Below are 57,671 nucleotides of genomic sequence, written 5' to 3' on the forward strand. Positions count from 1 at the left end.
TCCCCACTCCCCCACTCCCCTACTCCCCTACTCCCAACTATACAATAACTATTCAACCAGATTCTATATCGAGCTCTAGTTGACCAACAATATACTCTTTAACCGACTTCGCCCCATCTAACTGCAACACATCACGAGCGATCGCTTCTACCTGAGACCCATTTAACTGAGAAATCACTTTCTTGACCATAGATATTGCTGGTGGAGCTACACTCAACTCATCCACTCCCAACCCTAACAAAATTGGTACTGCTAACGGACTTGATGCCAACTGACCACAAACAGTCACCGAAATGCTAGCCTGATGGGCAGCAATGACAGTTTGCTGAATCATCCGCAAGACCGCAGGTTCCAAACCATCAGCAATATGAGCAACTTTTGAGTTAGTGCGGTCAGCCGCCATTACATATTGACTCAAATCATTTGTACCAATACTGAAAAAATCTACTTCCTGCGCCAACTGGTCAGCCATTATCGCTGCTGCTGGTACTTCTATCATAATTCCCACTTTTATATTCCCCACACCAGGAAAAGAGGGAAGTTCTAGAAGTGAGTGCTCAACTTCTGTCAAAATTTCCCTAGCCGCGCGTACTTCTTGCACAGATGTCACCATTGGGAACATCACCTTAATATTATGTCCGTGACTTACCCGGAAAATTGCCCGCAACTGACTCCTCAAAATGTCTGGATTATCTAAACTTTCTCGAATACCACGGCATCCCAAAACAGGATTTGCTTCTGACTCCTGCTTAATATAGGGGAGTACTTTATCACCACCAATATCTAAGGTGCGGATAGTTAGAGAGCGAGTTCCCAGAATTTCAGCGATCGCCCGATAAGTTTCATATTCTTCTGCTTCTGTTGGCGCTGTGTTGCGTTCGAGATAAAGAAATTCAGTCCGCAATAAACCCACTCCTTCAGCACCTCGCTCCAGAGCCAATTTTGTATCTGCTACTCCCAGAATATTTGCCATCAAGGGAATTTTTTTGCCATCTTGAGTAATTGCCTCTTGGGTCTGTTGAAATTTATTAGAAGTGTGCGCTTGTTTTGCTTGTAACTCTTCCAACTGTGCCTGACTCGGTTCGAGCCAAATTTCACCTGTTTCCCCATCTAAGGCAATTTGAGACCCTGGGGTTAATGACAATAACTGAGCGCCTACTCCCACTACCATCGGAATACCCAACATATTTGCAATCAGCGTACTATGGGCAGTAACACTGCCAGCGCTAGTACAGATACCCAAGACTAAATTTGGTTGCAGTTGGGTTGCTTGAGAGGGGGTTAAGTCTGGAGCCACCAAAATACCAGGTTGTGACAAATTTAGAGTTCTTCTACTTGTACCTGTAAGCAGTTGTAGCACTCGTCCTCCCACATCTTTGACATCTATGGCACGCGCTTGCAAGTAGGGGTCTTCTAATTTTTGGTAAGTGGCTATCATTTCCTCAATAGCTGTTTTCCATGCTACTGCTGCACAACAATTTTGTGCAAAAATGAGCTTATTTACTTGCTCTAACAGGGTGGGGTCTTCTATATATAATTGGTGTGCTTGAAAAATATCGGTTTGATTATTATCACTTTTATTTTGGTCAGATAGACTGTCAATTATTCTCTGAATTTCCTGTTTAGCAGTTTGCAATATTAACTGTAGGTATTGCCACTCTGCCTCGGAATTTTCTACAGGATAGTCTTCAACTTCTTCTAGAATTTCTGCTTGATCGTGCACTACATTTCCAATGGCAATTCCTGGAGATGCTGGAGTTCCTACTAATTTATTATTTGCATCTGGTGTAGTTAATATTTTTGGTGTTTTCTTGACTATTACTTCCTCTTCATCGAAATTGTTTGTTATTAATTCTTGTATTGCTTTTAAAGCATCAACAGCTTTATTGCCCGTAACTTGTATTTCTATCTCATCCCCTTTTTTGACTGCTAACTTCATAACTTGATTAATGCTTTTAGCATTGACTAGATGACTATTTTTAGTCAAATTTTGCATACTAATTTTAGCAGAAAAATTATTAGCTATGGCTACTAACTTGGCAGCAGGTCGAGCATGAATTCCCAGGGAATTTTTTACCGTAATTTTGATTTTTTCTGACAGTGTTTCGTCATCTTTATTTTGAGTATTTTCAATATTTATTGGGATAGCTTCATCAACATTAAGCTGAGAACTTTTAGTCATTAAAGCTCCATTTGCTTCAGCTATTACCTGTTGAATATTGGCTCCCAAAGAAGCTTGAATTATTGCAGCGATCGCTCCCTCTATCAAAGGTGCAGGACAGATTTTAATATGATTTTTTTGGGCTAGGGGGAGCAATTCTACGGCCATTTCAGCACTCATTATGGCACTGCCTAAGTCCATGAATATTACAACTCCTGCATCAGTATAAACAGATTCTATAGCCTCTTGTACTTTCAGAACATCAGTGCCAAAAGGGTTTTCTGGGTCATCTATTCCGGCAGCGATCGCTATTGGTACTCGTTCTTGGGTCATTTGTTTTGCTAGTTCTGCCACTGCTTCGGCTAATTTTGCACTGTGGGATACAAGTACAATTCCTACCTTACTTTCTGAAGAAACTGTCATTTTGTTTATCAATTGGTAATATTACTACTTGAGATACTAATATTACCAGTTGATAGTTGACAATTGACAATGGCTTTGTTGCATGAAAGTAGCGTTCTTAACATCCATTCCGCAGCTATATCGCTGTGTTTGGGGATTATTGATGTTCTATTTATCAAAATAACATGGGTCGCGCAACCCCGCTTTGACTGGCGCAATATTTTTGGAGAGTTGCTCAAATCCTGGTTACAAATAACTTCTGACTTGGGGACTTCTGACTTCGTTAACTATTGTCCAATAGTTATGACTCTGTAGAGAAAGCGATCGCTATATTTGGGGATGATTGATAATCAATTTAACTATTGTCCAATAGTTATGACTCTGTAGAGAAAGCGATCGCTGTGTTTCGGAATTTATTGATAATCAATTTAACTATTGTCCAATAGTTATTACGTTGTAGAGAAAGCGATCGCTATATTTGGGGATGATTGATAATCAATTTAACTATTGTCCAATAGTTATTACGTTGTAGAGAAAGCGATCGCTATATTTGGGGATGATTGATAATCAATTTAACTATTGTCCAATAGTTATTACGTTGTAGAGAAAGCGATCGCTATATTTGGGGATGATTGATAATCAATTTAACTATTGTCCAATAGTTATTACGTTGTAGAGAAAGCGATCGCTGTATTTGGGGATTATTAATGTTTAATTTATCTATTGTCCAATAGTTATTACGTTGTAGAGAAAGCGATCGCTGTATTTGGGGATTATTAATGTTTAATTTATCTATTGTCCAATAGTTATGACTCTGCTGATTAAACCTCAAAGCTTTTACAGGTAAAAGTTTCAGCCTTTTTCACCTCAAACATTGATGTTCTATTTATCTATTGTCCAATAGTTACAGCAGTTTCCGCGCATATGTGGAACAAGTACGGCAGCTATATACTTTCATGCAACAAAGCCATTGACAATTGATAATTCTTTACAGCGCTTTTGCTGATTGATAAACCACATCTATCTTCACAAGCAAAACCCTCTAATATTATGTCCGGTTGAATAGACATCTCCAGAAAAGAGGGAACAGGGAACAGGGAACAGGGAACAGGATTGATAATTTCTGGGTAAGAATTGATTTTATTTTTGATTTTTGGAGATGTCTAATAGTTATAAATGAGGAGTCAGGAGTCAGGAGTAGGGGCGTTAAGAAGTATGCCCAAGCAAACGGCCGAAAGCTTGCGCATAACTATCGTTAACGCCCCTACAGGAGGGAAGAAAAAGAGGAAAGAACAAAGAAGAAGAAGAGAAGATTTTTTCATCACTAATTATCCGGACATGATATAAGGACGCCATTCGGAGCTTTGCGGAGCGCAAATGCCATTCGCCCCTACTGTGGTCTACTGAAATGAAAACCGCTGTAAATAATTGGGCAGAACAATCTTGGGATAATTCTTATTCCTACCTCCTCGCTTATTCCCATTTCTCCTGTCTTCCCCTCCTGGGAGGGGTTAGGGGTGGGTTGTCTCCTGTCTCCTGTCTCCTACCCCAGCAAAAAGACTTTCCATAAGCAAACCCTAAATAGCTCAAATACCCCATCGCAATGCCGGAGTTTTCACGGGTGCATCCCAGAATTTAATAAACTCATCATCCAATTTCAACAAAGTAATAGAACAACCTTGCATTTCTAGGGAAGTAATATAAGGTCCGATAAAATTACGGACAATGTGTAGTCCTTTTTGTTCACAAATTTCTACTAATTTACGATAAATAATATATAACTCAGAAATAGGAGTACCACCCATACTATTAACAAAAGCCAGGATGCGATCGCCAGACTCAAATGGTTGGTCCCTCGACTCCACTTCCTGCCATTCTCCTTTATCCTCATCCCACTCCCGTATTATCCGACTATAACCTACATCTTCAATAATAGATATAGCCAACATTTCCACAATTTCATCAGCAGATTTCATAGACATTCGTTCTCGCCCTGGCTCCCCATGAATGCCAATACCAAATTCAATTTCGTTATTACCTAACTCAAAAGTGGGGCTACCTTTAGCAGGTGTTGTGCATGATGTCAATGCCATTCCCATACTGCGTCCGTTAAGATTGACTTTCCGGCAAAGGTCAGCTATTTGCTTCAGGCTATAACCTGCTTCAGCAGCAGCACCACATATTTTTTCTGCTAACACTGTGGTCCCGACACCGCGTCGCCCTTGAGTAAAAAGACTGTCTTTGACAGCGACATCATCATCTATTAATATATTCAAGACTCGGATATTTTCTGAGAAACCAAGTTCGGCTGCCATCTCGAAATTCATCACATCGCCACTATAATTTTTGACAATATTGAGAACACCTGCACCTGAGTTGACGACTTTAGCAGCTTCTAACATTTGGTCGGGAGTGGGAGAGGTAAAAATTTCACCAGGACAAGCAGCGTCTAACATTCCCATCCCCACAAAACCTCCGTGCATTGGTTCGTGACCGCTCCCACCACCGGAGATGATGGCAACTTTATTTTTTATCAGTGCATCAGCGCGGTAGATAAAGTGGGGATCGAAGTTGACTTTAATTAGATCGGGGTGTGCGATCGCCATACCTTGAAGGCTTTCCCGAACTAGATCGTTGGGGTTATTAATCAATTTTTTCATGGAACTTTTCTCAATTGGTTATTGTACTTATATTATCAGGACTTACGCACCAAGCGACATATCTAGTAGGGGCGAATGGCATTTGCCCTCTACAGATAGCGTTTTATCTAATAATTTGCGTAAGTCCTGATTATAAATAATATCTGGTTGGGTAATTGACTGCATTGGTTCCAACATAATTATCCACTTGCATAAGTCCCGATCTATAATATTATCCTAATAACTTTGGTATTAGTTTTTTGGCCGTTGGTGAAAAGAGGTATTATATTATGTCCGGATAAGAGCGCGATAGAACTCCGTTCCGTCTACGTGGCAAAAAAACTTTCTCCTTCTACTCGGGGTTTCTTCTTCTTTCTTCCCTCCTGACTCTTGAGTTCTGACTCCTGACTCCTGACTCCTAAAGAATTAAGATTAATATCATACACGCGCTTTACCAACGCTGTTTTTTGTTAATATTTTATAGATAAATGGATGAAATTATTATCGTCGAACATAATCCAGACTGGAAATTTATGTTTCAGCAAGAAGCTACACACATCCGTGAACTTTTAGGAGAATCTCTTATTCATCGTATCGAACATTTTGGCAGCACAGCAGTACCAGGTTTAGCAGCAAAACCTATTATTGATTTATTGATTGAAGTATCTTCACTTGAGGAAGCAAAACAAATAGCTATTCCTCAGTTAAAACTCTTGGGGTATGAATATTGGTTTGATAATCCCGATCCTCAACGGATGTTTTTTGTCAAAGGTCTACCACCTAACAGTCCACGCACTCATCATGTTCATATCGTCGAAGCAGACAGCATATTATGGGAGTGTTTAATATTTCGAGACTATCTTTGTCAGCATCCAGATGAAGCAGCACGCTATACACAATTAAAACGTAATCTTGCTCAACGCTTTTCGAGCGATCGAGAAGCATACACAACAGGAAAAACGGATTATATTAAGTCTGTCATGGAAAAAGCACGACTTCAGTAATAAAAATTTTCACATATATAGCAATGAGCGCTTAACAAATTCAATCTTTATATATCCAGAGATTATACTCAAAATTATTGAAAAATGTAATGAACATAACAGAATTACCACAAAAATATAATGCGCCTAAACATTGCGAAATCTTAATGCCAAATCCTGTAGACATTGGCTAGGGTAGTTTCAACCCACCCACTTAACCTACCTTCTTCTGTTTAACAGTCATGCTACAAGAACTAGCAATTGAAACTCGTGGCCTTACCAAACAATTTGATCGCCATATAGCAGTCAACGACCTCCATTTACAAGTAGCTACTGGGGAAGTTTATGGACTGATTGGACCTAATGGGGCAGGCAAAACCACCCTATTAAGAATGTTAGCTACTGCCGAAGAACCCACAATAGGGGAAATATATATCAGTGGAGAACGCCTACTGCGTGACCATACCAACCCCACCCTGAAACAACGCCTCGGTTTTTTGCCAGACGACTTTCCGGTATATGACGACCTAACTTTGTGGGATTATCTTGACTATTTTGCCAGACTTTACAATTTGCGGGAACCTTACCGTTCACGCCGACTTTTTACTGTCTTGGAATTGGTCGAATTGGTGAATAAACGGAATAGTATGATTTCTACTCTATCCCGGGGTATGAAACAACGTCTGAGTTTAGGCAGAACTATTATTCACGAACCCCTGCTACTATTATTAGATGAACCTGTTTCTGGTTTAGACCCCATTGCCAGAATGCAGTTTCGGGAAATTATCAAAGCATTGCAAGAAGCAGGCATGACAATAGTCATTTCTTCCCATGTTCTCAGTGATTTGGCAGAACTTTGCACTTCGGTGGGAATAATGGAATTAGGTTATTTGGTGGAAAGCACTTCTCTCAAAGAACTTTATCAACGTCTTAGCACTCAGCAAATTTTGATTTCTGTGATGAGTGGGTTATCAGAGTTAATTACGGAAATTAAAAATTTTCCTTGGGTGGACGCTTGGGAAGTTTTGCCGGAGGGTCAGCAAGTACGAGTTCAATTTTCGGGAACTCCCGAAGATTCTTCTAGTTTGCTACGATCGCTAATTCTTGCTAATATCCCAGTCACAAATTTCCATTGTACTCAAGAAGACCTAGAAGAAATTTTTCTCAAACTCGGACATCAGCAAGCAAATTAAGACTTACCCAGGAAGAACCCAGAAACCCGGTTTCTACGGTAAACCATTATTTTTAACAATAGACATTTAGGAGAAACCGGGTTTCTTTGAGTAAATCCTGTTAATTTCAAAATTTTTGGAGTTATAACTTATGTTATCTAAACCATTCGTCAATTTATTCAATTGGAACCCTCAATTATTCCGAGAAATAAAAGGTCGTCTCAAAACCAGAAATGTAGTGATCGCCATCTCTTTATCTCTCCTGTGCCAATTCATAGTAATGACGTATTATCTACGAAGACTTCCACAAGAATACGGTAGATATGTTACCAGTGATAGTCAATATTGTGTCGAAGTAGGAAAATATTGTACAGATATTGAGTGGTCTAGTTGGTGGTTAGATATCTTCAACAATTTGAGTTTGATTTTGCTTCCTTTAATGTTAATTGGCGGTGTCTATATGTTAGTAGGAGATCTAGCAAAAGAACAACGTCTTGGTACTCTCAATTTTATTCGTCTTAGTCCTAAATCTAGTCAGAAAATTTTGCTCGGCAAACTATTAGGAGTGCCAATTTTAATTTACCTAGCAGTAGTTATTTTCTTGCCTCTACATTTGTGGGCAAATATATCGTCTGGTTTGTCTTTATCTTGGTTTTTTGTATTTTATGGAGTTTTAATAATAGTTTGTTGTTTTTTCTACAATACCTCACTACTTTTTGCGTTTTTAGTAGGTTGTCAAGCTTGGTTAGCTGCTGCCATAACAGGCATATTTTTCTATCTTCTAATAGCTGCTATTGATGAAGGGTATAGTGATGAGATTAACGCCCTTATTGGTACTCATGAAAGAAATGTTCTACTAATAAGAATTGGTGTGATAATTACTTTAAGAATTGGTCATATGATTATTTCAGCTCTAATTTTGGGAAGCTACTGGAGTTGGCAAGCTGTAAATCGTCGTTACAGAAATCCTAATGCTACAGCTATTAATAAAAAACAAAGCTATTGCTTAATGGGATGTTTCCAAGTCTATCTAATGCTATGTTTCTTACTACACAATATTGACTATAAATCAACTGACGTTTTACAAGAATCGCTGGCTTTATTCTGTACTCTTAATTTGTTGTGGTTTTTATTAGTAATTGCTATGTTGTCACCTCAACGACAAAGTGTAGAAGATTGGGCAAGATATAGACATGAACAAGTTAATAATGATCAAACTGCAATTGTCAAAGGATTATCTATTAGCTTAAAACAAGATTTAATTTGGAGTGAAAAAAGTCCAGCTTTAGTAGCAATAGGAATTAATCTAGTTATTACTGCTGTAATTTGGATTGCCTGGATTTTATTTTGGCAGCAAAATAACACGATCAAACTATCAGCTATTTTGATATTAATTTTGAGCTTTAGCTTAATCTTAATTTATGCAGCGGTCGCTCAATTTATATTGCTAACAAAAGTCAAAAAGCCTACTATTTGGGCTACAGGAATAGTAAGTGGTTTTATTTTTCTACAACCTTTGGCACTAACGTTAATGTCAATTAACCCTGATATTTATCCTGATTTGTGGTTGTTCTCTGCTTTTCCTTCGTTTGCTCTCAACAATTCTTTAGCTATTACACCAATTTTAATAGCAATTATTGGTCAGTGGACTGTCTTAATATCAGTAACTTTACTACTAATCCGAAAAATCAAAAAATTAGGTGCATCTGATTATCAGAAATTACTAATAGGTCAAAAAGATTGAAGAATTCACCAGACAAAATTTCTTACAGTCAGAAAATTTCTTAGAGTCATAAAAATTATTAGGAACTCAATAACTGAATAATATTGAAGTCTGTTTAAGGTAGGCATTCAGCTATTAGCAGTCAGCTCCTAGCTTTAATGAATGAAGCAAGAGTTCTTTTAACTTCTACTACATTTTCAACCATATATTTGAGTTGTCAACTCATATAATTTATGGGCAGAAATTATAGATGTATCTTAGAAGCTGATTGCTGATAGCTGACTGCTGAATGCTTACTGTTTAAGTAATTAATAACGACTTAGAAAAAAAATTAATCTGAGGCCGATTCCATTATCAAAACACATAGAAAGTAAAATACACTTTTTCCTGGGAAGCAATTTTTCTGAAACTCGGACATCAGCAAGCAAATTAATTTTATAATCTTTGGAGTTATAACTTATGTTATCTAAACCATTAGACAATTTATTCAATTGGAATCCTCAATTATTCCGAGAAATTAAAGGTCGCCTCAAAACTAGAAATGTAGCGATCGCCATATCAGCATCTCTCCTGTGCCAATTCATAGTAATGATGGTTTTCCTAGAAAGACTTCCACAAACATACGGTACAGATGTTGCTCGCCATAATCCATATTGTGTCGAAGTAGGACGATATTGTACAGGTATTGATTGGTCTAATTGGTGGGTAGATATCTTCAGCACTTTGAATATAATTTTGCTGACTTTAATGTTAACTGGTGGTGTCTATATGTTAGTAGCAAACCTAGGAAAAGAACAACGTCTTGGTACTCTTAATTTTATTCGTCTTAGTCCTCAATCTAGTCAGAAAATTTTGCTCGGCAAACTATTAGGAGTACCAATTTTAATTTACCTAGCAGGAGCTATTTTTTTACCTCTACATTTGTGGGCAAATATATCATCTGGTTTACCTTTATCTTGGTTTTTTGTATTTTATGGAATTTTAATAACAGTTTGTTGTTTTTTCTACAATACGTCAATACTTTTTGTGTTTTTAGTAGGTTGTCAAGCTTGGTTAGCTGCTGCCATAACAGCCATATTTTTGTACCCTTTTCTAACCATTATTCAACCATATACTTATGATTATGCAGTTCGTGCCCATTTTCCTGATTTTCTACTAAGAACTGGTGCGATGATTATATCAGGTGTAATTTTGGGAAGCTATTGGATTTGGCAAGCTGTAAATCGGCGTTACAGAAATCCTAATCGTACAGTTATTAGCAAAAAACAAAGTTATTGGTTAATGGGATGTTCCCAAGTCTATCTGCTACTGTTTTTGTTAGTGATAGGTATTACTGACGATTTACAAGAATCACCGATTTTATTCTGTACTCTTAATTTGTTTTGGTTTTTGTTAGTAATTGCTATGTTATCACCTCAACGACAGAGCATACAAGATTGGGCAAGATATAGACATCAACAAGTCAATAATGATGAAACTAAAATTATCAAAGGATCGGCTATTAGTTTAAAAGAAGATTTAATTTGGAGTGAAAAAATTCCACCTTTAGTAGCAATGGGAATTAATGTAGTTATTACTGCTGTAATTTGGATTTCCTGGATTTTATTTTGGCAAGATAATACGATTAAACTACCAGTTATTTTGACCTTGATTTTGAGCTTAAATTTAATCTTAATTTATGCAGCGATCGCTCAATTTCTATTGCTAATGAAAATCAAAAATCCTGCTATTTGGGCAATAGGGATACTAGGTAGTTTTATTTTTTTACAACTTTTTACACTAATTTTGTTAATGTCAATTAAACCCGATAGTTCCCCTAATTTGTGGTTATTCTCTACTTTTCCTTGGTTTTATATTGGCGAAGGTTCTTTAGCTATCGCGCCAATGTTAATAGCAATTATTAGTCAGTGGAGTGTTTTGATTTCAGTAACTTTCCTACTAACTCGAAAAATTCAAAAATTAGGTGCATCCGATTCTCAGAAATTATTGACAGGTAAATAAAGATTGAAGAATTCAGCATGGAGAATTTCTCATTGGAGTTATAAATTATGTTATCTAAACCATTAGACAATTTATTTAACTGGAATCCTCAATTATTCCGAGAAATTAAAGGTCGCCTCAAAACCAGAAATGTAGCGATCGCCATATCTGCATCTCTCCTCTGCCAATTTCTTGTTATGATGACTTTTGATGGTGCTGCCCATTCTCACCGATATTGTATATACACAGAAGAGGATTGTACTGGTACTCTCTGGTCATATTGGTGGGCAGATATCTTTGTCACTTTTAGCTGGATTTTGTTTGCTTTGACCTTACTTGGCGGTATCTATATGTTAGTAGCAGATCTAGCAAAAGAATAACGTCTTGGTACTCTTAATTTTATTCGTCTTAGTCCTCAATCTAGTCATAAAATTTTGCTAGGTAAATTATTAGGAGTACCAATTTTAATTTACCTAGCAGCAGCTATTTTTTTTCCTCTACATTTGTGGGCAAATATATCATCTGGTTTGTCTTTATCTTGGTTATTTGGATTTTATGGAGTTTTAATTGCAGTTTGTTATTTTCTCTACAATGCCTCACTACTTTTGGCCTTTTTAGGAGTTACTCAAGCTTGGTTAATTGCAACAATAACCGGAATATTTTTGTTTCCTATTATGGGTATCATTGAATCATATACTAATGAGACTAACGCTCTTATTGATACTGATGGAATAAGATATTTACTAATAGTAGCTGCCATAATTATTTTAGGTTTAATTTTGGGAAGCTACTGGATTTGGAAAGCTGTAAATCGTCGTTACCGAAATCCTAATGCCACAATTATTAGTAAAGAACAAAGCTATTGGTTAATGGGATGTTTCCATTTTTATCTACTGCCATTGTTCTTATTAATAAATATTGGCAATGATGAAAAATCAAGCTACATTTTATGGAATTCACTGATTTTCTTCTGCACTATTAACTTATTCTGGTTTTTGTTAGTCATTGCTTTGTTATCACCTCAAAGAAAAAGTGTGCAAGATTGGGCAAGATACAGACATCAACAAATTAATAATGATGAAACTGCAATTGTTAAAGGTTTAGCTATTAGTTTAAAACAAGACTTAATTTGGGGTGAAAAAAGTCCAGCTTTAGTGGCGATTGGAATTAACCTAGTTATTACTGGTTTAATTTGGAGTTCATGGATTTTACTTTGGCATGACAATGAAATTAAATTACGAGCTATTTTAACTTTAATTCTGAGCCTAAATTTAATTTTAATTTATGCAGCGATCGTTCAATTTGTATTGTTGATGAAAGTCAAAAAACCTGCTATTTGGGCAGTAGGAATATTAGATAGTTTAATTTCTTTGCCACCTATTGCTTTATTATTACTGTCAATTTCACCTAATAATCACTCAAATTTATGGCTATTTTCAACTTTTCCTTGGCTCTCCATTGACTTAAATTATCCAGCGATCGCATCAATGTTAATTGCAATTATTGGTCAGTGGAGTGTTTTGACATTAGTAACTTTATAACTGACCATAAAAATCCGAAAATTAGGTACATCTAATTCTCAAAAATTACTGACCTAAATATTTAGCTTTGCGGAAGTCAACAGTTCAAAAAATAGTAGTAGCTTGTCTAGATTAAAAATGTGGGTTAAACAATCTACCCTTGCCCTTAGTAAGGGAATAAAGGGGAATCGAGAGTTTAGTTTTTACCCATAAATTTAGTCTAGACGCGCTAATAGTAAGGGCTAAATACCAACTACAAACAAAAACTTTTTCAATGATGTTAATATTTGGTCAGTATTAATTATTTTGCAAATAAATTATTAGCTTGTTCTTGAACTTTATCTTCAAACTCAGGTTGAGTAATGACACCATTTTTCAAGTCTTCAAAAAGAGTTGATAAAATCTGGTCTTGCTCCTGTAATTTGAGTTTAAATGTAGCATCAAAATCAGCTTCAGTAATTGTACCTTCTTTCAAGTCTTGACTCATATCTCTCAGAAAAGACCTTTGTTTTTTCTTCAGGGAACGAAACACCCAAGGTGGAATAAATTCTGATTGAGATTCTTGCCATATTCCACGTTGATTTATCTGAGCATCCGCTTCTGCTAATAACAACATTATTGCAGTGTCTCTTGGACATTCGCTAATATAATCATAATAAATTCGACTCAAGCCTTCCTGGACTAAAATGTATTGTACAAAAGTACCATCTAATAAATAAACTTCACCAAAACAACGTGGCGATCGCCCTGGTCGTTTTTCTTCTCCAGTAACTTTAACTTTGACTTTATTACCACTTTTTTCAACTAATTCTTGGAGTCGCTCTTTGCCTTTTTCTCCCCATTCAAATTGACTACGATATATTTGATTTTCATTTTTACGATTCATTTTTTCCACCTGTGAATCTCCCCATCCTTTAGAAGTTTCTGGAGTATCAATATAAACGAAACGTACAGTCATTTCCTGGTTATCTTCATCAGAAATAACATCAAAAGTATCGGCATCTGATACTTTTTTGACAGTGTAAGTTTTTAGGGTCTCAAAATATGATGGAGTAGGTAGTTTAACTTGACCCAGACGAGTTAAGATATTGTTGATTATTTCTTTCATCAATAATTAAAAATTGCTAGCTGTCTACTAATAATACTAGAAAAAATAGAGAAGTTATGTAAGTGAAGTCTCTCCCGTTAAATCTCGCGATTATAACGGGAGCTTCTAAAACAAAGATAATTGAACCCAAGTTTCAAAAGTTTCTTGCTTCATAGGCTGACCAACGTCTAAGCCTCCACAAGCAGACAAGATGATACCCACCTCGTTTAATGCTCTATTTAATATGTTAACTGCTGCATTCTCATCTCTATCTAAAACTGTTTTACATTTAGGACAAGAATGAGTTCTAACTGACAAAGTTTTAGGTACTTTATGACCACAATTTGAACAATTTTGTGATGTATTATGAGGAGTGACTTTGACTACATGAACACCGCGTTTGACCGCCACTGCATTCAATTTTTCAATAAAAGCACCCCAGGCTACATCATAGATTGATTTTGATAATTTGCTATTTCTGGCTAAACCTTTAATGTTAAGGTTTTCAACTGCAATTAAATCATACTCTTTAACTAATTTATGGGCAGTTTTGTAATGAAATTCTTCTCTTTGTCTAGCAATATGTTGATGTAATTTAGCTATTCTATTTTGAGCCTTTTTCCAGTTATTAGAACCAATTTCTTTTCTAGCTGCTTTACTTTGTTTTCTAGCTAAATTAGATTGAGATTTTCTATAAAAATTAGGAACAGAAACAGTGTCTCCAGTATTGGTCGTCAGAAACTCTTTGAGGCCGACATCAATACCCACAGCAGTTTTTATATTCTCTGTAGGAATTAGATTAGGAACTGACTTATCTTCCAAGCTAAAACTAACATAATAACCGTCAGCTTTCTTTGTTATAGTTGCAGTTTTAATAGTAAAACCTTCGGGGATAGGTCTATGAACTATTACTGGAATAGCGCCAAACCTGCTAATAATAATTTGCTTACCATCAAATTTAACTGCTGCTTTAGGATGATTAACTCTACTAAAACAAAATGACCTTAATTTGCCAGACTTCTTGAATCTTGGTCTACCAAATCTCTTGCCTGTTTGATCTGGAACTAACCAACGTTTCCAGGCTTTATCCAACCTTTGTAAGTTAATTTGTTGAACTTCAGAATAGATGTCTTTGTATTCTGGAAAGAGAATTTTTGTTTGTTTAAGTGCTGATTGTTGAAAATAATAATCAGGCTTGCCAGGAATCTCGCCGATAGGACATGATACTATTGAGCATCGGTCTAATTGACACCTAGTTCTATTTAACCAGTCTAGTCTTTGACCATTAGCGTAATTCCAATGCCTCCTGAGCAACTCTAGCCAATAGTCAATTTTTGCTGACTGTTCAGAAGTGGGCTTGATTTTATAGCAATAAGTAATTATCATATTTTGATTTTACATTTACTGCTATGTTATGTCAAGCAACTATAATAAAGGTTTTAGGTCTGTTTATTCTCTTACTGTTCATATCGTATTTGTCACCAAGTACCGAAGAAAAGTAATTACCTCTGAAATGCTGCAGCAGTTAAATAAAATATTTGATCAAACCTGTCAAAAGTGGGAGTGTGAATTAGTAGAGTTTAATGGTGAAGTTGACCATGTACATTTGTTAATCACATTTAACCCAAAAGTTCAACTGAGCAAATTTATAGCCAATCTCAAGACTGTTTCGAGTAGGTTGATCCGGAGAGACTTTGCTGATTACCTAGCTAGGTTTTACAGGAAACCTGTACTGTGGACTGGTTCTTACTTTGTTGCTAGCTGCGGAGGTGTAACTATTGAGCAATTAAAGGAATATGTTGAACATCAATCGACACCTACATAACCTTGTTGTCGGCAATTCCCCTCCCGTTAAATCTCGCAATTATAACGGGAGACCCCGAGACCGTATCAAGTTGGTATTGAATCGATATTTCGGATATAGAAATGTATGGCAAACAAGGGCCTAAATAATTAATAATTAATAATTAATAATTAATAATTAATTGTTGAAGAGTCCTAATACAATTTGACCACAGGTAAACCTGTTTTGGGAATACTGGTCAGAAAACCTTGTCTGATGGAGTCTAATTTATAAGAGCAAATTAAACTCAATATACTCAGTAAGACTGGTAGCAAAATAATTTTTACTGACAGATTAATTGCGATTAAAAATAAAGCTAAAATTGCTAAAACTGCTGTAAAATTTTGACAAAAATCTTTGATTTTGTCTATCAAAATTAGAGATTGCCGACAACTAGGGCAATGCTTTGTATGTCTGTGCCAGCGATCGTATAATTGTTCATCATTGAATTCTAGAAAAGGTGTTTCTGTAATTCCTTGCCATTCAGGTTTCCCCCCCGCAAATTCATCTAACCATTTGCGAAAAGTAACTATACCAACATCAGCTAATGAAGGCATGAAATAGGATTTTTGCCAAGTTTTATTCTCTGTTGATTCGTTAATAGTTTGGGAGTGCATTATTGATAAATCTTGGTTACTTAACTTATAGCTAGATGAATGTTTTAATCCTGTTTGTAAATACTTTGGTAGGAGTTCAAACCACAAGTTACGTTTTTGGGGAACACCATCAAAAATAAACTTACTAATATGTTTACAATAACCTGGTTTTGTTGGTACAAAATATAAGATAAACAAACCAGATTTACCATGAGAAAATTCATATATTGTTGTATTAAAACAGGGAGGTATGAATTTTCGTGTGGCATCCATATCTTTGTTAAAAACATTATAACCAGAATGTTTTAAGGTAAAACCATCTTCAGCAGAAATTTCTCCGAATACTTTAAAACGTTGGATAGGAATAGCTCTTTCTGGAGAAAAACCTGCAATTCCTTCATGCAAAAATTGGGCGTGAGAAGGGTCAAAACTACTTTCAACAGAGACAGTATAACCAACAGGAACTTCTGACATAAACCAATCTATTGAAGAGCTATCAACTTGATCTTCTGGCATCACAGCAGGTTGTTTTAAAGTAGAATCTTCAACAGCAGTATAACTATTATCTGGCCATACCCAAAGTAAGTCTTGTAACACTTGAGTAGGATATATAGTTACTTGCGATCGCTCACTATTACAAGCTGTTTCTAGAGCTTTTTCTTCACTCAACATTGGAATATTTGTACATTTACCTGTTCCATCAAAACACCAACCATGATGCCGACACATTAGGTATCCATTCTTATCAATACTTCCTAAAGATAACTGCGCTAATTTATGGGGGCAAGTATCATCCATTGCTATCCATTTTTCCTGTTTATCCTGCCAAATTACTAACCTTTTACCAAGTAAAGTTATTGGAGTTGGATGAGAGGGGTCTAGATAATTTATGGGAGTTACTGGATACCATTGTTTAGTCCAAGAAAATTTAGTCATAATGAAATTAATTAATGTATTATATCAGTTTGATAAATCTTTGCTACAAATATTTAGGTTACTGCTTAGGAGTCAGGAGACAGGAGTCAGGAGTCAGAATGAATAGGGTACTATTTCTTATGTAGTAATTTATCTTTTTCGTCCAATAGATATTTCCTACAAATTATTTTAATACTGCTTATTATTTGTAACATTCTTTTTTCACGCTTGGTATTAACTAGCTATTAGCTTTTGGATAATTGATAATTAATCCATTTTCAAATAATTATCCGGGTGTATCTCAATTTTGAATAAAGCCAAAAATTTATCGCTTTTAGGCAACAGGCAACAGGCAACAGGGAATACATAGGAAAAAAGTATTTTTGCAAGTATGAGATGCACCCAATTATACATTGCTCATTATCCATTATCAATTAATAAAGCTGTAAGATGTAATCAGATTTTACCACTTAATGACAGTCAAAATATTACTTTTGACTTTTGACTTTTGACCTTTGACTTAAAAATTAATGTTTACCAATTTTTTCATCAAAAAACCAGTATTTGCCTCGGTCTGTTCCCTACTAATTATCCTAATCGGATTAGTAGGTTACACCCGTCTACCAGTGCAAGAATTTCCTACTGTTGAACCTCCAGTAGTTAGCGTGCAAACTAACTACCCAGGAGCTAACCCAGAAGTAGTAGAAACAGAAGTAACAGAAATTCTCGAAGCAGAAATTAACGGTGTCGAAGGTGTCAAAACTCTAACCTCTAGCACCAGGGAAGGTTCAAGTTCCATAAATGTTGAATTTGAACTAGACCGTGACCTAGAAGCAGCAGCTCAAGATGTTCGTAGTCGAGTTTCCCGTGCTATGAGAAGACTGCCCGATGAAGTTGATGCACCAGTAGTTTCTAAACGCAGTAGCGATGATGAACGGATTATTTGGCTTGCTTTAACTGGGGAAAAATACTCGTCCTTAGAGTTAAGCAACTATGCTGATAAATTCATCAAAAATGTCTTAGAAACTGTTAACGGAGTGGGCAGTATTTTGATCGGTGGCGAACGTCGCTACGCTATGCGACTATGGTTAGACCCCAAAAAAATGGCTGCCCGAAATATTACAGCATTAGATGTAGAGCAAGCACTTAGACGACAAAACGTAGAAATTCCCAGTGGGAGAATAGAAGGGAAATCGACCGAATACCCCATTCGGACTTTTGGTCGTTTGCAAACTACAGAAGAATATGAAAACCTAATCGTTAGACGAAATGATGATAATTCTCTCACCAGACTCAGGGACATTGGTAGAGCAGAAATTGGAGCAGAGAGCGATCGCACCCTTGCTCGTTATAATGGTAAACCAGCAGTAGGTCTTGGTATCAGTAAATTATCCGGGGCAAATATCATAGAAGTTGCTAACGGCGTTAAAACCAGGATGAAGGAATTATCCAAAGACTTCCCCGAAGGAATGGAATATTACATCAGCGTTGACTACTCAACATTTGTGGAAGTAGCTATCAAAGAAGTTTGGAAAAGCTTATTTCTAGCAATTTGTTTAGTTGTCTTAGTTATCTATGCATTTCTGCGAGACTGGAGAGCAACTCTAATTCCCACCATCACTATTCCTGTTTCTCTCATTGGTGCCTTTGGGGTAATGTATTTCATGGGATTTTCCATCAACACCCTCACCCTATTTGCCCTCACATTATCAACAGGTTTAGTAGTAGATGACACCATTGTTGTCTTAGAAAATATAGTTCGATATATTCAAGAAGAAGGCAAAACTCCCATGCAAGCAGCCATCTTAGGAGTAGGGGAAGTAGTATTTGCCGTCATTGCCACCACCGTTGTATTAATTGCCGTATTCTTACCAGTCGCATTTTCTGGAGGTTCTTCAGGGCAAATATTTAATGAATTTGCTCTAACTATTGCAGTCTCAGTCGTATTATCCACCTTCGTCGCTTTGACTTTAGCACCAACCTTATCAGGGCGAATCTTAAAAAGACATCAACCAAAAGAACATCAAAACTTCCTTTCCCGCGTAGTTGCTACTCCCCTAGATTTATTTGATTATGCTCTAAGTCGCATCTCAGCCATGTATGATTGGTCATTGCGTCTGTTGATGAGAATGAAACCATTAGTAATTTTAGGATTTATCCTATCTTTCTGGGTAATCTTTTGGTTATATCAACAACTCCCCCAAGGATTTTTACCCACAGAAGACCGGGGGCGAGTATTTGTATCCGTTTCTGCACCAGAAGGTGTCAGTGTTCAATATACTGATAACGTTATGCGTCAAGTAGAAGATAAACTCTCTCAAATACCTGAAATGAGAGGTTATTTCAGTATTGTGGGATTTGGTCGTTCTGCCCAAGCAAACCGAGCTTTTGCTTTCACCAACCTCAAACCATGGTCGGAACGCAAGAAACCAGAGGAAGCACAACAAGAAATTGTTAAACGGTTGTTTGGAGCATTTGCTCCCATTACTGATGGACGAGTTTTTCCCATTAACCCCGGTTCATTGCCTGGAACTGGTCGCACTCAACCAGTACAGTTTGTGTTGCAGGGAAATGATTTAGAAGAACTAGCGCGAGTCTCTGAAGAATTTACTAATGAAGCGCAACAGTTACCCCAGTTGAATAATATTGATACAGATTTGAAGATTAATAAACCGGAGATATCGGTAGAAATTGACCGCGCTCAGGCATCTAATTTAGGTGTATCGGTGGAGGATATTGCGCGAACATTGCAAATAATGATGGGAGGGGAAGATATTACTAACTTTACCCAAGGAAATCAACGTTATGATGTAATTGTGCGAGCTGAGGAACAGTTTCGTAATAGTTTACAAAATATTGATGATTTGTATGTACGGACTGAGTCAGGAGTAATGATACCTTTGAGTAATGTGGTGAAGGTAAGTACGACAACCACTCCTCCTCAGATTAATCACTTTAATAGATTTCGTTCGGCAACTATTCAAGGAAGTCCGGCATCAGGGGTGAGTCTGGGTGAGGCGTTACAAGTGTTGGACGATTTGGCAGACCGGATTTTACCTGCTGATATGCGAACCGACCTCCAGGGTGAGTCGTCACAGTTTCGAGATGCGGGTCAAGCGACGATGCTTCTTTTTGCCTTGGCAATGATCTTTATTTTCTTGACATTGGCAGCTCAGTTTGAGAGTTATATTGACCCGGTGGTGATTTTGTTGGCAGTACCGTTATCTTTGTTGGGTGCTTTTGGAGCGTTGTGGTTGGCGCAGTTGGAAGTGAATGTTTATAGTCGAATTGGGTTGATTATGTTGATTGGTTTGGCAACGAAAAACTCGATTTTGATTGTGGAGTTTGCTAATCAGTTGTTGGCAGAGGGTATGTCTATTACTAAAGCAGCAGTTGAGGCATCCCGTTTGCGGTTTCGCCCAATTTTAATGACGGCGTTTTCTACCATTTTCGGGGTAATGCCATTAGCTTTTGCTTCTGGTGCAGGTGCTGCTAGTCGGGTTTCGATTGGAATGTCGGTTATGGGTGGTATGTTGGTTTCTACAATTTTGAGTTTGTATGTAGTGCCGATATTTTATGTGATGGCGAAAGGTTTACAGTCACGTTTATTTCATAAATCTGCTGAAGAGTTGGCAGGTGGTTATGATATCAATGGTTTTTCTAATGGTAATGGTAATGGTAATGGTAATGGTTATACTAACGGAAATGGTAATGGTAATGGTAAGGCAAGTTATGTTAAGGATGGTGTGAAAGAATTGAAAAAATAGGCGTTTACTTATTATAGTTTTGTGGAATGGGTATCTTGCCCGTTCCTGATATTTTCAGGTAGGTAAGATATCCACCCCACTTATATTCACCCCACTTCGGAGATTAAAATCTCCAACTTGTTTTCATCCATCGGCTGAAGTCTGATAGCTTTCAACTGCCAAATTCAAGGTAATGGTATTAGTATCTAATTATTTTTTCACGGTATAGCCAGTGGGAGCATCTTGCTCCCGCCCTAATTCTTCCCGATCTCTACCTACCATTACTATGCAAGACTACCTTTTTTTCTAACTCCTGTCTCCTGTCTCCTGTCTCCTGTCTCCTGTCTCCTACCCCTACTACCGAGCGGCAAACAATCTACTCGCGTGAGGTTCTCCAGGCAAATCTTCAACAATTGCACCTTGCTGTTGCAACTGTTTCTTCATCTCTGCAGATAGTCCAATACCAAGAGAAAATCGAGTCTCCTTCACATCAACCCCATTCATCTTAGTCTTCTTGAGGTCGGCACCACTTAAATTAGCATGACTCAAATTTGTATCAATTAAAATTGCTTTCTGTAAATTAGCGCGACTCATATCAGCATAACTGAGATTAGCATAACTCAAAATGGCCCCACTCAAGTCAGCAGCACTCAAATCTGCCCCACTCAAATCTGCCCCACTCAAATCTGCACGAGTCAGGTTCGCTCCACTCAGATTCGCCCCACTCAGATTCGCACAATACAAATTAGCACCAATCAAAGTAGCATTGTACAAATTAGCACCAATTAAATTTGCTCTAAATAAATTAGCCCGGAATAAATTAGCACGAAACAAACTCACACCAGCTAAATTCACATTACTAAGCTCAGATCGAAATAAATCAATATCCCGAAAATTTCTTTCTCCAGAGGCATAACGTGCCAAAAATTCTTCAATTTTCATAATTTTATCTTAAAATTTTCTTGATGTTTTCATCTAAAACTTTAAATTTAGATGTGTTTCTCTTCTCTGTAAGTTTTAAACACATAAAGACAAGAAACTTATATAGCAGAAGGAAGAAGGAAGAAAGAAGAAGGAAGAAGGCTTTAGTTATCTAGGAGAGAAGACTTTAGTTATCTAGGAGAAAAGAAAAATCTTACGTTATCTGAGTTTTCAGCTTTCGATCTGTTCTAACTTTTCCTTCAACTGCCATATTAATTATCTTGGACTTTTTTTTAAATGTTAGGTGATTTTTATAACAATATTTTACAAAAGTTATATTTGCTTGATATATACCAATAAAAGTTTAAATTTTATTAAAAAAGTTGATCGATACAAATACAAGAATTTATGTACATCTAAGTTGCACTTTTTATAATTTTAAATCAACCTCTATATAGCAATCCTATATCATTAGTAAAAAATCAAAAAATAGATCGAAAATCTGAAACTATCAGACCTTTTCCCTCCCCCTAATTTCCTTTTTACTGAATAATTAAGGTTTAAAGCCTTTCCCTTAAAGGAGAAAAAATAAAAAATTTTCGGCGTTGCTGAATTGAAGTATGAATGCGCGATTGTTTGGTTCTGGTCAAGCCCCCTAAATCCCCCATTCAACAAAAAGCGCAGCATCCTCTGGTTTCCCCCTTTCCAAGGGGGACTTTTAGAGTTTTATTCCCCCCCAAAATTGGGGGGTTAGGGGGGCTTGCATCATACCCATAATCAGCAACGCCAAATTTTCCTTTTAGTCAATCCTATCCGTTTTCAAGGAGAGGTAATTATTAATTATTAATTATTAATTGTTGAACAAAAAGCCTATATATAATGAAAAATATTCTATTTTTGAGAAAAAATTAGTGACTACTACACCTCTAAATCCTACTTCAACTCAACAACCAGATACTCTCGGCAGATTTGGCCAGTTTGGCGGTAAATATGTCCCCGAAACATTAATGCCTGCCTTATTTGAGCTAGAAGCGGCCTACAAAAAATACAGTCAAGAACCCGCTTTCCAAAAAGAACTCCAACAACTTCTGCGAGACTATGTAGGTCGCCCTAGTCCTCTTTATTTTGCCGAACGTCTCACAACTCACTATGCCAGACCTGATGGTACAGGTCCACAAATTTACCTCAAACGGGAAGACCTCAACCACACTGGTGCCCACAAAATCAACAATGCTTTAGCTCAAGCTCTATTAGCTCTGAAAATGGGTAAAAAACGTGTCATTGCCGAAACAGGTGCTGGTCAACATGGTGTCGCCACTGCCACAGTTTGCGCTCGGTTTGGATTGGAATGTATCATCTATATGGGCGTTCACGATATGGAACGTCAATCTCTCAATGTATTCAGAATGCGACTAATGGGAGCGGAGGTACGACCAGTGGAAGCTGGCACTGGCACCCTGAAAGATGCAACATCAGAAGCTATTCGAGACTGGGTAACAAACGTGGAGACTACCCACTATATTCTCGGTTCCGTTGCAGGACCTCACCCATACCCGATGATGGTACGAGACTTTCATGCTGTTATCGGTCAAGAAACCCGCACTCAATGTTTGGAAAAGTGGGGCGGTTTGCCTGACATTTTGATTGCTTGCGTTGGTGGTGGTTCTAATGCAATGGGTTTATTCCATGAGTTTATGAATGAGTCGTCAGTCCGAATGATCGGTGTAGAAGCTGGTGGTGAGGGAGTTGAGACTAATAAACACGCTGCTACTCTGACTCTTGGTCGTGTTGGTGTGTTGCATGGAGCTATGAGTTATTTGTTACAGGATAAGGAAGGTCAGATAATTGAACCTCATTCTATCAGTGCAGGTTTAGATTATCCTGGTGTCGGACCCGAACATAGTTTTTTGAAGGATAGTGGTAGAGCTGAATATTATAGTGTGACTGATAATGAGGCAGTGGCTGCTTTTCAACGTTTGTCTCAGTTGGAGGGAATTATTCCAGCACTGGAAACTGCTCATGCGATCGCTTATTTGGAAACTCTCTGTCCACAGTTAAATGGTAGTCCGCGTATTGTGTTTAACTGTTCTGGACGTGGGGATAAGGATGTGCAGACAGTGGCTAAGTTTTTGGAGGGGTAATTAATTTGTAAATAATTAATTTGTCGGGTGCGTTAGACGGCTAAAATTTAGACTGTGAAAGGAATTTAACAATCCGTCATAACGCACCGTTTTAGATATGTCAATTCAGTAAAGTTGAAAAATGTTCAGTAATTAATATTAATCATCAAAATACTATAGTTTGTCTACTTTATAAATACTAATTACCTTTCTTTGTTGTCTCCTTTTTTGCTTGATTAATAATTGCATCACAAATATAGTTGCATATTCCTTTAATATTCCACGAGTATTTCCCATCATTACCTGGTAACTCTACCTCAAGTTTTTCTAACGGCATTTTAAATTCTTTTTCGAGTGCCATTTGCAATTCCATTAATACCAATTTAAATTTTATATTATCTAGCTTATCGAAACTGAAAATTGTCTCTAGTTTAACTCTTTCTATATTTATTTTCAACTCCTGACTAATTACTTTTTTAACTCTTTCTAAAATTTTACTTCTGACTAAAATTATACTTCTAAGTTTATTGGCTTTTTTTTCAGCATTTTTTCTCATTAACTTTAATGCTATTTCTGCAAACTTATATTCTTCAATGCTTTCTATTCTCTGACTATTTATTAACTGTTTTTCCATTTGATCGTAGAACTGAATCAAGTAGGATTTGATCATTTCTTTTTTGTGCCCTACAGGAATACTACCAATATTTTCTCCATACTTTTTTTCAATCTCAATTTCTTCTGAAGAAACATAATATTTAGGAACTGAATTTTCGAGGAAAAACATTAAATATGGATCTTGTTGATTGTTTTTGGTTTTAACTTGACTCAACAAAACTATTTCTAGTTTATCTAGGTGAGTAAATGCAATTCTTATGTTAGACGGCGAATTAAATTTTTTGCAGTAAACAAGATTGATTTTATCTAACTCTAATTTTAACTTTTAACTTAATAATTTAACAATCATTTTTTTGAGAATAATCAAGTAAAATAAATCTCCAACTGTGGTAGAAAGCATATTATCTTGCATCTCCAATGGAAATTCTTTTTTCAGTGCTTTGACTAGAGGAGTATTAGAAAAGTTAGTCTCAGTTGTTAATCCCAAATCATTGATAATATAACTATCTAAAGTTACTTTATCTAAGCTGACTTTTAAGTATTTACTAATCATATTTTGAAGTTTCATAAATTCTGGAAGCTGACTTTTATCCCTGCCAGACTTTTCTAGTGCTATCTCTATAGTTTTAATTCTTTCCGCTTCAACTATGCGGTTTTTTTTCTCAATTTTTCTCCGTATTTCTGATTCAATTCGGAATCTTTATTCCTGATATTTTCTATGTTTTTCTGCTTCAAGTACCTTTACTTTTCTGATTGTTTTTTCTTGAAGATATTGATTAATAAATCCTTCGGCAATTTCAGCAAATTCTGATTCAGAAATACTTTTTCTTGTCTGACTATTTCTAGGCTTATCTCTTATTTCGTCATAACCATAAATTACGGATTGTTTTGCTTGATTTTTTTCAGCATAAACCGTATATTTAGGATTTCCTTTTTCTAACAAAATCAACAAATATTGATACTTTTGATTATTCTTAGTTTGGAGTTGATTTAACAAAATTATTTCTAGTTGGTCTGGGCGATTAAATATCTTGATATTTTGCTGAGATGGTAAATTAAATTTTTTCTTTTTCCGATAAACCAGATTATAGTTAGAAATATTTTCTCTGATTTGAGTAATTTTCCTGGGCATTTTTTCTAGGGGTTTAAAATGATTAAAAACTTAGCCGTTCAAATTGTACCATTTTGGATTTCTATAATAAATATTTTGTAGTGATCGCCAAATTTTACCTTTTTCATCATCATTAATCAGAGGGCGTACTAATTATCTGATATTTACTTCTGTGTACGGAGATTCCATACCTCTAAAGTAGGGATGTTCCATGAAATGTCCCTGCTCATAAAATGTAGAAAAGTTGTTGATAAATGGTATTATATTTATTGTTAATACAATATAATTTTTCATAAACGATATTATTATGCCAGCTACACCAGAAAGTATCCACGCTTTTCTTAACTATTGTCGAGAATATATTAGTGGTACAAAAAGAAGTGATGGTTGGTTATTTCTAAATATATTTTTTCAAGCATTCAGATATGAAGGTTTAAAAGAAGTAGGTGCTAAATGTGAAGAGGTAGTTCCTGATGGTAGTCGCAAGGGAAAAACAGGATTTGCCGATTTATTTTGGCCTCGTAAAATCCCACTTTAGAACAAGTTATTAATGTGGCAAATGTAGCCGTAGAATTAATAAAAGAAAGTGGAGTTTAAAGAAGTTGCACATAGCAGAGAGTAGATTAACGAATGAATCATAAATATTTAAAACAAACTTTCTGGAGTCTGGCAATATTGTTGAGTAGTTGTAATTATCAACAAGTTATTAAAAATTTGCCAGAAATGCCAGAAATTCAAAATTCTAGACAAACTCCTATCTCCAGACCAAGAGTAGCAATTTCACCTGATGTTAATGGGTTAGAAAAAACTGTATTTGCTCAAATAAATCAATACAGAAAATCTAAAAACTTACCACCTCTCCAGTGGGATAATACTATTGCTCAACAATCTAGAATTCATGCTCAACAAATGGCTAATGGAAAAACAACTTTTAGCCATGATGGTTTTAAGGAAAGAGTACAAGTAATTAGTCAACAAGTTCAACTCCAAAGTGCAGCAGAAAATCTAGCTAATAATTTTGGTTATAATAATCCTGGAGAACAAGCTGTTGAAGGTTGGATAGATAGTCCTGGTCATCATAAAAATATGGTAGGTGACTATAATTTAAGTGGTATTGGTATTGCTCAAAATTCTGAAGGAACATATTTCTTTAATCAAATTTTTATTAAAACTAGGTAAGCATTTCCTACGGAATGCTGCGCAAACAGCGGTCAGCTATCAGCTATCAGCTTTATTACCTTTAGTGGAGAATTTAAGCTTGCTGTTCTTGTGCTTCAATTCTTTGTTTAAAAATGTTGTAGAAGTTAAGCAAATGCTTGCTTCATTCATTAAAAAGCTGAATGCGAGCGCATTCCGCAGGAAGAGCTGACCGCTAATAGCTAAATGCTTACTAATGAATATTACATTCTTAGTGAAATTATGATTACAGGTTTAGATGAAATTTATTAATACGAAAAGGTGCGCTAATAACGCACCATGATTAACATTAACCTGCTTTGACTAACTGTTTTTTCTCTGAAGATACTATAGGCGCACTTAAAGCTTCTTCCAGTTCAGCACGACCTAATTTTTCTTCTAAAATATTCATTACTTCACGACCAAAATCATTAGAATTTCTTTGCCAAGCTTCTAAACAAACTTCTCCAAAAAATGCACCTAAAGGTTCTGGATTCCATAATAACTTTCTCGCAGTCCAAGGCATTAAACTCATAGGGTCATATCCTGGTTTGAGAACTTCATTTTTCAGGGCATAATCTTCTAAATGAGTATGAGGTTGTAACCCAATAAAAAAGATAGCAGGTTCTACTTTTTCTGCTCCAAAAATTTTCTCTAATTCTCGGTGATAAGCAATAGTTTGTCGAATCGTTTCATAAGTTTCATCTATTACATTAAATGAGTAATTCACCGAAACTAAATCATTAAAACCAGCAGCTTTTAAATCTCGACAATTTTCCAATACTACCCGCAAGTTATAACCCATTCGCATTTTGCGAACCAGTTCCTGGGAACCACTGGTAATGCCAATTTCAAAATAATTCATCCCAGTCTTTGCCATGAGGTCGCACAACTCGGGAGTGAGGTTATCAGCACGAATATATGCCGCCCAGTGAATATCATCCATACCTGCATCAAGGATTTTTTGCAATAATTCAACCGCATCATCCATAAACCTACGAGCAGGAATAAACTGAGCATCAGTAAACCAGAAGTTACGAATACCGCGATCGTATAGTTGCTTCATTTCTGCAACAACTTCATCCGCAGGGTTGATCCGGACTTGTTTACCCTCAATAACTGTATAAACACAGTAACAACAGTTATGAGGACAACCACGTTTAGTTTGTACCCCTATATAGAAATCTTGGTCTTGTAAGTAGTATACAAATTCTGGCCAAATACTATTAATATAGTCGTAGTTACAGGCAGTTTTTTCCACAGGAGCAGGTTTTTCGTGAATCAAGCGATCGCGTGGTGATGTTTCTCCTACCACATAGCATCGTTGATCGTTAAAATCTTCTGCTCGAAGAAGTCTTTCTAACAATACCTCTCCTTCTCCTACAGATACAATAGTACCAGTGGGTAGACTACGACCTAATTGTTCATAAAATACACTTACTGCTCCACCACCAACCACTGCACGAGTTTCAGGTCGATAATTTCTCGCCCTTTTGAGACCTTGTTTTATTAGTCCTACATTGCGCCAGAGTTCTGTATAATAGGAAACAGCTAACCGCAAACCTCCTATTGCACCTCTAAATTTAATCAGAGGGTTTTTCGCATAGTAAAACTCGAAAGCATTTTGCAGAGGGTTTCCTCCACGACCTCCTACAGGTGCATATATCTGAATATCTCGCCAGGAAAACACTAATAGATTTGGTTTAAACTCATCAATACAATCATTGAGAGCTGTTTTATAGTCCAGAGGAGGTACTGCCCCAAGGTCAAATATTCGTTGTTCTACTTCTGGTAAGTACTTGTGGACATGATCTGATAGATAAACAACTCCGATGGGAAAAATCGGATTACAAGGAAGACGAACATAAAGAACTTTATTTTCCATAATCAATGTTTCTTATCACATATATAACTTTTTGCTTTTTGTAAGTATTTTTGTGAAGAAAGATAATAAATATGGTGGACTTATTTAATTTTAGTATTTATTTTCTTAAAATTTTGATACACAATCTTAATAATCGTAAAATATAGGTGTTGCTGATTTTAAGTATGAAATTTATAATAATGTAAGTTTTGATACAAAAATTCAAGGGTGCAAATCATCACCTAATTTCCCTAAAACCGATACCCGACTATATAGAGCTACATTCATTCCTAAGTATAAGAAGCTTTAATTAAACAAAAAGCTGAAAATTTGGAATAATCTTAAGATTTTATTCATATTTATATGGGCCATGTGATGCTAATATTGTTAGTCAGTATTCAAGATTACAACTGATTGGGATCGGTTGATGTTAACTTGTAGATATAACTAAAACTTGTTTAAAGTAAAAACTTTTCAATAGACTATGACACAAATTCTTGATCCCTTACCATCTAACAGTTCAAATCAAATTCTTTGCTGCTACGTTAATGCAACAAGTCAAATCCAAATTGCGAGAATTAGTAATATACCAAATTGGTATTTTGAGAGGGTTGTATTTCCAGGGCAGCGTTTAGTTTTTGAATCTGTTATGGGCGCTTCTATGGAAATTCATACAGGCATGATGGCAAGTTCTATATTATCTGATACAGTACCATGTGATCGCCTACAAATAAATCAAGGCCCTTATTCCTCTATTTCTAAAACTGAACAGGGTATACCAAAATTAGTTAGTTTACCTCAAAGACGGGAAACCCCTGCAAAATCAGCAGCAGTTTTAAGCGCAGTGGATTAATTTAATTTAGAAGTGTCGAGGATATATCAACTGAGTCACAATTATTCCATCAGAAAAAAGTTGATGTCCTAGATAATTAATACTCCCAACCAATGCAGTTATTTTATGTTTTTGTATTCAAAGGGATGTTAGAGAGGAAATGGGTTTATACCCATTTCCTCTAAAGTTTTTAATGAACAAATAATAAGTCTCTTAAATTAAAAATATTTAGTTAAGAAAAAATGTCTCAAAATCAAGACTCAGAAATTTTTGTATTTAGAATTTCTCCTGTGATTAAAATAACCCTTTTAAGTTTGTATGTGGCATTGACTATACCTCTACCTTTTCTATCTCAAGTCACAAATGCGCCAGTACCTCCTATGATTTTAGGAGCGGGATTAGCACTAGGAGCAGTAGCATTATACGCAGCTTTAACAGAACGAGTAATTATTGATGACCAGGGAATTCAGGTATCCTATCCAGTCTGGGTGCCAGACCTGTTTGGCAAAGGTTGGTATTTGCCTTGGGCAGAAATAAAAGCTCTCAAACCTCGGACTACAGGTCAGGGAGGTTTAGTATATTACTTTGTAAGTAATTCTGAAAAAGGTTATTTGTTGCCCATGCGAATAGTGGGTTTTGCCAAGTTGGTGAGAATAGTTGAGGCCAAGACAGGTATAGATACAACTGATGTACGTCCTTTATCGCAGCCTTGGATGTATTTGATTTTATTCGGTTGTACGATATTGTTACTATTAGTAGATGCCTGGACTATTTCCAACGCGATCGCTATTTCTTCTTGAAGAAGGAAGAAGGAAGAAGGAAGAAGGAAGAACCGAAGGACTAAAGGACTAAAAAAGTGTATGGGGAAGTATTCTATATAGAAGAAGGAAGAGGGAAGAAGGAAGAAGGAAGAACCGAAGGACTAAAAAAGTGTATGGGGAAGTATTCTACATAGAAGAAGCAAGAGGGAAGAAGGAGGAAGGAAGAACCGAATTTTTGTTTCTAGGTATCTTTATCACCCCATCACCCCATCACCCCATCAGTGTGAGGTATTAAACTTATGAAGAAAAAGATAAAAAATGGGACAGCAGCAGCGTCAACTATATTTAGACCGAGTAAGTTTGACCGCTCCAGTTAGCTCTAAGTATTTACTGAAAGATATTTCTTTTGCTGTAGAAAAAGGTGCTAGGGTGGCGATGGTAGGTACTTCTGGAGCAGGGAAAACATCTCTATTGCGATTATTAAATCGATTAAATTCCCCTACTTCTGGTTCTATATATTTGGATAACCAGGAGTATAGCAAGATTCCTGTTACTCAATTACGACAACAAGTGACAATGGTTTTACAGGAATCAAAACTTTTAGGAATGTCTGTAGCAGAAGCGATCGCTTATCCTTTAAAACTCAGAGGAATAAGGCCACCTGAAATTCAGCAAAGATGTGAATATTGGATACAGCAGTTGCATATTCCTCCCGACTGGTTATCCAGGTCAGAATTACAACTTTCAGTGGGGCAAAAACAGTTAGTAGCGATCGCTCGTGCTGCTGTAATTCAACCTAAAATTCTATTATTGGACGAACCGACCTCATCTCTAGATGTTGGTACAGCAGATCTAGTTATAGGGGTATTGAAAACGTTAACAGAAAGTCAAGTAACGGTGATTATGGTTAACCATCAAATAGATTTAGCTCAACAGTTTTGCACACAATTGTTACATCTAGAGCAAGGAGAATTAATTGAAGACTCTCCTAGTAGTAAAGTTGATTGGGTTAAGTTACGCCATAGTATTATTCAGGCACAAAGACAAAGACAAGAAACTGAAGAATGGAGCTAGTATAATAGACTTGTCGCTAAATAAAGGGAAAAAATCACTCTAACCTAGACAGAGCAATAATTCCCAGCATTTTTGCCATCCAATAGCTACAATCCTTACAGAACAAGGTTTTTGGGGGATTTTTAAGTTATAAAGCCACAAGTCTAATATTAAGCAGGTGTAACTTTTTGAGGTTGTCTATAGCTCTGATAATTCTGTTCCCATGTATTTATAGTTAAGATTTCTCGATTGAACCTATATCCTACATTCCTAACTGTCTGAATTAGACTAGGTTGGCGAGGGTCAATTTCGATTTTTTTTCGCAGAGATAGTACATGGGTGTCTATGGTACGAGGATTATCTATAGAGTCTGGCCATGCTCTGTGTAGTAATTGTGAGCGAGTTAGGGGTATTCCCCCTGATTGAGCTAAGACATAAAGGAGACTAAATTCTTGTGGAGTTAAATCAATTAAACCGCCGTTCAATTTAACTCTACGATGTACTAAATCAATAATCAAGTCACCATAATCTAGACTTATAGGTGGGCTACAACTAATGCTCCTCTGCCGACGTAGTAGTGCTTCTACTCTGGCCATAAATTCTTGCATACCAAAAGGTTTGGTGAGATAGTCATCTGCTCCAGATTTTAATCCTGCGACAATATCTGCTTCAGTTGTTTGCGAGGAGAGCATAAAAATTAAGGACTTTTGCTGTTGCTGAACCCACTGACAAAATTCGAGACTATTTCCATCAGGTAGGTCAGCTTCCATAATTACTAGATTTGGGCAATGACTATGTATTAATTGCTTGGCATGATCAATATTCGCTGACTGATGTACAGAGTGGTTTGTTTGCTGCAAATGCCAACCAAGCAGCGATCGCAAACGCGGATTTCCTTCTAAAATTAGAATACAAGCAGCTCCCACTTAATTCCTAATGGCTTTTCCTATAATTAGCTACTACTAAGTTAACATAAAGTCTAGTAAGAGTTTTGTAACATAGGTCACTGCTTAGATATTTCCTCTGCAAAACTAACAGTGATTATTTTTGAGCGATTTCCCACAAGTATACTTTAATCAAAACTAATCAACTTTTACTTCCTTGCGGTAAAACCTCCTACTGAATTTTTCTCGGTTGATTACTACTTCTTTCTTCTGACTTCTTCTCAATGTGCGATGAATCAATTGTCAATTAATTATTGGCCTTACAGCTATCAAAATCTAGCCTATATCAACGGTGTTCCAGGCAAAATTTTCCCTAATTCCTAATATTTTGCACGACCAAAATCAAAGTTATCTAGTGTATTCAATATTTCACTATATCACACATTTTATTTTTTTTCCAACTCAATATTTTTGAATTTATTTTGAAAATTAGCGGAAACTACAATAAATCTATTGTAGAAATAAGATGGACTGGTAATCAATAGATTTATAAGTCTACTAAAGAGTTGAGGGGTTTGAGGAAATTGTTTTAAAATAAAAGCAGCAAAAAGAATAGTCAAGAAAATGTTTAGCTATAAGTGTTCCTGTAATTTGTAATACCAACTTTATAGTTAATTAACACTAATCTAAAAAAAAACACTAGAAGTTGCACTAAAAATCAAATTACATTAACCTAAAGACTAGGTTTTAACTGAAAATATAACCATTAATTCTGAGAATAAAAAGGTCATGTTAACCGACGCTCTAACAATTCGCCACTATCAAAAACTCACTGACGCCCTCGTCGAAATGTGGAACCGTGGTTACCGCTATGAGGAGATGCGTATATATTTAGATGGCTACCTAGCATCTTTGAGAATCTCAAAAGCGATCGAACCATTTTTAATCAATAGATTGGAGGAAGAAACAACTCGCTACATATACGACCCTTCAAATTTTGAAATGCCAGCATTACAAACTGAAACTGAAATAGATTATTACTAAATTACAGTAGTTTAAATCTAAAAATGAAGGGTATTGAATAACGCCCTTCATTCTTTTTTTTAATAGTTTTAGATTGACAAATGCAGATTCTCTAAGAGTCTAAAGCAATTGCTACCTTTTGCTCTAGTTCTTCTTTATTCTTATTGAACATTTCAATTATCACATCAGAGCCACCGATAAATTCGCCACTAATGTAAACCTGGGGAATTGTTGGCCAGCTAGAATATTCCTTAATTCCTTGACGAATTTCTGGATCTTCTAACACATCAAAAGTTTCATAGGTAGCTCCTAAAATATTCAATATTTGTACAACATTGTTAGAGAAACCACACTGGGGCATCAACTTATTACCCTTCATAAAAACCATAATTTTATTCTGAGTAACTAAGTTATCAATTCTGGCTTTCAATTCTGGAGTTAGAGTCATAGCTATTTCCTCAAATAGAAGATGGTCATCTAAGTATTTAGCATTTAGCTGATACCAACCTATGGCTGATATCTTTACCGTAACTAAATAGCCGAGTACTGTTTGATTTATAGATACTATTAATTTGCCTGATATATTGAGGCAAATTATCAAAGTTAATCAATTATGGCTAATATAACTAAATAATCCTGTCAGCTTTGTAACTCAAAAGCAAAAATTAAGAAGTTTGTCCCACAGCTTCCCACTCTTGAGGAGTATAAGTTTTTAAAGCCAAAGCATGGATAGCTTCAGACGCCATAGGTTCTTGTACAGCAGCATAAACCATTTGATGTTGTTTAACTCGAGTTTTTCCTTCAAACTGAGACGAAACAACAGTCGCTTGTAAGTGGTCGCCACCCCCGGTTAAATCTTGGACTTGTACTTGAGCATCTGGCAACTCCGCTTTAATCATTGATTCAACTTCTTCTAAATTCATTGTTCTTCCACTGTAAAGTTACTGTTATTCTACATATAGCAGGGAACAAGGAACAGGCAACAGGCAACAGTAGGAAAAGTATTTCTGTGTCTTATGGTTCATCATTAACATAAGTAAAACACTAACTCGTTCCTTGCTATATTAATTAAGAGACTGGGATGAGTTAGGAGGTTGATTCTCTCCAGAGGATCTAGGATAGGGAATATCAACAAATCCTAATTCTAGTAATTGTTGGTAGGCTTTTTTTCCTAGATCGCGAGTGGGTTGCTGAGAGCTAATAATTTGAACAAGTAATGGTACTGCTAATTCAGGTTGGTTTTGCGCCCGGTGGACTAAAGCTAATTGATAAGTGGCCTGGTCTCTCATTTGAGCAGTGTCCAACGCCTTGGTACGTTGGTCATCTGCCAGACGATTATCTATACCAGAAAAACTAGCAGCTAATTGACTATAGAAATTAGAAAGTTGATTAAATATTTGACGAGCTTCTTGAAGTTTCTGACTAGCTAAATCATAATTCTCTGAGGCAATGGCATTGTCAGCTTCACTCATTAAACGTTGTCCTCCCTGAAGACTGAGAAGACTATTTTGTTCATTTAAAGGACGAACATTTTCGGGTTGTGTGGGTTGTATTGGAACTGGAGAAGAAGGAAGGTTTTGTGGATCTGTAGAGTTTTCTGGTGAAACTTGAATCGGAATTTCTTGCTCTGCGGAATTTTCAGATTGAGCATTAAGTGGTTGTTGTAAAAGAATGAAAGCTGCCGTAATTAGGAGAGTAAAGCCGAATTTGGAGCGAATTAAAGGAATAGGTTGAGTAAATATCATAATTATTTAGTGAGTTCGTATAAATAAAAAACTATCATAAATGTTGAAAGAGGACTCCCGTTATAGTCGCGATATTTAACGGTGAAAGTGTCAATTTTTAGATATACTATAACTTTTTCAAAAATATATGGTTTTGAAGAGGGTTGTAGGTTTTAGGTTTTAGGTTAATTTTTCCATCTTATAAATAGAGAATTAAAAAGTGTTTCGGTCTGGAAATGCTGTTTGCGGAGTATTCCGGTACGGAAAATGCTGATAGTTAGTTAAACTCTAATGAATTGTGGACACCGCAGGTAACGATAATATATCATCGTTATATTATTATCTTTTCCTTTATTGATTTAATACCTCAACGTTTACACGGTGTCTACAAGTTTTTTGGGTTTTATCCACTTTTCCCTTCTTGCTTCTTGCTTCTTGCTTCTTCAAAAGAATGGTGGTAGTTGCCATAATTGGGGTTGAAATTCTGTTAAGGAATTAAGAATTTGATGGGCGGAATAAAATAAGGTTTTATCCATATCAGGATCGGGTACAACTACTACGGACATTCCTGCAGCTAAGGCAGCTTCCATTCCTGCTAAAGAGTCTTCAAATACTAAACAATTTTTGGGAGAAACATCTAATTTTTTGGCAGCTATTAAGAAAATATCTGGTGCTGGTTTTCCATGTTTAAGATTAGGGTCATCTCCTACAATAATATAATTAAATAATTGGAACCATTCTTGATGATTTTTTGTTTTTAAATTAAATGGTTCCTTGGAAGAACTGGTGGCTACAGCTTGAGGTATTTTATTTTGATATAAATGTTGGGTAAGATGAACTGCACCTGGCATTGGTTTTGCTTGAGGAAAGCGTTGATATGTGAGGGTATTTCTTTGTTGAAGATAATTTTCGGGAGTGACGGGTAGTTCTAATAATTCTACAATTGCTTTAGCAGAATCAATTGATTTTCTACCAGTAATTTTACACTTAGTTTGTTTGTCGAAAATTTTGCCATAACGGCTGGTAATTTCTAGGTTTACTTGAGCATGAATTGATTCTGTATCTAGAAGTAAACCGTCTAAGTCATAAATAACATGAGTGATTTTTGGGAAATTATTCATCGTTTTTTGATAATTATAATTAATTTTTTATACCATTTTTATAATTTTTTACTATAAATACTTAGGGTATTTTGAGTAGTAAGTAGTCAGTAGCCAGGAGAAGTAAAATCTATCTTTATAGTTAAAAGTTAAATAGATATTAAAATAATTTATACCAAATTCATATGAAGTTGTACATAATAGTATCTTAAATCAAATTTTTTATAGATAAAAACACAGTGCTGTTTCATTCTAAACTGTGCAATTTTCTGTCTTGAGGAAACAACGTTATTTCAAGCTTGAATAAATTTATCTTTTACTGTCTAAAAATAAATAAATTCATTACCAAAATCTAGAGTGACATGACACTGATAAAAACAGACAAGTTAATAAATTTAGTTATTGAGTTATATCAAGGGTAAATTTCCTCTTTTAAGTTGATAGGAAAATTTACTATAACCCTACGCAAATAGGGCGCGGACATTCCTCTATTCCTTGTTCCCTTACAACTAAAATTTATTGTCAAATACCAAAAGACGTAGTGCTATAGTTATCAATTGTCAATATAGCAATTTCCAAGAAGTTTGAGGTACAAAATTCATAATTTTTAGGGAGTAGGGAGTAGGGAGTAGGGAGTAGAAAGGAAGAAAAAAACTGTACCTTAGTAACTTGAGAAACACTATATTGCTAAATTATCTATAGTTTGATGAATTATCTGAGTAAAGTGTTTTAAATCTGGAGTTTTAAAACCAACAACTTTAGCTTGGTCATCCCAAATTCTTAGTTTTACTGCATCTTTTGCATAGGGTTGATGAATAAATTGAGCAGCAGCATCAGAAGAAAATACTCCTCCTTGTAATTCTAAACTTTGTTGAGAAGCTGGTGATAAAGTTGAAAAATAGTTAGGTTTTGTTGCACAAAGATAACGTTTTGCTTCAACATGAAGGCGAATTGGTTCTGTTACAGCTTCTCCAAATAAATGTTTTAAATATTTGATACTACGATATTCGTGATTGTCGTTAATACCTTTGTTTGCAGCATCTTCTCCTAAGTCGTGAATTAGATGTCCTAAGTCGTGAAATAAGCAAGCCACAATTAGTTCATTATTGGCTTTTTCTGTTTCTGCTAAAGTAGCACATTGGAGAGCGTGTTCTAGTTGACTAATAGATTCTTGATTATATTGAATATGACCTTTTGAGGAAAGAATTTGAATGATTGTTTTTATATTGGGTTTCATTTTCATTGTGTATTTATAAGTGATAAAAAATAATACCAAATATCAAAAGTATTGCTACATATCTTTGAGGGTTAGGGAGTAGGGAGTAGGGTTCAAACAAATAAGATATTTTGGTTTAATACCGGGAATCGTTACAAACATTACTTAACAATTATTATTACTTAATAACTGAATTTTTCATGAAGTATAGCATTATTTTTGGGAATTAGTATAATTAGTTGTTAGGGGTTAATTAAAACAGATTTACTCTTGAATTTATAATTCTAGTCAATGAAATTTTACCGTTATTTGATGGTGTTTTTTAGGGTTATCTATTTCAGTGAAATTATGACTTTTTTAACCATTAACTAGATTTTTTGACTAGGGTGAAAATTTACCATAGCAACCTTCATACTAAGTTTTGAAATTTTGTTAAGGGGAATTAGCCCACAAATTTTTACAGCCTAAAATACTTGATTGATTTTACATTTAATTTTGGCAAAATTTCCGTGAAGTAAGACTTAAAAAAATCCTCCCTTCTGTAAAATCAACAGTTTAAGCAACACGACGGCCATTAACGATCGCTGAAGTTAAATGGGGGACTATACCATCATCATGTACCGTAATTAAATCGGCACGTTTGCCAACTTCTAAACTTCCTCTATCGTGAGATAAATTAATAGTTTTAGCTGGATTAATTGTAACTAATTTCATAGCTTCATATAAAGGTTTACCAATTTTATGACTAATAATAAAAATAGATTGTAATAGACTCCGAGGTACATAATCTGAAGAAATTACATCTACTAAATTTTGCTCTACCAATTCCATTGCAGATACATTTCCAGAATGAGAACCTCCTAATACTAAATTCGGCGCTCCCATCAATACTTGTAATCCAGAATTATGAGCTTCTTTTGCCGCTTCTAAAGTAGTTGGAAATTCTGCTAAAACTGCCCCATTCTCTAAAGCTTCTTGCACATGACTTATTGTTGCATCATCGTGAGAAGCTAGGGAAATTCCATTTTGTTTTGCTAATTCAACTAATGCTTGACGATTTTTAGGAGCATATTGTTGTTGAGTTTCCTGACGATGGGCAATAAATTTATTCATTTCTGTTTCGCTAATTCCATACTTACCCATGTAATATTCTTTATATTTTTCCACACTCACAAATTGTCTTTGACCAGGAGTATGATCCATCAAAGACATGAGAGAAAGAAACGGATTATTTGCATATTTTTCTGCAGCAGTAAATATATCTTCAAAGGAAATTTCACAACGTAAATGTAGCCGATGATCTGTCAGAAGTCTACCTGTTTTTTGCCCCTCAAAAATAGCTTCAATCATTTCACCAAAACGCTTAACTCGAACAGAATTAGGTTTAATATCTCCAATGGCGATCGCGTCACAAACTGTTGTAATTCCAGAAGTAATTAAGTCTCGGTCGTGGTAAGATACTGCTGCTGCTAAAGGCCATTTTACAGCAGGGCGAGGAGACATACATTTTTCTAGGTTATCTGTATGAAGTTCTATTAATCCAGGCATTAAATATTCTCCTTGACCATCTTGACCAATATTAACAATTCCTGGCTGAATTTCGGCTATTTTTCCATCACGAACTATGAGAGTACCAATAGTTTCTTGGTCTGGTAACTGTAGGCGATAGTTTGTGTAAATTTGTTCGTTCATATTTATTTAATCAACAGTTAATCTTAAATTAACCAATTGGAATTTTTAGTTTCTCTATAGTAACCTCTATTTCTGTTAAAATACAGGAGCAGTTTTGAAAGATTGATTTATATGATAGTACATATAGTTTTATTTAAGTGGCATCCAGATACTTCAGCAGAAAATATTACTTCGGTTATGTCTGCTTTGAAAGGAATGAAAGGGAAAGTCCCGGAAATAATTGATATATCTTGTGGGAATAATTTCTCGGAGCTTTCTCAAGGTTTTCAAAATGGTTTAGTAGTGCAATTTAAGGATCAAGTTGCTCTTGATGCTTATGCAAAAAATGCCTATCATCAAGAAATTATTAAGACTTTGATTAAGCCAATTTTGGCAGAGAAAATTACTATTGATTATGAAGTTTAACTGTAAGCATTCAGGTGTCAGTTATCAGCAATCAGCTATTAACTTAATTGCCCTTGAAGGAGGAATCAAAGTTGAAATATTTAACAGAATTAAAAGTATAAAATAAATAAGCTACTTGCTCGCGACTCAATATTACTCAAATCCTCAAACTACTAATTCCTGAAAACTGACTGCTAATGACTGAATGGTGATGTTTAACTCTCTTCATTCCTGAGAGGGAAGAGAATTCAATAATTGATAATTGAAATGGATAATTGATAATTACCTATCTCTAAAAGAAAGAGGATTGAATAAAAGAGAAATTTTTTCTCTCTTGGTCGATTGGATATGGCGAGGAGACCCGTTCTTGCAGACCCGCTCCGAAGATCGCCATCCCACCCTTCGGGAAGCTGCGCTAACGACCGCTTGTTTCTCCTTTAAAGGAGAGGATTTTTACCTTAATTATTCGGTAAAAATATGGCAAAAAGCAGAAGGTTAATTAAGGTTAATTATTGATCTTCTATAGTTTCTAATTTTTCATAAACTCTAACTTTCTTTTGCGATAAAATACAAAACTTTCAACCTTCTCATTTTTTTCTTTTTCTAGATGTTGTTTTTAATAAAAACTACCCAATAGTCAAAAAATGACATTATTCAATGAAAAATGGTTTAAATTCAGTATTTGGGCTTGAAAATTGTTTAAGTTTAATTGTAAGCATTCAGCCATTATCAGTCATAAAAATCTCCCCTGAACGAAGTGTTTAAATGAATATAGACTTTAACGTCAAAGGAACATGCTTTTGTAATATTTAATTATCACTGGATTCTGGCTTAATAATACCCCTTAATATGTCAGCATTTCCTGCGGAATGCTACGCAAACAGCTTTTTAATTCATAAAGCAACCATCGGCTTAACTTCATCATACATTTTCAACTAATTATTGGAAATCTCTCAATCACTTTTTCCTCCTTTAAAGGTAATAAAAAAAAGCTGATAGCTGATAGCTGACGGCTGAATGCTTAGGTTTCATTAGACATCTCCAAAAATCAAAAATAAAATCAATTATCGTACATAAATTATCAATTATTTTCCCCTACTCTGTACGGACGTTTCATGCAACATTCCTACTTCCTACTCCCTATTTTATGGAGATATATATTAACTAAATTCCAAACATAATTTCCCTGGTACAAAGTCTTCTTTTTACTTCTTCATCATGGAAAATGCCGATTAAACCACACCCATTAACTAGGCGTTTTTCTAAAAGTTCAATTACTACTTGACGATTGACAGAATCTAGAGCTGATGTTGGTTCATCTAATAATAAAATTGGATAATCAACTGTTAAGCTTCTGGCGAGATTAATTCGTTGTTTTTCACCTCCAGAAAAAGTAGTAGGAGAAAGATGCCAAAGACGTTTTGGTAAATTCAATATATCGAATAATTCTGCCACTTTTTGATAGGCTACTTTTGGCTCAATTCCTAATTCTAATAAAGGTTCTGCTGCTACTTCTAAAGCTGGCACACGAGGAATTACTCGTAAAAATTGGCTAACATAACCAATAGTATTTTTTCGTACTTCTAATATTTGATGGGGTGCTAATTTAGGAAGATCGACCCAGGTAGATTTATGTTTGATTAAAACCGAACCTTTATCGACTCGATAGTTACCGTAAAGGCAACGCATAAATGTAGATTTTCCCGAACCAGACTTACCAGATAAAGCAATACATTCTCCTGCTGTTAAACTGAGAGAAATATTTTTTAAGACTGATAATTTTACTCCGCCTTGGTTGTGTAAAGTAAAGCTTTTTTCTAATGCTTCTGCTTTTAATAATAAAGAGTTTTCTGGGAAAGTATTTTCTGGCTGATTATTTGCTGTTAGTGGTTGAGTAGTCATTTCAGTTATCAATTATTAGTTATCAGTTATCAGTAAATCTTGCTGTTTGCGCAGCATTCCGTAGGAAAGCAAGAGGATTTAAATCTGGAATATTCTGTTTTCTCATCCCTTGAAAAAGGGAGGCTATTAACCATAATTTTTCGGTCATAAATCATTTTTCATATTTGAGTACTGTGAGATGTTGATGGTGATTTTTTTTGTTTCTCGTAAGTTGGGTAAAACCAAAAAATATGGCAAAGATAGCAATAGTTAAAAGTCAAATTATTGCGATGACTGAAACTAGAAAATTTGATAATTATTCACCTAATATTTAACTACTTTATAGGTTTTGGTGAGATGATTTATCCTCTTAACGAAACCTATCATTATGATAATTTTTGCCTAATTATTTTGCTGTTTTTTTGAGTAGTCGATAAATTTCGACCACACTATTTTCTAGTTGATGATTAGTTGTTAGGGTTTGAGTAGTCATCAATAATTTCTTATCTCTAAGTCAGGTGAGATACTAATGCTGAAAAATTTGCTTCTCACCATGTTGGGTCAACTCAAAAGAGACTAGATAATTTGATAATTCCTTAGTCAATATTCAACTACTGTATAGTTGTTTTTGATTGTCATATTACTGAAGCAAGCAAAGGGATGAGAATTTTTTCCTAATTACTTTGCTTGTGCTTTGAGTAGTCGAGAAGTTTCGACCACACTATTTTCTAGTTGATGATTAGTTGTTAGTAGTTGAGTAGTCATAAATAATTTTTCATATTTGAGTACCGTGAAATGCTGATTCTGAAAAATTTGTTTCCCGTAGGTTGGGTAAATTCAAAAAATTTAACAAATATAGCAATAGGTAAAAGTCAAATTTTGGCAGAAGTCAGGAATAGGGAAAATATCAAGATGCACATCAGATAAAACAGGACAAAAAAAGATGTAATTTTGACTTTTGTCAGATTTTTTTTCTTCGCTCTTTCTTCCTTAATATTATGTCCGTTGGCGCGCGTTTGTGTAAACAAAAGCGTGAATATATACAGGAAATTAAAGTTTTTTTCTTGCTCTTAAACCTTCCTACCTCTTCCTTCTTCCTTCTTACTTCTTCCTTACCTTCACGCTTACAATACTGATGCTGCCGGACATGATATAACTCATGGAATTAATGTTGAACTAACTAATTGTTGAGTATAAGAATGTTGAGGATCATCTAATACTTGGTCAGTCAAACCAGACTCAACAATTTGCCCATTTTTCATTACTAATAAACGGTGAGCAAGTAATCTAATTACCCCTAAATCATGGGTAACTAAAATTACACTTAAACTGAGATTTCGCACTAGAGAACGAATTAAATCTAATAAACGAGCTTGTACCGAAACATCTAAACCTCCAGTAGGTTCATCCATTAATATTAACCTGGGTTTTGTGACTAAAACACGAGCTAATTGTAAACGTTGTTGCATCCCTCCAGAAAACATTTTTGGTAAGTCATCTATTCTATTAATATCTATTTCTACTTGGTTTAACCAATAAGCTGCTTCTTCCCGAATTTTTCCATAATTTTTTACTCCTATATTCATTAAACGTTCGCCAATATTTGCTCCAGCAGTTACGTTCATTCGCAAACCATCACGAGGATTTTGTTGAACAAATCCCCATTCATTTCGCATTAATAAACGACGACGAGTTTCTGATAGTTTTGGGAGTGTTAATACTTCTCCGCTAGAAGTAGTATAGGTGATATTTCCGTCCTCAATTGGTATATATCCTCCAATAGCATTTAATAAAGTAGATTTACCTGAACCTGATTCTCCTACTATTCCTAAAACTTGGGCAGGATAGAGATTAAAAGAAACACGGTCACAAGCTTTTATATTTCTATAAAACTTACTCAACTTTTCAACATTTAATAATGGTTCCATAATCCACCATGATGTAGTTTTAATTTAGCTTTTATGTAAGCATTTCCTCCGGAATGCTGCGCAAACAGCAGTCAGCTATCGGTTGTCAGCTTTATTACCTTTAATGGACAATTTAAGCCCGTTGTTCTTGTGCTTCAATTCTTAGTTTAAAAATGTAGTAGAAGTAAAGCAAATACTTGGTTCATTTATTTTTATTGCGCTTGAGCTGACCACTAATAGCTGAATGCTTACATTTTAACACTGTCCTTAAGGAGAGAGTCTTTTTGCGCTATAGCTGACAGTTAATAGCTGAATGCTTACCTTTTATTTATTTAATTCTCTTCCTTTTAGAGAAAGGTAATTATCAATTATCAATTCTTGAAACGGTGCTTACCGAATAATTAATAATTAATAATTGTTAATTAAATAATTCAGCTTTATTAGTCTCCTCTTTCAAGGGGAAAAAAAGTGCTAGGATATTTCCTTATATTCAATTCCGTAACGGTTAAAACCCGAGGTAATTATCCATTATCCATTAATGAAAATTGGTTGGGGTTATCAGACAGGAAGTGCTGTATTAAAGACTATGCTCATCCACTTTTTACTTCTTCCTTTTTCCTTCTTCCTTCTTCAAGTTGTTTTTGTCGTTGATTACAATAATCTGTATCAGAACAAACCCACATTTTATTCCCTTGATCGTCTATCAAAATCTCATCCAAAAAACTTTCTTTAGAACCGCACAACTCACAAGCTTTATCCCATTTTTCTACAGTAAAAGGATAATCTTCAAAATCTAAACTTTTCACCTGAGTATAAGGAGGTATTGCATAAATTCGCTTCTCTCTTCCCGCGCCAAAAAGTTGTAAAGCAGGTAAATAATTCATTTTAGGATTATCAAATCGTGGGATAGGAGTCGGACTCATTATATAACGGTCATTTACCATTACTGGATAATCATGGGTCGTAGCAAAATCCCCTAACCTCGTAATATCCTCATACAATTTTACATACATTACTCCATAATCTTCTAAAGCGTGCATTTTTCTAGTTTCTCTTTCAGAGGGTTCTAACCATCTCAATGGTTCCGGGATAGGCACTTGATAAACAATAATTTGACCTTCCTGAAGTGGAGTTTCAGGAATCCGATGGCGGGTTTGAATAATTGTTGCTTCTGTAGTTTTTTCTGTTGTTTCTATTCCACAAACTTTCACAAAAAAACGACGAATATTTACTGCATTTGTTGTATCATCTGCTCCTTGGTCAATTACTTTTAAAATGTCTTTTTTTCCAATGATTGAAGCTGTAACTTGAATGCCACCCGTACCCCATCCATAAGACATTGGCATTTCTCTGGAACCGAAAGGTATTTGATGACCAGGAATGGCGACTGCTTTGAGTAAAGCACGGCGAATAGAACGTTTTGTTTGTTCATCTAAATAGGCAAAGTTAAAACCATTTTCTGGTGAGTTATTTACTTTGCCATTTGTGCTTTCTAGATTTTGGTTATTTAACATATACAGAATTTAAATTAATAGGGAATAGGGAATAGGGAATAGGCAACAGGCAACAGGCAACAGGCAACAGAAATTCGTAGCAAACATTTATCAAACTGTTATTAGGACTCAGGAGTCAGGAGTCAGAATAAATAACTTAAATATCAGGTGGTGGTGTATTGTAATGGTCGTGCATTGTCATTATTTTTATTACAAGAACAGTGGGAGCATCTTGCTCCTGTACCAAGTATTCCTTTCTGTTGTTGGCTATATTTATCTCCGAAAAAAATATCAATACCACTTACCGAATAATTATGCTTTAAAGCCTCTCCTTTAAAGGAGAAAAAAGAAAAAAATTTCCTTTGAGTCAATCCTCTTCTTTTCAAGGATAGATAATTGTTAATTATTCATTATTAATTATTCATTATTAATTATTAAATGTGTTCCTTCCGTAGCTTTCTAATTAAATTTATTTCTGCTTGAAAATCAATATAGTGAGGTAATTTTGAATGTTGTACAAACCCTTGAGCTTGAACATTATCTGAGTGATACAAAACAAACTCTGGGTCTTGAGCAGGTCCTTGTATTTCCTCCCCCAATTCTTTAGCTTGCATAGCACGGTCCACTAACGCCATTGACATTGCTTTTCGTTCGTTATAGCCAAAAGTTAAACCGTAACCACGGGTAAGTTGTGGTGCTGCTTCCTTACTACCTGTAAACATATTTACATTTTCAGCTTCAGTAATAGTAATCTCAGCGATCGCTATTTCAAAACCTAATTCTTCTGGAAAAATAAACACCTCAACTTCGCCCATTTTAATTTCTCCGGCGAAGGGATGGGTACGACCATAACCCCTCTGAGTCGAATATCCTAAACTAAGTAAAAAACCCTCATCTGCACGAGCTAAATTTTGTAATCTCGCGTCTCTCTCTGCGGGTAATTTTAGAGGTTTTCTTGTTAAGTCATAAGGTTGTTTATCATCCTCTATTTTTTCCTCACAAACTAATCCTTCTTTCTCTAAAATGTTCATTACTCTAGGAAAGTTTTCATCTATGTTTAAATTTTGGCTTTGAGGAGCAGTATAGTTATTTCCTTCCGCAGCTAATTTAAAGTCTAATAGTCGATGAATATAATCAAAAGTTGGTCCTAAATATTGACCTCCGGGAATATCTTTAAATATTGCAGAAATTCGCCGTCGAATCTTCATTTTGCTAGTATCCAATGGTTGACTATAATAAAGTCTTGGTAAAGTAGTTCGATATGCTCTTAATAAAAATATTGCTTCAACTAAATCCCCCCATGATTGTTTAATTGCTAAAGCAGCTAGGTCTCGATCATATAGGGCACCTTCGCACATAACTCTATCAACTGCGAGGGTAAGTTGTTGTTTAATTTGCTCTAAACTTAGTTCAGAAATATTGGTGTCTCCCCGCCGTAAAGCTTGCAATAGTGCTTCGGCATTTTTGATTGCTTTTTCTCCACCTTTTACTGCTACATAAGCCATGTTTTTTTACCTCAATTTTTATAAGCATTCAGCGGTCAGCATTCAGCACTTCAGCTATCCGCTTCATTACCTTTAATTCACAACTATATATCGTCGCTATTATGCCTCAATTTTCTGGTTGAAAATGTAGTAGAACTTAAGAGGTTGTCTGAGAAGTCCCATTTGCTACATCCAAGCCCCCGCGCATCCCCCATTCAACAAAAAGCGCAGCATTCTCTGGCTTCCCCCTTTCCAAGGGGGACGGGAGGGGGATTAATAAAGGGGGACTTTTAGAAGCAAATTGACTCTTGTTCCCCCCAAAGTTGGCTTGCTCGGGGGGCAAAATTAAGTATCAAAAAAACTTTTCAGATATCCTCTAAGGAAATGCTTACGTTTTTACTAATCTACTTTTAGTTGTTCTTGGTAAACCAATAACTGTATTTTGAGCAAAGAAAAATATATCTACTCCTAAAGGATAATTATTAAAGTTAACTTCCCATTCTGACCAGAAAAATTCCGGTAATTTCGGAATTGAAATTGCTATTTCTTCTAAAATTCCCGGTCCGGTTAATATTACTTTATCACCTGATTCTAAATTCGCTCCTTGCACAAATAAAGTAGTTGAATTTTCTGGTTCTTCTGCTGTACCATGATGAAAATTTGATAGGTTGGGAATAGTTTGAATATTCTTTATTACAGCAAAGTCAGCAATTTGAGAATTTTCGGTAAAATGACAACCTGTGTGAAACAATAACCAAGCTTTTACATCTTGATGAAAATCTGAACTTAACCATACTTTTGTTTCCAAATCTAACATTGTCAAACAGGCAGCAGCACAAGCTATATTCAAGTCAGATGGTGGTGTTAATTTAGCATCTATTTTTTGCTGCTTTCCTGGATAAGATAAGGCATTTAGTAGATTGATAAAAGTTCTTTGAGAATCATGTACAATATCAGGCAATCCTGGTAGTTTAGTAATCATAAAAAAAGCTTTGAATCTAACAAGTACCTGTGACAATTAGTTGATTGATTTATTATTAGAAATATAGCGTTTATCAGCCTAATGAGGTACACTTATCTTTATTGTTCTTCTATTCCCTGTTCCCTTTTCCCTCTCTTAGTGCGCGTTCCCTCTCTTGGTCAGCATTCCCTCTCTTGGTCGGCATTCCGCAAGCGAGCTGGCGTCGTCGCGGGGTCCGACCGCTTGTGTCTGTCGCCGACGCGGGGTCGCACCGCTGTTTCCTAAAACTAACGAATTGGCGTTGCTGAGTGGTAATGATTTTGAGATTAACTTTGGGCGCAAAACATCAGTTTTTCAATTTGACCTTCAGCTCATAGACATCTCCAAGAATCAAAAATCAATATCTATATCCCAAAGGAATTATCAATTCTTTACCTCTATAGCAAAGCTGCCTACTCCCTACTCCCTATGGGTGGAGTAGATGTCTAATTATCATTACATTTAAGCAACGCCAACGAATTTTGTACCTCACGCTTCTTGGGAATTGCTATAACACTAATAATACACCTCACACAAAAATTGATTAATCCCCTCTGGCAATAGTAAAAAAATTAACTTTCGTAGCTTCTGTTTGTAGTTGTTGAATTTCCTTTTGGTGATTAACTTCTGCTTCAATAAATTCAAGAACGACAGACTTTACAACATCATGCCATTCAGGCAATTGCATTAAACCATCGCACAAAGCAGCAAGTTCAGCATGACGATGCGATCGCCCTGCCACATAACCAAAACCCATAACATCCTCTATCTTGACTGCACAACGAGTAATAGTTATTTCCCCTAGATTAAATATTTGTCCCGTTCCACCAGCGCGGCCTCGTACCATTGTCAGACCTATTTCTGGTGGCCTTATAAAGTTGTATGCAGGCAATTTGCCTATCTCTGCAACTTTTGTCTCTAACTGCTTCAAATTAGATTTAGCTAAGGTTTTTATCCATCCCTGTCGCATTTCTGTTTGAATGTCCATAGATTGGTTTTCTAGTCCAATTAACCAGAGCAATATTTGTATATACAAATTCCAATATATACAATATATAATAGATATATACCTTTTATTCAAAAAAAACTAACTGCTACATTGCGGTTGTCATAATGGTCAAAATATTAGTATTCAATTATCGAGTAAACGCCCATTTCTCAAAGTAATATCTGGCAATTTAGGGGGTGGGGGTGATCTCTATGACTAATACCAATTCACTTTAAAGATGTCACAAATAGTTTCAAACCGAATATCTGAAATAATTTCCTGAAATTACTGTGGGATCAAACTTTGGAGTCTATAAAATTTTACTTTTAACTTTTAATTTTTGACTGTCTTGAGTGCATCTTACATTCTGAGGGGGCCTCAGAATTACGCACTCGCTTTTGACTTCCGTGAAACGGTATAAGAGTCAATCTTCCAACTCAATTATCAATTCTCTGAAACTCATGACTTTTTGCAGATAACTGGCCAAGTTAGGCATATTTTTTTCTAATTCTGGAAAAAACTCAAAACTTTGTTCAATACCGTTAGTATATTTAACTGTAAGAGTGAATTTTATTGATTTACTCATACTCCTGTGCCTATTGCCCTTGATAATTGTTGGCTGCTCCACAATATTTATCTAAACTAGAAAAATATTAAACATAAATATATCTAAATATATTCAAGATGCCATGAGCCGTGAAGTATTACCAGTTTATACCCGAATTGCTGAAGAATTACGCCAAAATATTCATCAAGGAATTTATAAAGTAGGAGATAAGTTACCAACTGAAGCTCAACTGAGCGAATATTTTTCTGTTAACCGTCATACATTGCGTAGGGCGATCGCCATTCTCAAAACTGAAGGGTTAGTGAGAGTGGACCGAGGTCGTGGGACTTTTGTCGTTGGTACACCCATTAAGTATTTTATAGGTAAAAGGGTACGCTATAATCAAACTCTTATTGCCCAAGGCCAAAAGCCTAGTTTTAGATTGCTGCAAATGGTTGAAATACCTGCCGATGCTTCTATTGCTCAAGGATTAGAAGTAGAAGTAGGTACTCCTGTAGCTTTAATTGAACGTTTAGCATTTGCAGACGATCAACCTATTAATATTTCTAGTAGTCATTTTCCTTTAGATCGTTTTCCAGGAATTGTAGAGGAGGAAGCAATTGAATTTTTGCGAGAGAAAGGTTCAATTTCTAAGTTGTTAAGGGAAAAATATAATAGCGATCATATTCGTCGTACAACTCATGTTTATGCTCGTATAGTCAGACATGAAGATACTTCTCTGTTGGAAGTTCCTCTGAATCATCCTATTTTGTTAGCAGAGTCAATCAATGTCAATCAGGATGGCAATATTATTGAATATGGGGTGACTAGATTTAGAGGCGATCGGATGGAGTTAGTCTTTGAAAATGAATGAGCTTGAATATTTAAGATTGTTGAGAAAAACCTGAATCTTTCTTGATTTTTTCCAGCTGTTCCCATAGTTCCTGAATTTGCAGATAAGCAGATGTTGTTGAAATTTTTCCTGATGTTTGTAAACCACTGATATAATTTATTTTATGAGAAAATTCTTGTAATTTCGCATTGAAATTGATATTTGCTGGAGTTGCTTGTCCGTAATAGGGACTTTGTGGATATAGAAATTCATCCTTTTTCATTTCAGCTTTTCCTGAGTTTATTTCAAAAATTTTAAGTTTGTTTTTTCTCTTAATATAAAGTATATTATATAAATTTTTATTTGCCAATGTTTAAAGTCTGTAATTTTAGTTAATAACTATTAACTTTTTGTCAAATAAATATACTTCTTTAATCCAATAAACACGATCTGGTAGTATACGAAGATTTGAAGATTGCCAATTTAGTTAAAAACCATCATTTAGCTAAGTCAATATCTGATGCAAGTTGATATCAATTTACAAAATGGCTTGAGTATTACCCTAAGTTACACGGGATTGTTTGTGTAGCAGTACCTCCCCATTTCACATCTCAAGAATGTTCAAATTGTGGTCGAACGGTAAAAAAATCATTGTCTGTTAGAACTCATAAATGCTTACATTGCGGTTATATATGTAGATAGAGACCATAACGCAGCAAGAAATATTCTAGCTAAAGGGATGGAGATGTTGGGAGTGATATTTAACAGTACCGAGGGGCACTCGGAAACTGGGGACAAAATCCCAAACGCTACAGGAGAGTTTGACCGCTGGATTGATAATAGCAATATTGTTAATGTAAGTCATTTCAATGAATGTAGAATCATCTTAGATGAGAATCCCGCATCATAATCTTAGATTTGATGCCGGGAGTATGTCAATTTTTGAGATTTAAGTAGACAGACATACATAATTAGTCATATCATGTCCCCACTTTATAGTTTGTGTAAACCCAAGGGTGAATATCTACAAAAAATTTAAGTTTTTTGGACTTTTAAGTCTTCTGTTCTAGATAAATAAAGCCTTCTTCCCTCTTCCTTAAAAATCTGGTTTTTAATCATGGAAAAGAAGAGCTGTAAAAAATCATATTTTAGGAAAATTTTATACCACTCCTCTATGAATTATCAATATTCAAGTAAACTTGATATAATTACCTAATTAAATATTTTTCCGGTCTGAATTATTTTCAGGGTCTGTACCTATTCCTAAATTTTTCTTAGAATTTTTCAACTGTTTCCAAAGTTCTTTGATTTGCTCGTAAGCTTCTTCAGGAGAAATTTTTCCACCAGTTTCTAAACCGCAAATTATACTTACTCGTTGAGCAAATTCTTGCAGATTTGAATTAAATACTAAGTTTTCTGGGGTAAAATCACCTTGATATCGACTGTGAGGATACAAAAAATCATCATCAATTGCCATAGTTTTTTCCTGATAAATATCCTAAAAGGGAACAGGGAACAGGGAACAGGGAACAGGAAATATAAGAATATTCCTACAAGTATACCTGACTATCCTCAAAAGTGCTGTAATTTCTATTCTCTATTGTTGATATCAAATCCGCTTAATTCGGCATAAAAAAATGTTCCATCTCCCCACACTCCCCACACTCTCCATCTCCCCATCTCCCCACACTCTCCATCTCCCCATCTAAATTACACTGATGCTACCGAAGAGGATAATACCTAGCTAAAAATTTCTCAGCATCAGAGCGATCGCTCACCACACCATCCAAAGTTGCAGTCAAAAGATCGTCCAAAATCAACTTAAACTCACGCCCCGGTTTATATCCCATTTCCTTCAAATCATTTCCATTCAAAACAGGTTTAACATTTGCCCACTGAGTCAAATATTGCCAAACCCTACGTCGCACCCAACGCTCACATTGTACCGCAATCAAAATCAACATCGGCAAGTCGTACTTCCGCAACAACCACACCACCTGACTCGGACTATTACATTCTGGCAAACTCTCCATAACCTTACCCTTTGCCAACTCCAACTGCTCCAGTCGCTTCACACTATCCACAGGTAACTGCAAATTTTTCCCCACCAAACCACGATAGTCAGACTCCAAATAAGCAATCAAAACCTCCAACCGCATTTGCCAGTGAGATAAACTTTTCTGAGCATCAAAACGTTGCAGACACCTATCCATCAAACATACCTGCTGCCACAATTTCCGGTCTAGCTCCATAGTTGGATGCAGACAACGCAACGCCCCCAAACTTCCCAATAACTTTAAAGCAGGTTTCCAATAATTAGCTTGCAAAATATATTTCAACTCACTTTTGAGTCGAGTTTCCAAAGCAGGCACCCTTCTATTTTTTTCCGCCTTCCCAATATTTTGGCGGTGATATACCCCACTATTAATAGCGTAACGAATATACTCTTCTGTTTTTGCTTCAATTTCAAATCCTAATCTCACCGCAAACCGCACCGCTCGATAAATACGAGTAGGGTCTTCAATAAAACTGTTGGCGTGTAACACCCGCATTTGCTTCGCCTGCAAATCTGATAACCCACCAAAAAAATCAAGCAATTCACCAGCACGAGGTCCAGTCAGTCGTGCTGCCAAAGCATTAATAGTAAAATCCCGACGATACAAGTCTTGGCGAATTGAACTTGCTTCAACTTCTGGGTTAGCTGCTGGATAGGGATAAAATTCTGTGCGAGCAGTAGCAATATCTATCCACAGAGAGTCTAACACCGGGTCGTTGTGCCAAAGTAGGGCAGCAGTTTGAAATTGACCGTGAACTTCTAAACGTGCTGTGGGGTAAATTTTTTGTAGTGCTTTTGCCAACTCCACCGCTGGAGCTTTTTCTGTTTCCTCGGAGTGACAACCATCTACAACTAAATCGATATCTGTTAACAGTAGAGTCTCATCAAATTTTGATAATAATAAATCTCGCACCCCTCCACCAATTAGATATAGTTGCCAACCTCGTTTTTCTGCCAACTCAGCAACACGGGTGAGTAGTTGCCAAAGTTGAGGTGCAATACGTTCTTGTAAAAGTTCGGCAATTGATTTACAAGTTTCACCAGGTATACAACCAAGTTGTTCGTTTTGAGGGCGTTGTTGTTGATGCAATTCTCGTAAAACGTCGGTACGAGTAACTATTCCGACTAAACGGTTATTTTCCAATACAGGCAACCGTCCAATATCGTAAGTAACCATCAATTCTTCAATTTCAGGGAGGGTAGTTTCTGGGGAAATAGTTTTGAGTTGTGGTGTCATGTAACCTTTGACTGGAGCATGACTAAAACCATGGTGGAGGGCGATGTCAATATCTCGCCGAGTAATAATTCCGACTAATTCTCTGGATGAGTCTACTACTGATAAACCAGAATGACCGTAACGTAATAGTATGCGATGAGCTTCTTCTATGGATGTCTCAGGAGGAATGGTGCGAACTGGAGATGACATCAAATCTCTGGCGGTGGGAGGTTGAGGAATTTGATTTTTGAGTTGGTCTACGAGTTTGTCCAGGGTTGCTTCAGGGTTACTGTCTCGGAGAGTAACTGCTGCTGCTCGGAGATGACCACCACCACCGAGAGGTTGTAATAGTTCGCTGAGGTTAGTGTCTGAAATGCGCGATCGCCCGATAATACTTAAGCTTTTTTCTGTTGTGTCTTTGAGGGGGTGGGTATGAGCTAGGAGGAGAGCGTCTATTTCTGTGAGGTCTATTAAACTGGAAGCTAAACTGGATAAACCGGGAATATATTCATCTGTGTGTAATAGTATCGACCCTATTTGATAATTTCTCACAGTGGAGCGTTGGATATTTTCCAGAGCTATTTTCAATAAATCTTGTAGTTGGGGAGATAAACCAGGTTCTACATATTCGGCGATTACAGGTAAACTCGCCCCCTGTTGCATCAACCATGCTAAAGCTGCTGCATCTCGTGGTGTTGTGTGGTCGAAGGTTAGGGAACCAGTATCAGCGTGGATACCAAGGGCCATAATTGTTGCTTCTGCTGGAGTTAAGACAGGGGTAGAATTGTTTTGGAGAGTCTGGAGTTTTTCTGTGATAAGGGTTGTGGTTGCTCCCACTGCTTCTATATAAGTTTGGGTAGCTGGAATATCGGTTTGAGTTTCACAGTGATGGTCGTAGATGATAATTTCTGATAGGTGGGGTAGGTCTAACCATTGGGCAGTTTTTCCGAGTCGGGAGCGTGTCTGACTATCAACGATGAATATGGAGCGTATTTGTTTTGGGTTGACAGAGCGACGTTCGATGATGGCAAATTCGTCTCGATGGAGTGCAAGGAATTGTTTGACGGTGGGGTGACAACCACCAGTTAGTACGAGGCGACTACCTGGGTGGAAGTGGGTTAGTCCGACGGCGGCGCCCAGGGCGTCGAAGTCTGCGGTTGTGTGGCATAAGATTATGTTCATTTTGGGGAAGTCAAAAGTCAAAAGTCAAAAGTCAAAAGTAATATTTTATGGGAACAGGACTTACACAAATTCACCTTAAAAACGCCATATGTAGGGGCGCAATTCGGAGCTTTGCGGAGCGCAAATGGCATTCGCCCTCTATCGATTTAGTGTCTGTGCGTAACTCCTGGGGAAGTCAAAAGTAAGATTTTATAGGCTTAAAAATTTTAGGATAGTATAAATAATTAAGTCATCTTTAGATGATTAAAGGTAAATGATTTATTATAACTAATTAACGAGACTTAATATTATTTCTATAGGATGAGATTGTTGAATAAGTTCACAGAATTCGTGAAGAGTATTCTCGTTCATTCAATCATGATTTGAAAGCGATATTTGCTGATTTACAGAAGCAGCAAGCAGAAAGTGGCATGAAAGTTGTGGATTTATCTCGAAAACCAGATATGACAAAACGTTGGAGGAGAAAAAAACTATGATTGCTCAACCCCAAGATTATCAAAAAATGTCCCCTGAAGAATACCTAGAATGGGAAGCTAAACAGGAATTTCGCCATGAATATGTAGACGGTGAAGTTTTAGCTATGACTGGAGGAAGTCTTCCTCATAATGATATTGCTCTTAATTTTTATACAGCTCTGAGACCCCATGTCCGTCAAAGAGGTTGTCGAGTTAATGTGTCTGATGCTCAAGTTCAAGATGCTAAAAATAATCGTTATTTCTATCCAGATTTAGTTATTAGTTGTAATGCTGAGGATTTAAAATCCTGTAACTTTATCGAACATCCTAAAGTAATTATTGAAGTTCTTTCCCCCAGTACAGAAAAATATGATCGCGGTGGTAAGTTTAAATATTATTGTCAATTTTCTAGTTTGCAAGAATATGTTTTAGTAGATTCAGAATCAATTTCTGTAGAAATTTTTCAACGTGGGGAGGGAAAATTTTGGCGTTATTGTGCGTATACAGAAGGTGAGTCTATTACATTAGAGAGTATTGAATTTACTTCTGCTATTGAAGTTTTGTACGAAGGAGTTAATTTTGAAACTCCAGAAAACAGAGAGCAAGCGGTTGAGGAACGAAACCCAACTTTACCAAAATAAAGCGCGTGTTGGGTTTATCCTAACGGATAAGCTCCGCTAACATTGAGGTAGTCGATGGGATTGAATTTTTAGATATAGAATAATTTAACCCTCGTACTCTACAAGTAAAGCAATACCAGCTGATATTTTATCCATAACTTCACTAGAACAAACACCTATTTTCTTAACTAACCTTTGCAAATCCATTCCTCTTATTTGCAATAAATCAACAGTAGAAACTTTGCTTAAATTATTTTCTAAATCCGGTTCAATTTTAATGTGTCAACTATCATTATTAAAATAATTTTTCCAATCAGTAATAGGTGCAATTAACTTAATTGGTAATCTACCAATACCATCGGAACTAATGATAATCGCCGGACGAATATTTCTAATTTATGCTCCGATAGTTGGGTCAAAATTTGTTAGCCAAATATCTCCCCGTTTGGGTAAATTATCATTCTTCATATAATTCATCCCAAGTTTGCAAATCTTCCCATTCTCTATCTTGCTGATAATATTCGCACATTTTTTCGGCTTGCTTTGCCAAAATTTTTCGTCTTTCTTCTAATGGTAATTTAATTAAATAACGGGTATCTTTTTCATCTATTTCTTGGAGGTAAGTATTGAACAATTTTTCTTTTAACTCCTGACTCTCTTTTAGAAAAATTCCTAACTCCTGAGCAATAGACAAACCTTGCTTATAAAAATCATGTGCCAACTTATCATCATGTAACTTATGATAAAGTTCGGCTAAATTATAAAGAGTTATAACTTCTTTCGGACGACTGCCAATTTGGCGATAAATATCTAATGCTTGTTGTAAAAGTTCCAGTGCTTCTATATTTTGCTGAAGTTCTATCAAAGTAGCACCTAAATTACATAAAGCAGTTGCTTTCATCCCAAGAGCATCAATTTTTTTCAGCAATTTGCAACTGTTGACGATGGTAATCTAATGCTTTGTGATAATCTTTGAGAGCAAAGTAAACATTTCCTAAATTTCCCATTGCTGCACCTTGACTTTTAGGACTTCTAATTTGTTTTGCAATACTCAAATTTTGTTGGTGGTACTCCAGAGCTAAATTGTATTTACCCAAGCGATGAAAAACATTACCTAAACTTCCAGACGCAGCTCCTATATTTGACAAATCACCTGTTTGTTTAGCAATATCTAAAGCTTTCTGATGACAACTAATTGCTCGAGCATAATTTTTTTGAGAAGAATAAATAGTTCCTAAATTATTCAATATCATTCCTTCATTATCTAGGTCCTTAATTTCCTGTGCAATTTTCAAACCTTGGTGATAATAATCGAGTGCCTGATGATATTTTCCTAGAGCATTATAAGCATTAGCTAAATTTCCCAAACTATGACCTTCTTCAGCTAGATTACCAACAGAACGTGCAACATCTAAACTGAGGTTATAATAGTTAATTGCTTGCTCATAATCTCCCATTGAATAATAAGCATTACCTAAATGTCTCAATGGTAAACCTTCCCTACTCCGCTGTTTCATTTCCTTAACAATATCTAGGTGTTGTTTGTGATAATCAATCGCTTTTTTATATTTACCTGATAAGGCATAAACAATTCCTAAACCTCCTAGCGCCATCCCTTCATTACCACGATCTTCTATCTTTCTGGCAATTACTAACTGTTGTTGATGATATTTAATAGCTTTCTGATATTCTCCTAAAGATTTGTAAGCTGTAGCTAAACCCCCTAACGTTCTTCCCACTCCCAGAGGGTCTTCATTTTCTTTTATAATAGTTAAATGTTGCTGATAAGAATCAATAGCTTTTTGATATTTTCCCATAGAAATATAAACACTACCTAAATTAGAAAAAGCTCTTCCTTGACCTAAGCGATCGCTTCTTTCTTGAGCAATTACTAAATGTTTTTGGTGATATTCAATAGCTTTTTGATATTCTCCTAAAGAATAGTGAACGTTACCTAAACTTCCTGATGCTGCTCCCTCTTGAAAGCGATCGCCCTTTCTGCTTCTATTGCTGCGGGAGAATTTCCAGCACCAGTCTCCACAATACCTACTTCCCACTGTTGACCATCAATAGAAAATTTACCCCTTTCATAAATTGTCCCATTAGGGTGAATATCCTCCCCCAAGTCACTCAGATAAGCGCGTACTGCCATATATTCGATACGAATTGCTGTTAAAATAACCGCACAAGCCATACCTTTACCTATTAATTGAGCTGCTTTGTATTATGGCTAATTTATTTTTAAATGTGTAAAAATCAAACTGCTTTTCAATAAATTTAAACTCCTTTCTAATGCTATTCAATTACTTCTATTACCAACTTATTACAGAAAAAAATTTCTATGAACGACCAAAAACCCATACTTCAAATTTTTCTACTCGAATACCAAAAATTGAAAGAAGAACAACTCAAACGTATTGCCTTCCGAGACCAAATCATTTATCTAACACTAGGAATATTTGGCGGAATACTCTCTTTTGCTCTATCAAATAAAACTAATTTTTATGCCCTCTTAGTTATTCCTTGGGTTTGCCTAATGGGACTTACATAAAATAAAGGCAGAAAATAGGGTCAGATATAGATGGGTAGAGGTTTTCACGTCGAAAAGGCATAAATCCTGAGTTACTAAGGGTTCTAGCCATTTTTAAGGCTTTGACGTAATTCCCTTGTCTAGACTGACTTTGACGCATTTTTCCTACCAAAAAATGTCTAAGTACCACTAATTCTCGGTTGGACTTATGTAGTTAATGACGAAAAAATCTCTGCT

The 57,671-nt window shown here is 35.9% G+C and carries 54 protein-coding genes and 1 pseudogene; 22 read left to right on the forward strand and 33 right to left on the reverse strand.

Annotated elements, in window-relative coordinates; translation table 11 throughout:
* Positions 1-52: 52 nt before the first annotated feature.
* The 4 genes from ptsP to F6K27_RS13285 form a co-directional block, all read right to left on the reverse strand.
* Positions 53-2,584, reverse strand: a complete 2,532-nt coding sequence (gene ptsP, locus F6K27_RS13270) for a phosphoenolpyruvate--protein phosphotransferase (RefSeq protein WP_287276084.1) — start codon at positions 2,582-2,584, stop codon at positions 53-55.
* A 595-nt stretch (positions 2,585-3,179) separates the two neighbouring features.
* The gene (locus F6K27_RS13275) at positions 3,180-3,395 is read right to left on the reverse strand and encodes a hypothetical protein (RefSeq protein ID WP_287284264.1); all 216 of its coding nucleotides are present in this window, start codon (positions 3,393-3,395) and stop codon (positions 3,180-3,182) included.
* 754 nt (positions 3,396-4,149) lie between these two features.
* Positions 4,150-5,223 (reverse strand): dihydroxyacetone kinase subunit DhaK, encoded by a 1,074-nt coding sequence (gene dhaK, locus F6K27_RS13280; protein WP_287276086.1) that lies wholly within the window; start codon positions 5,221-5,223, stop codon positions 4,150-4,152.
* A gap of 305 nt (positions 5,224-5,528) precedes the next feature.
* Complete coding sequence (locus F6K27_RS13285) at positions 5,529-5,660, reverse strand: hypothetical protein (RefSeq protein WP_287276087.1); 132 nt, start codon at positions 5,658-5,660, stop codon at positions 5,529-5,531.
* Between the two features lie 30 nt (positions 5,661-5,690).
* Between F6K27_RS13285 and F6K27_RS13290 the strand changes: the two genes are divergently transcribed.
* The 6 genes from F6K27_RS13290 to F6K27_RS13315 all read left to right on the forward strand — a co-directional run bounded on the left by F6K27_RS13290 (position 5,691) and on the right by F6K27_RS13315 (position 12,601).
* Positions 5,691-6,206: a GrpB family protein gene (locus F6K27_RS13290; RefSeq protein ID WP_287276088.1), complete on the forward strand. Its 516-nt coding sequence runs from the start codon at positions 5,691-5,693 to the stop codon at positions 6,204-6,206.
* 221 nt (positions 6,207-6,427) lie between these two features.
* The gene (locus F6K27_RS13295) at positions 6,428-7,378 is read left to right on the forward strand and encodes an ABC transporter ATP-binding protein (RefSeq protein WP_287276089.1); all 951 of its coding nucleotides are present in this window, start codon (positions 6,428-6,430) and stop codon (positions 7,376-7,378) included.
* 130 nt (positions 7,379-7,508) lie between these two features.
* Positions 7,509-9,101, forward strand: coding sequence for a hypothetical protein (locus tag F6K27_RS13300; protein ID WP_124155460.1), 1,593 nt, complete (start codon positions 7,509-7,511; stop codon positions 9,099-9,101).
* Between the two features lie 438 nt (positions 9,102-9,539).
* Positions 9,540-11,081, forward strand: coding sequence for a hypothetical protein (locus tag F6K27_RS13305; RefSeq protein WP_287276090.1), 1,542 nt, complete (start codon positions 9,540-9,542; stop codon positions 11,079-11,081).
* A gap of 47 nt (positions 11,082-11,128) precedes the next feature.
* Positions 11,129-11,440 (forward strand): hypothetical protein, encoded by a 312-nt coding sequence (locus F6K27_RS13310; protein ID WP_287276091.1) that lies wholly within the window; start codon positions 11,129-11,131, stop codon positions 11,438-11,440.
* Positions 11,441-11,494: 54 nt separating this feature from the next.
* Positions 11,495-12,601 carry a hypothetical protein gene (locus tag F6K27_RS13315; RefSeq protein WP_287276092.1) on the forward strand — a complete coding sequence of 369 codons (1,107 nt, stop codon included), beginning with the start codon at positions 11,495-11,497 and terminating at the stop codon, positions 12,599-12,601.
* 280 nt (positions 12,602-12,881) lie between these two features.
* Here F6K27_RS13315 and F6K27_RS13320 read toward each other — a convergent pair whose 3' ends face one another.
* A complete protein-coding gene (locus F6K27_RS13320) occupies positions 12,882-13,688 on the reverse strand; it encodes a thermonuclease family protein (protein ID WP_287276093.1) in 807 nt (268 codons plus the stop codon).
* 105 nt (positions 13,689-13,793) lie between these two features.
* Positions 13,794-15,053, reverse strand: coding sequence for a transposase (locus F6K27_RS13325; RefSeq protein ID WP_287276094.1), 1,260 nt, complete (start codon positions 15,051-15,053; stop codon positions 13,794-13,796).
* A 28-nt stretch (positions 15,054-15,081) separates the two neighbouring features.
* On the opposite strand from F6K27_RS13325, the gene tnpA reads away from it, so the two are divergent.
* Entirely contained in the window at positions 15,082-15,492 is a 411-nt protein-coding gene (gene tnpA, locus F6K27_RS13330) for an IS200/IS605 family transposase (protein WP_287276095.1), read from the forward strand.
* Positions 15,493-15,665: 173 nt separating this feature from the next.
* Here the strand turns inward: tnpA and F6K27_RS13335 are convergent, their stop codons facing one another.
* Complete coding sequence (locus F6K27_RS13335; RefSeq protein ID WP_287276097.1) at positions 15,666-17,042, reverse strand: Rieske 2Fe-2S domain-containing protein; 1,377 nt, start codon at positions 17,040-17,042, stop codon at positions 15,666-15,668.
* 509 nt (positions 17,043-17,551) lie between these two features.
* Here F6K27_RS13335 and F6K27_RS13340 point away from each other — a divergent pair.
* On the forward strand, positions 17,552-20,788 hold the full coding sequence (locus tag F6K27_RS13340) for an efflux RND transporter permease subunit (RefSeq protein ID WP_287276099.1): 3,237 nt from the start codon (positions 17,552-17,554) through the stop codon (positions 20,786-20,788).
* A 336-nt stretch (positions 20,789-21,124) separates the two neighbouring features.
* On the opposite strand, the gene F6K27_RS13345 is transcribed toward F6K27_RS13340, so the two are convergent.
* Positions 21,125-21,709: a pentapeptide repeat-containing protein gene (locus F6K27_RS13345; protein ID WP_287276101.1), complete on the reverse strand. Its 585-nt coding sequence runs from the start codon at positions 21,707-21,709 to the stop codon at positions 21,125-21,127.
* Between the two features lie 890 nt (positions 21,710-22,599).
* On the opposite strand from F6K27_RS13345, the gene trpB reads away from it, so the two are divergent.
* Positions 22,600-23,829: a tryptophan synthase subunit beta gene (trpB, locus tag F6K27_RS13350; RefSeq protein ID WP_287276103.1), complete on the forward strand. Its 1,230-nt coding sequence runs from the start codon at positions 22,600-22,602 to the stop codon at positions 23,827-23,829.
* A 178-nt stretch (positions 23,830-24,007) separates the two neighbouring features.
* Here trpB and F6K27_RS13355 read toward each other — a convergent pair whose 3' ends face one another.
* The 3 genes from F6K27_RS13355 to F6K27_RS13365 form a co-directional block, all read right to left on the reverse strand.
* Entirely contained in the window at positions 24,008-24,637 is a 630-nt protein-coding gene (locus F6K27_RS13355) for an acyl carrier protein (RefSeq protein WP_287284267.1), read from the reverse strand.
* Between the two features lie 111 nt (positions 24,638-24,748).
* Positions 24,749-24,991 (reverse strand): hypothetical protein, encoded by a 243-nt coding sequence (locus F6K27_RS13360; protein WP_124146775.1) that lies wholly within the window; start codon positions 24,989-24,991, stop codon positions 24,749-24,751.
* A 132-nt stretch (positions 24,992-25,123) separates the two neighbouring features.
* Positions 25,124-25,555 (reverse strand): hypothetical protein, encoded by a 432-nt coding sequence (locus tag F6K27_RS13365; protein ID WP_124146776.1) that lies wholly within the window; start codon positions 25,553-25,555, stop codon positions 25,124-25,126.
* A 286-nt stretch (positions 25,556-25,841) separates the two neighbouring features.
* Between F6K27_RS13365 and F6K27_RS13370 the strand changes: the two genes are divergently transcribed.
* Together F6K27_RS13370 and F6K27_RS13375 are read left to right on the forward strand one after the other, a co-directional pair.
* Positions 25,842-26,072 (forward strand): hypothetical protein, encoded by a 231-nt coding sequence (locus tag F6K27_RS13370; protein WP_124146777.1) that lies wholly within the window; start codon positions 25,842-25,844, stop codon positions 26,070-26,072.
* A 92-nt stretch (positions 26,073-26,164) separates the two neighbouring features.
* Complete coding sequence (locus F6K27_RS13375) at positions 26,165-26,713, forward strand: CAP domain-containing protein (protein ID WP_287242677.1); 549 nt, start codon at positions 26,165-26,167, stop codon at positions 26,711-26,713.
* A 307-nt stretch (positions 26,714-27,020) separates the two neighbouring features.
* On the opposite strand, the gene F6K27_RS13380 is transcribed toward F6K27_RS13375, so the two are convergent.
* Entirely contained in the window at positions 27,021-28,595 is a 1,575-nt protein-coding gene (locus F6K27_RS13380; protein WP_124146778.1) for a photosystem II high light acclimation radical SAM protein, read from the reverse strand.
* Positions 28,596-29,058: 463 nt separating this feature from the next.
* On the opposite strand from F6K27_RS13380, the gene F6K27_RS13385 reads away from it, so the two are divergent.
* The 3 genes from F6K27_RS13385 to F6K27_RS13395 all read left to right on the forward strand — a co-directional run bounded on the left by F6K27_RS13385 (position 29,059) and on the right by F6K27_RS13395 (position 31,241).
* On the forward strand, positions 29,059-29,427 hold the full coding sequence (locus F6K27_RS13385; protein ID WP_287276106.1) for a DUF1830 domain-containing protein: 369 nt from the start codon (positions 29,059-29,061) through the stop codon (positions 29,425-29,427).
* Positions 29,428-29,648: 221 nt separating this feature from the next.
* On the forward strand, positions 29,649-30,206 hold the full coding sequence (locus F6K27_RS13390; protein WP_287276108.1) for a hypothetical protein: 558 nt from the start codon (positions 29,649-29,651) through the stop codon (positions 30,204-30,206).
* 279 nt (positions 30,207-30,485) lie between these two features.
* Positions 30,486-31,241: an ATP-binding cassette domain-containing protein gene (locus F6K27_RS13395; RefSeq protein WP_287276110.1), complete on the forward strand. Its 756-nt coding sequence runs from the start codon at positions 30,486-30,488 to the stop codon at positions 31,239-31,241.
* Between the two features lie 149 nt (positions 31,242-31,390).
* Here F6K27_RS13395 and F6K27_RS13400 read toward each other — a convergent pair whose 3' ends face one another.
* Entirely contained in the window at positions 31,391-32,146 is a 756-nt protein-coding gene (locus F6K27_RS13400; protein ID WP_287276111.1) for a response regulator transcription factor, read from the reverse strand.
* A 747-nt stretch (positions 32,147-32,893) separates the two neighbouring features.
* On the opposite strand from F6K27_RS13400, the gene F6K27_RS13405 reads away from it, so the two are divergent.
* Positions 32,894-33,148, forward strand: coding sequence for a DUF6761 family protein (locus F6K27_RS13405; RefSeq protein ID WP_287276112.1), 255 nt, complete (start codon positions 32,894-32,896; stop codon positions 33,146-33,148).
* 91 nt (positions 33,149-33,239) lie between these two features.
* Here the strand turns inward: F6K27_RS13405 and grxD are convergent, their stop codons facing one another.
* The 6 genes from grxD to phnM form a co-directional block, all read right to left on the reverse strand.
* On the reverse strand, positions 33,240-33,575 hold the full coding sequence (gene grxD / locus F6K27_RS13410) for a Grx4 family monothiol glutaredoxin (protein WP_287276144.1): 336 nt from the start codon (positions 33,573-33,575) through the stop codon (positions 33,240-33,242).
* Between the two features lie 217 nt (positions 33,576-33,792).
* Positions 33,793-34,050 carry a BolA family protein gene (locus tag F6K27_RS13415; RefSeq protein WP_124146784.1) on the reverse strand — a complete coding sequence of 86 codons (258 nt, stop codon included), beginning with the start codon at positions 34,048-34,050 and terminating at the stop codon, positions 33,793-33,795.
* Between the two features lie 141 nt (positions 34,051-34,191).
* Positions 34,192-34,872 carry a hypothetical protein gene (locus F6K27_RS13420; RefSeq protein ID WP_287276113.1) on the reverse strand — a complete coding sequence of 227 codons (681 nt, stop codon included), beginning with the start codon at positions 34,870-34,872 and terminating at the stop codon, positions 34,192-34,194.
* A 422-nt stretch (positions 34,873-35,294) separates the two neighbouring features.
* Positions 35,295-35,972 (reverse strand): HAD-IA family hydrolase, encoded by a 678-nt coding sequence (locus F6K27_RS13425; RefSeq protein WP_287276115.1) that lies wholly within the window; start codon positions 35,970-35,972, stop codon positions 35,295-35,297.
* A gap of 658 nt (positions 35,973-36,630) precedes the next feature.
* Positions 36,631-37,188 carry a phosphonate degradation HD-domain oxygenase gene (locus tag F6K27_RS13430; RefSeq protein ID WP_287276116.1) on the reverse strand — a complete coding sequence of 186 codons (558 nt, stop codon included), beginning with the start codon at positions 37,186-37,188 and terminating at the stop codon, positions 36,631-36,633.
* Positions 37,189-37,722: 534 nt separating this feature from the next.
* Positions 37,723-38,859: a phosphonate metabolism protein PhnM gene (phnM, locus tag F6K27_RS13435; RefSeq protein WP_287276118.1), complete on the reverse strand. Its 1,137-nt coding sequence runs from the start codon at positions 38,857-38,859 to the stop codon at positions 37,723-37,725.
* Between the two features lie 111 nt (positions 38,860-38,970).
* Here phnM and F6K27_RS13440 point away from each other — a divergent pair, with 111 nt between their 5' ends.
* Positions 38,971-39,264, forward strand: a complete 294-nt coding sequence (locus F6K27_RS13440; RefSeq protein ID WP_287276119.1) for a Dabb family protein — start codon at positions 38,971-38,973, stop codon at positions 39,262-39,264.
* A 241-nt stretch (positions 39,265-39,505) separates the two neighbouring features.
* Positions 39,506-39,742 carry a hypothetical protein gene (locus F6K27_RS13445; protein WP_287276121.1) on the forward strand — a complete coding sequence of 79 codons (237 nt, stop codon included), beginning with the start codon at positions 39,506-39,508 and terminating at the stop codon, positions 39,740-39,742.
* Between the two features lie 665 nt (positions 39,743-40,407).
* On the opposite strand, the gene phnL is transcribed toward F6K27_RS13445, so the two are convergent.
* A complete protein-coding gene (gene phnL, locus F6K27_RS13450) occupies positions 40,408-41,145 on the reverse strand; it encodes a phosphonate C-P lyase system protein PhnL (protein ID WP_287276122.1) in 738 nt (245 codons plus the stop codon).
* A gap of 774 nt (positions 41,146-41,919) precedes the next feature.
* Between phnL and F6K27_RS13455 the strand changes: the two genes are divergently transcribed.
* Positions 41,920-42,051: a hypothetical protein gene (locus F6K27_RS13455; RefSeq protein WP_287276124.1), complete on the forward strand. Its 132-nt coding sequence runs from the start codon at positions 41,920-41,922 to the stop codon at positions 42,049-42,051.
* Positions 42,052-42,281: 230 nt separating this feature from the next.
* Here the strand turns inward: F6K27_RS13455 and phnK are convergent, their stop codons facing one another.
* The 6 genes from phnK to F6K27_RS13485 all read right to left on the reverse strand — a co-directional run bounded on the left by phnK (position 42,282) and on the right by F6K27_RS13485 (position 48,582).
* Positions 42,282-43,052: a phosphonate C-P lyase system protein PhnK gene (gene phnK, locus F6K27_RS13460; protein ID WP_287276126.1), complete on the reverse strand. Its 771-nt coding sequence runs from the start codon at positions 43,050-43,052 to the stop codon at positions 42,282-42,284.
* A 569-nt stretch (positions 43,053-43,621) separates the two neighbouring features.
* The gene (locus F6K27_RS13465; RefSeq protein WP_287276128.1) at positions 43,622-44,545 is read right to left on the reverse strand and encodes an alpha-D-ribose 1-methylphosphonate 5-phosphate C-P-lyase PhnJ; all 924 of its coding nucleotides are present in this window, start codon (positions 44,543-44,545) and stop codon (positions 43,622-43,624) included.
* A 413-nt stretch (positions 44,546-44,958) separates the two neighbouring features.
* A complete protein-coding gene (locus tag F6K27_RS13470; RefSeq protein WP_287276130.1) occupies positions 44,959-46,029 on the reverse strand; it encodes a carbon-phosphorus lyase complex subunit PhnI in 1,071 nt (356 codons plus the stop codon).
* Positions 46,030-46,396: 367 nt separating this feature from the next.
* Positions 46,397-46,990: a phosphonate C-P lyase system protein PhnH gene (gene phnH, locus F6K27_RS13475; RefSeq protein WP_287276132.1), complete on the reverse strand. Its 594-nt coding sequence runs from the start codon at positions 46,988-46,990 to the stop codon at positions 46,397-46,399.
* A 562-nt stretch (positions 46,991-47,552) separates the two neighbouring features.
* Positions 47,553-47,996: a phosphonate C-P lyase system protein PhnG gene (gene phnG / locus F6K27_RS13480; protein WP_287276133.1), complete on the reverse strand. Its 444-nt coding sequence runs from the start codon at positions 47,994-47,996 to the stop codon at positions 47,553-47,555.
* A 424-nt stretch (positions 47,997-48,420) separates the two neighbouring features.
* Complete coding sequence (locus tag F6K27_RS13485) at positions 48,421-48,582, reverse strand: hypothetical protein (protein ID WP_287276135.1); 162 nt, start codon at positions 48,580-48,582, stop codon at positions 48,421-48,423.
* A gap of 103 nt (positions 48,583-48,685) precedes the next feature.
* Here F6K27_RS13485 and phnF point away from each other — a divergent pair, with 103 nt between their 5' ends.
* Positions 48,686-49,417 (forward strand): phosphonate metabolism transcriptional regulator PhnF, encoded by a 732-nt coding sequence (gene phnF, locus F6K27_RS13490; protein ID WP_287276137.1) that lies wholly within the window; start codon positions 48,686-48,688, stop codon positions 49,415-49,417.
* Between the two features lie 10 nt (positions 49,418-49,427).
* Here the strand turns inward: phnF and F6K27_RS13495 are convergent, their stop codons facing one another.
* Positions 49,428-49,745: a hypothetical protein gene (locus F6K27_RS13495; protein WP_353735983.1), complete on the reverse strand. Its 318-nt coding sequence runs from the start codon at positions 49,743-49,745 to the stop codon at positions 49,428-49,430.
* A 74-nt stretch (positions 49,746-49,819) separates the two neighbouring features.
* Here F6K27_RS13495 and F6K27_RS13500 point away from each other — a divergent pair.
* Positions 49,820-50,285 (forward strand): annotated as a pseudogene (locus F6K27_RS13500) (RNA-guided endonuclease InsQ/TnpB family protein); the annotation flags it as partial.
* A 306-nt stretch (positions 50,286-50,591) separates the two neighbouring features.
* Here F6K27_RS13500 and F6K27_RS13505 read toward each other — a convergent pair.
* Together F6K27_RS13505 and F6K27_RS13510 are read right to left on the reverse strand one after the other, a co-directional pair.
* Entirely contained in the window at positions 50,592-50,852 is a 261-nt protein-coding gene (locus tag F6K27_RS13505) for a hypothetical protein (RefSeq protein WP_124146937.1), read from the reverse strand.
* Between the two features lie 244 nt (positions 50,853-51,096).
* Complete coding sequence (locus F6K27_RS13510) at positions 51,097-53,829, reverse strand: CBS domain-containing protein (protein WP_287276139.1); 2,733 nt, start codon at positions 53,827-53,829, stop codon at positions 51,097-51,099.
* 472 nt (positions 53,830-54,301) lie between these two features.
* Between F6K27_RS13510 and F6K27_RS13515 the strand changes: the two genes are divergently transcribed.
* A complete protein-coding gene (locus tag F6K27_RS13515; protein ID WP_287276141.1) occupies positions 54,302-54,925 on the forward strand; it encodes a Uma2 family endonuclease in 624 nt (207 codons plus the stop codon).
* 84 nt (positions 54,926-55,009) lie between these two features.
* On the opposite strand, the gene F6K27_RS33655 is transcribed toward F6K27_RS13515, so the two are convergent.
* The 4 genes from F6K27_RS33655 to F6K27_RS13530 form a co-directional block, all read right to left on the reverse strand.
* Positions 55,010-55,183, reverse strand: a complete 174-nt coding sequence (locus F6K27_RS33655) for a type II toxin-antitoxin system PemK/MazF family toxin (protein ID WP_205127511.1) — start codon at positions 55,181-55,183, stop codon at positions 55,010-55,012.
* Positions 55,184-55,361: 178 nt separating this feature from the next.
* A complete protein-coding gene (locus tag F6K27_RS13520) occupies positions 55,362-55,832 on the reverse strand; it encodes a tetratricopeptide repeat protein (protein WP_124146935.1) in 471 nt (156 codons plus the stop codon).
* A complete protein-coding gene (locus F6K27_RS13525) occupies positions 55,816-56,961 on the reverse strand; it encodes a tetratricopeptide repeat protein (RefSeq protein ID WP_287276142.1) in 1,146 nt (381 codons plus the stop codon). The genes F6K27_RS13520 and F6K27_RS13525 overlap by 17 nt, the downstream gene beginning before the upstream one ends.
* Positions 56,859-57,098, reverse strand: a complete 240-nt coding sequence (locus tag F6K27_RS13530) for a hypothetical protein (RefSeq protein ID WP_124146933.1) — start codon at positions 57,096-57,098, stop codon at positions 56,859-56,861. The genes F6K27_RS13525 and F6K27_RS13530 overlap by 103 nt, the downstream gene beginning before the upstream one ends.
* A gap of 147 nt (positions 57,099-57,245) precedes the next feature.
* Between F6K27_RS13530 and F6K27_RS13535 the strand changes: the two genes are divergently transcribed.
* Entirely contained in the window at positions 57,246-57,455 is a 210-nt protein-coding gene (locus F6K27_RS13535; protein WP_192901190.1) for a hypothetical protein, read from the forward strand.
* The last annotated feature ends 216 nt before the right edge of the window (positions 57,456-57,671 follow it).

The organism is Okeania sp. SIO2F5 (genome assembly GCF_010692685.1).
GTDB lineage: Bacteria > Cyanobacteriota > Cyanobacteriia > Cyanobacteriales > Microcoleaceae > Okeania > Okeania hirsuta.

Coding starts and splice junctions, on each gene's coding strand:
- F6K27_RS13510 (WP_287276139.1), bottom strand. CDS start 53,829: ATGAACATAATCTTATGCCACACAACCGCAGACTTCGACGCCCTGGGC.
- F6K27_RS13305 (WP_287276090.1), top strand. CDS start 9,540: ATGTTATCTAAACCATTAGACAATTTATTCAATTGGAATCCTCAATTA.
- F6K27_RS13530 (WP_124146933.1), bottom strand. CDS start 57,098: ATGGCTTGTGCGGTTATTTTAACAGCAATTCGTATCGAATATATGGCA.
- ptsP (WP_287276084.1), bottom strand. CDS start 2,584: ATGACAGTTTCTTCAGAAAGTAAGGTAGGAATTGTACTTGTATCCCAC.
- F6K27_RS13485 (WP_287276135.1), bottom strand. CDS start 48,582: ATGAGTAAATCAATAAAATTCACTCTTACAGTTAAATATACTAACGGT.
- F6K27_RS13345 (WP_287276101.1), bottom strand. CDS start 21,709: ATGAAAATTGAAGAATTTTTGGCACGTTATGCCTCTGGAGAAAGAAAT.
- F6K27_RS13375 (WP_287242677.1), top strand. CDS start 26,165: ATGAATCATAAATATTTAAAACAAACTTTCTGGAGTCTGGCAATATTG.
- F6K27_RS13325 (WP_287276094.1), bottom strand. CDS start 15,053: ATGATAATTACTTATTGCTATAAAATCAAGCCCACTTCTGAACAGTCA.
- F6K27_RS13370 (WP_124146777.1), top strand. CDS start 25,842: ATGCCAGCTACACCAGAAAGTATCCACGCTTTTCTTAACTATTGTCGA.
- F6K27_RS13295 (WP_287276089.1), top strand. CDS start 6,428: ATGCTACAAGAACTAGCAATTGAAACTCGTGGCCTTACCAAACAATTT.
- F6K27_RS13415 (WP_124146784.1), bottom strand. CDS start 34,050: ATGAATTTAGAAGAAGTTGAATCAATGATTAAAGCGGAGTTGCCAGAT.
- phnK (WP_287276126.1), bottom strand. CDS start 43,052: ATGGAACCATTATTAAATGTTGAAAAGTTGAGTAAGTTTTATAGAAAT.
- F6K27_RS13505 (WP_124146937.1), bottom strand. CDS start 50,852: ATGGCAATTGATGATGATTTTTTGTATCCTCACAGTCGATATCAAGGT.
- tnpA (WP_287276095.1), top strand. CDS start 15,082: ATGTCAAGCAACTATAATAAAGGTTTTAGGTCTGTTTATTCTCTTACT.
- F6K27_RS13360 (WP_124146775.1), bottom strand. CDS start 24,991: ATGAAACTTCAAAATATGATTAGTAAATACTTAAAAGTCAGCTTAGAT.
- phnF (WP_287276137.1), top strand. CDS start 48,686: ATGAGCCGTGAAGTATTACCAGTTTATACCCGAATTGCTGAAGAATTA.
- phnG (WP_287276133.1), bottom strand. CDS start 47,996: ATGGACATTCAAACAGAAATGCGACAGGGATGGATAAAAACCTTAGCT.
- F6K27_RS13425 (WP_287276115.1), bottom strand. CDS start 35,972: ATGAATAATTTCCCAAAAATCACTCATGTTATTTATGACTTAGACGGT.
- F6K27_RS13335 (WP_287276097.1), bottom strand. CDS start 17,042: ATGACTAAATTTTCTTGGACTAAACAATGGTATCCAGTAACTCCCATA.
- phnH (WP_287276132.1), bottom strand. CDS start 46,990: ATGATTACTAAACTACCAGGATTGCCTGATATTGTACATGATTCTCAA.
- F6K27_RS13395 (WP_287276110.1), top strand. CDS start 30,486: ATGGGACAGCAGCAGCGTCAACTATATTTAGACCGAGTAAGTTTGACC.
- F6K27_RS13535 (WP_192901190.1), top strand. CDS start 57,246: ATGAACGACCAAAAACCCATACTTCAAATTTTTCTACTCGAATACCAA.
- F6K27_RS13465 (WP_287276128.1), bottom strand. CDS start 44,545: ATGTTAAATAACCAAAATCTAGAAAGCACAAATGGCAAAGTAAATAAC.
- phnL (WP_287276122.1), bottom strand. CDS start 41,145: ATGACTACTCAACCACTAACAGCAAATAATCAGCCAGAAAATACTTTC.
- dhaK (WP_287276086.1), bottom strand. CDS start 5,223: ATGAAAAAATTGATTAATAACCCCAACGATCTAGTTCGGGAAAGCCTT.
- F6K27_RS13380 (WP_124146778.1), bottom strand. CDS start 28,595: ATGGAAAATAAAGTTCTTTATGTTCGTCTTCCTTGTAATCCGATTTTT.
- F6K27_RS13385 (WP_287276106.1), top strand. CDS start 29,059: ATGACACAAATTCTTGATCCCTTACCATCTAACAGTTCAAATCAAATT.
- F6K27_RS13470 (WP_287276130.1), bottom strand. CDS start 46,029: ATGGCTTATGTAGCAGTAAAAGGTGGAGAAAAAGCAATCAAAAATGCC.
- F6K27_RS13300 (WP_124155460.1), top strand. CDS start 7,509: ATGTTATCTAAACCATTCGTCAATTTATTCAATTGGAACCCTCAATTA.
- F6K27_RS13515 (WP_287276141.1), top strand. CDS start 54,302: ATGATTGCTCAACCCCAAGATTATCAAAAAATGTCCCCTGAAGAATAC.
- F6K27_RS13405 (WP_287276112.1), top strand. CDS start 32,894: ATGTTAACCGACGCTCTAACAATTCGCCACTATCAAAAACTCACTGAC.
- F6K27_RS13340 (WP_287276099.1), top strand. CDS start 17,552: ATGTTTACCAATTTTTTCATCAAAAAACCAGTATTTGCCTCGGTCTGT.
- F6K27_RS13310 (WP_287276091.1), top strand. CDS start 11,129: ATGTTATCTAAACCATTAGACAATTTATTTAACTGGAATCCTCAATTA.
- F6K27_RS13440 (WP_287276119.1), top strand. CDS start 38,971: ATGATAGTACATATAGTTTTATTTAAGTGGCATCCAGATACTTCAGCA.
- F6K27_RS13290 (WP_287276088.1), top strand. CDS start 5,691: ATGGATGAAATTATTATCGTCGAACATAATCCAGACTGGAAATTTATG.
- F6K27_RS13320 (WP_287276093.1), bottom strand. CDS start 13,688: ATGAAAGAAATAATCAACAATATCTTAACTCGTCTGGGTCAAGTTAAA.
- F6K27_RS13390 (WP_287276108.1), top strand. CDS start 29,649: ATGTCTCAAAATCAAGACTCAGAAATTTTTGTATTTAGAATTTCTCCT.
- F6K27_RS13420 (WP_287276113.1), bottom strand. CDS start 34,872: ATGATATTTACTCAACCTATTCCTTTAATTCGCTCCAAATTCGGCTTT.
- F6K27_RS13430 (WP_287276116.1), bottom strand. CDS start 37,188: ATGAAACCCAATATAAAAACAATCATTCAAATTCTTTCCTCAAAAGGT.
- grxD (WP_287276144.1), bottom strand. CDS start 33,575: ATGACTCTAACTCCAGAATTGAAAGCCAGAATTGATAACTTAGTTACT.
- phnM (WP_287276118.1), bottom strand. CDS start 38,859: ATGAACGAACAAATTTACACAAACTATCGCCTACAGTTACCAGACCAA.
- F6K27_RS13455 (WP_287276124.1), top strand. CDS start 41,920: ATGCTGATTCTGAAAAATTTGTTTCCCGTAGGTTGGGTAAATTCAAAA.
- F6K27_RS13365 (WP_124146776.1), bottom strand. CDS start 25,555: ATGCCCAGGAAAATTACTCAAATCAGAGAAAATATTTCTAACTATAAT.